This is a genomic window from Pseudoduganella rhizocola (genome assembly GCF_045984285.3).
Classification (GTDB): domain Bacteria; phylum Pseudomonadota; class Gammaproteobacteria; order Burkholderiales; family Burkholderiaceae_D; genus Rugamonas.
This window is the reverse complement of record NZ_JBJQIK030000007.1, coordinates 229071-283913: the sequence shown is the minus strand read 5'-3', so window position 1 is coordinate 283913 and position 54843 is coordinate 229071. Positions and strand designations below refer to the sequence as shown.

Annotated in this window: 59 protein-coding genes (2 of these 59 running past the window's edge); 34 read left to right on the top strand and 25 right to left on the bottom strand. The window is 63.5% G+C overall.

What is annotated here, in order from left to right; all coding sequences use genetic code 11:
- The 4 genes in view from ACJRPG_RS17340 to ACJRPG_RS17325 are tightly spaced (at most 47 nt apart) and all read right to left on the bottom strand, a layout consistent with a single transcriptional unit that may run on beyond the window.
- Positions 1-1863, bottom strand: the 5' portion of a protein-coding gene (locus ACJRPG_RS17340; RefSeq protein ID WP_408001344.1) for a UvrD-helicase domain-containing protein. The gene continues 438 nt to the left of window position 1, outside the view; the window shows 1863 of its 2301 coding nt (coding positions 1-1863); it begins with the start codon at positions 1861-1863; the stop codon falls past the left edge of the window.
- Positions 1864-1884: 21 nt separating this feature from the next.
- Positions 1885-2676: a BPSS1780 family membrane protein gene (locus ACJRPG_RS17335; protein ID WP_408001343.1), complete on the bottom strand. Its 792-nt coding sequence runs from the start codon at positions 2674-2676 to the stop codon at positions 1885-1887.
- Positions 2673-3632 carry a homoserine kinase gene (locus ACJRPG_RS17330; RefSeq protein WP_408001342.1) on the bottom strand — a complete coding sequence of 320 codons (960 nt, stop codon included), beginning with the start codon at positions 3630-3632 and terminating at the stop codon, positions 2673-2675. Before ACJRPG_RS17330 ends, ACJRPG_RS17335 begins: the two co-directional genes overlap by 4 nt.
- A 47-nt stretch (positions 3633-3679) precedes the next feature.
- Complete coding sequence (locus ACJRPG_RS17325; protein WP_408001341.1) at positions 3680-4093, bottom strand: hypothetical protein; 414 nt, start codon at positions 4091-4093, stop codon at positions 3680-3682.
- 181 nt (positions 4094-4274) lie between these two features.
- Between ACJRPG_RS17325 and polA the strand changes: the two genes are divergently transcribed.
- The 4 genes from polA (at position 4275) to ACJRPG_RS17305 (ending at position 10760) form a co-directional block, all read left to right on the top strand.
- Positions 4275-7028, top strand: a complete 2754-nt coding sequence (gene polA, locus ACJRPG_RS17320) for a DNA polymerase I (protein WP_408001340.1) — start codon at positions 4275-4277, stop codon at positions 7026-7028.
- A 22-nt stretch (positions 7029-7050) separates the two neighbouring features.
- A complete protein-coding gene (locus ACJRPG_RS17315) occupies positions 7051-7926 on the top strand; it encodes a dienelactone hydrolase family protein (RefSeq protein ID WP_408001339.1) in 876 nt (291 codons plus the stop codon).
- Positions 7927-8051: 125 nt separating this feature from the next.
- Complete coding sequence (locus ACJRPG_RS17310; RefSeq protein ID WP_408001352.1) at positions 8052-8804, top strand: ZIP family metal transporter; 753 nt, start codon at positions 8052-8054, stop codon at positions 8802-8804.
- Positions 8805-9029: 225 nt separating this feature from the next.
- On the top strand, positions 9030-10760 hold the full coding sequence (locus ACJRPG_RS17305; RefSeq protein WP_408001338.1) for an ABC-F family ATP-binding cassette domain-containing protein: 1731 nt from the start codon (positions 9030-9032) through the stop codon (positions 10758-10760).
- 211 nt (positions 10761-10971) lie between these two features.
- On the opposite strand, the gene ACJRPG_RS17300 is transcribed toward ACJRPG_RS17305, so the two are convergent.
- From ACJRPG_RS17300 to ACJRPG_RS17290, 3 genes are read right to left on the bottom strand one after another with little or no spacing between them, the layout of a single operon-like run.
- Complete coding sequence (locus ACJRPG_RS17300) at positions 10972-11823, bottom strand: sulfurtransferase (protein ID WP_408001337.1); 852 nt, start codon at positions 11821-11823, stop codon at positions 10972-10974.
- A gap of 11 nt (positions 11824-11834) precedes the next feature.
- Positions 11835-12758: a DMT family transporter gene (locus ACJRPG_RS17295; RefSeq protein WP_408001336.1), complete on the bottom strand. Its 924-nt coding sequence runs from the start codon at positions 12756-12758 to the stop codon at positions 11835-11837.
- Positions 12759-12765: 7 nt separating this feature from the next.
- A complete protein-coding gene (locus tag ACJRPG_RS17290; protein ID WP_408001335.1) occupies positions 12766-13866 on the bottom strand; it encodes an aromatic ring-hydroxylating oxygenase subunit alpha in 1101 nt (366 codons plus the stop codon).
- Positions 13867-14118: 252 nt separating this feature from the next.
- On the opposite strand from ACJRPG_RS17290, the gene ACJRPG_RS17285 reads away from it, so the two are divergent.
- The 7 genes from ACJRPG_RS17285 to ACJRPG_RS17255 all read left to right on the top strand — a co-directional run bounded on the left by ACJRPG_RS17285 (position 14119) and on the right by ACJRPG_RS17255 (position 19078).
- Positions 14119-14370 (top strand): exodeoxyribonuclease VII small subunit, encoded by a 252-nt coding sequence (locus tag ACJRPG_RS17285; RefSeq protein ID WP_408001334.1) that lies wholly within the window; start codon positions 14119-14121, stop codon positions 14368-14370.
- A complete protein-coding gene (locus tag ACJRPG_RS17280; protein WP_408001333.1) occupies positions 14367-15257 on the top strand; it encodes a polyprenyl synthetase family protein in 891 nt (296 codons plus the stop codon). Before ACJRPG_RS17285 ends, ACJRPG_RS17280 begins: the two co-directional genes overlap by 4 nt.
- On the top strand, positions 15258-17129 hold the full coding sequence (dxs, locus tag ACJRPG_RS17275; protein ID WP_408001332.1) for a 1-deoxy-D-xylulose-5-phosphate synthase: 1872 nt from the start codon (positions 15258-15260) through the stop codon (positions 17127-17129).
- 24 nt (positions 17130-17153) lie between these two features.
- On the top strand, positions 17154-18050 hold the full coding sequence (locus tag ACJRPG_RS17270; protein ID WP_408001331.1) for a hypothetical protein: 897 nt from the start codon (positions 17154-17156) through the stop codon (positions 18048-18050).
- A gap of 134 nt (positions 18051-18184) precedes the next feature.
- Positions 18185-18376 carry a hypothetical protein gene (locus ACJRPG_RS17265; protein ID WP_408001330.1) on the top strand — a complete coding sequence of 64 codons (192 nt, stop codon included), beginning with the start codon at positions 18185-18187 and terminating at the stop codon, positions 18374-18376.
- Between the two features lie 72 nt (positions 18377-18448).
- Positions 18449-18835: a glutaredoxin family protein gene (locus tag ACJRPG_RS17260; protein ID WP_408001329.1), complete on the top strand. Its 387-nt coding sequence runs from the start codon at positions 18449-18451 to the stop codon at positions 18833-18835.
- A gap of 57 nt (positions 18836-18892) precedes the next feature.
- Entirely contained in the window at positions 18893-19078 is a 186-nt protein-coding gene (locus ACJRPG_RS17255; protein ID WP_408001328.1) for a hypothetical protein, read from the top strand.
- Positions 19079-19107: 29 nt separating this feature from the next.
- Here the strand turns inward: ACJRPG_RS17255 and ACJRPG_RS17250 are convergent, their stop codons facing one another.
- On the bottom strand, positions 19108-20328 hold the full coding sequence (locus ACJRPG_RS17250; protein WP_408001327.1) for an SGNH/GDSL hydrolase family protein: 1221 nt from the start codon (positions 20326-20328) through the stop codon (positions 19108-19110).
- 99 nt (positions 20329-20427) lie between these two features.
- On the opposite strand from ACJRPG_RS17250, the gene ACJRPG_RS17245 reads away from it, so the two are divergent.
- Positions 20428-21333, top strand: a complete 906-nt coding sequence (locus ACJRPG_RS17245) for a LysR family transcriptional regulator (RefSeq protein ID WP_408001326.1) — start codon at positions 20428-20430, stop codon at positions 21331-21333.
- Between the two features lie 362 nt (positions 21334-21695).
- On the opposite strand, the gene ACJRPG_RS17240 is transcribed toward ACJRPG_RS17245, so the two are convergent.
- On the bottom strand, positions 21696-22250 hold the full coding sequence (locus ACJRPG_RS17240) for a cob(I)yrinic acid a,c-diamide adenosyltransferase (protein ID WP_408001325.1): 555 nt from the start codon (positions 22248-22250) through the stop codon (positions 21696-21698).
- 132 nt (positions 22251-22382) lie between these two features.
- Between ACJRPG_RS17240 and ACJRPG_RS17235 the strand changes: the two genes are divergently transcribed.
- Genes ACJRPG_RS17235 through ACJRPG_RS17220 form a run of 4 tightly spaced genes read left to right on the top strand, consistent with a single transcriptional unit; the run spans position 22383 to position 26569 of the window.
- A complete protein-coding gene (locus ACJRPG_RS17235) occupies positions 22383-23873 on the top strand; it encodes an FAD-linked oxidase C-terminal domain-containing protein (RefSeq protein WP_408001324.1) in 1491 nt (496 codons plus the stop codon).
- 2 nt (positions 23874-23875) lie between these two features.
- Positions 23876-24916: a glycolate oxidase subunit GlcE gene (glcE, locus tag ACJRPG_RS17230; protein ID WP_408001323.1), complete on the top strand. Its 1041-nt coding sequence runs from the start codon at positions 23876-23878 to the stop codon at positions 24914-24916.
- Between the two features lie 4 nt (positions 24917-24920).
- Positions 24921-26150, top strand: a complete 1230-nt coding sequence (gene glcF, locus ACJRPG_RS17225; protein ID WP_408001322.1) for a glycolate oxidase subunit GlcF — start codon at positions 24921-24923, stop codon at positions 26148-26150.
- 23 nt (positions 26151-26173) lie between these two features.
- Positions 26174-26569 (top strand): GFA family protein, encoded by a 396-nt coding sequence (locus ACJRPG_RS17220; protein ID WP_408001321.1) that lies wholly within the window; start codon positions 26174-26176, stop codon positions 26567-26569.
- Positions 26570-26587: 18 nt separating this feature from the next.
- Here ACJRPG_RS17220 and ACJRPG_RS17215 read toward each other — a convergent pair whose 3' ends face one another.
- The 4 genes from ACJRPG_RS17215 to ACJRPG_RS17200 form a co-directional block, all read right to left on the bottom strand.
- Entirely contained in the window at positions 26588-29086 is a 2499-nt protein-coding gene (locus ACJRPG_RS17215) for a putative bifunctional diguanylate cyclase/phosphodiesterase (RefSeq protein ID WP_408001320.1), read from the bottom strand.
- A 120-nt stretch (positions 29087-29206) separates the two neighbouring features.
- Positions 29207-29692, bottom strand: a complete 486-nt coding sequence (locus tag ACJRPG_RS17210; protein ID WP_408001319.1) for a glutathione peroxidase — start codon at positions 29690-29692, stop codon at positions 29207-29209.
- Positions 29692-30828, bottom strand: coding sequence for a PilT/PilU family type 4a pilus ATPase (locus ACJRPG_RS17205; RefSeq protein WP_408001318.1), 1137 nt, complete (start codon positions 30826-30828; stop codon positions 29692-29694). Before ACJRPG_RS17205 ends, ACJRPG_RS17210 begins: the two co-directional genes overlap by 1 nt.
- A gap of 10 nt (positions 30829-30838) precedes the next feature.
- Positions 30839-31882 (bottom strand): type IV pilus twitching motility protein PilT, encoded by a 1044-nt coding sequence (locus tag ACJRPG_RS17200; RefSeq protein ID WP_408001317.1) that lies wholly within the window; start codon positions 31880-31882, stop codon positions 30839-30841.
- Positions 31883-31937: 55 nt separating this feature from the next.
- Between ACJRPG_RS17200 and ACJRPG_RS17195 the strand changes: the two genes are divergently transcribed.
- Positions 31938-32645, top strand: coding sequence for a YggS family pyridoxal phosphate-dependent enzyme (locus ACJRPG_RS17195; protein ID WP_408001316.1), 708 nt, complete (start codon positions 31938-31940; stop codon positions 32643-32645).
- A 2-nt stretch (positions 32646-32647) separates the two neighbouring features.
- Positions 32648-33475, top strand: a complete 828-nt coding sequence (proC, locus tag ACJRPG_RS17190; protein ID WP_408001315.1) for a pyrroline-5-carboxylate reductase — start codon at positions 32648-32650, stop codon at positions 33473-33475.
- A 75-nt stretch (positions 33476-33550) separates the two neighbouring features.
- On the opposite strand, the gene ACJRPG_RS17185 is transcribed toward proC, so the two are convergent.
- From ACJRPG_RS17185 to ACJRPG_RS17175, 3 genes are read right to left on the bottom strand one after another with little or no spacing between them, the layout of a single operon-like run.
- On the bottom strand, positions 33551-33916 hold the full coding sequence (locus tag ACJRPG_RS17185) for an ElaB/YgaM/YqjD family protein (protein ID WP_408001314.1): 366 nt from the start codon (positions 33914-33916) through the stop codon (positions 33551-33553).
- A 36-nt stretch (positions 33917-33952) separates the two neighbouring features.
- Positions 33953-34828 (bottom strand): 4-hydroxybenzoate octaprenyltransferase, encoded by an 876-nt coding sequence (ubiA, locus tag ACJRPG_RS17180; protein WP_408001313.1) that lies wholly within the window; start codon positions 34826-34828, stop codon positions 33953-33955.
- Positions 34829-34861: 33 nt separating this feature from the next.
- Entirely contained in the window at positions 34862-35803 is a 942-nt protein-coding gene (locus ACJRPG_RS17175; RefSeq protein WP_408001312.1) for a hydrogen peroxide-inducible genes activator, read from the bottom strand.
- A 101-nt stretch (positions 35804-35904) separates the two neighbouring features.
- Here ACJRPG_RS17175 and ACJRPG_RS17170 point away from each other — a divergent pair, with 101 nt between their 5' ends.
- Positions 35905-37086, top strand: a complete 1182-nt coding sequence (locus tag ACJRPG_RS17170; RefSeq protein ID WP_408001311.1) for a PilT/PilU family type 4a pilus ATPase — start codon at positions 35905-35907, stop codon at positions 37084-37086.
- A complete protein-coding gene (gene rfaE2, locus ACJRPG_RS17165; RefSeq protein WP_408001310.1) occupies positions 37083-37565 on the top strand; it encodes a D-glycero-beta-D-manno-heptose 1-phosphate adenylyltransferase in 483 nt (160 codons plus the stop codon). Before ACJRPG_RS17170 ends, rfaE2 begins: the two co-directional genes overlap by 4 nt.
- Here rfaE2 and ACJRPG_RS17160 read toward each other — a convergent pair.
- From ACJRPG_RS17160 to ACJRPG_RS17150, 3 genes are all read right to left on the bottom strand, one after another.
- Complete coding sequence (locus ACJRPG_RS17160; RefSeq protein WP_408001309.1) at positions 37562-38020, bottom strand: DUF421 domain-containing protein; 459 nt, start codon at positions 38018-38020, stop codon at positions 37562-37564. The two genes, rfaE2 and ACJRPG_RS17160, sit on opposite strands and share 4 nt — an antisense overlap.
- Before the next feature lie 143 nt (positions 38021-38163).
- Complete coding sequence (trmL, locus tag ACJRPG_RS17155) at positions 38164-38634, bottom strand: tRNA (uridine(34)/cytosine(34)/5-carboxymethylaminomethyluridine(34)-2'-O)-methyltransferase TrmL (RefSeq protein WP_408001308.1); 471 nt, start codon at positions 38632-38634, stop codon at positions 38164-38166.
- 10 nt (positions 38635-38644) lie between these two features.
- Entirely contained in the window at positions 38645-39385 is a 741-nt protein-coding gene (locus ACJRPG_RS17150) for a double zinc ribbon domain-containing protein (RefSeq protein ID WP_408001307.1), read from the bottom strand.
- Between the two features lie 60 nt (positions 39386-39445).
- Here ACJRPG_RS17150 and ACJRPG_RS17145 point away from each other — a divergent pair, with 60 nt between their 5' ends.
- The 7 genes from ACJRPG_RS17145 (at position 39446) to ACJRPG_RS17115 (ending at position 45313) form a co-directional block, all read left to right on the top strand.
- Positions 39446-40369, top strand: coding sequence for a methyltransferase domain-containing protein (locus ACJRPG_RS17145; protein ID WP_408001306.1), 924 nt, complete (start codon positions 39446-39448; stop codon positions 40367-40369).
- 340 nt (positions 40370-40709) lie between these two features.
- A complete protein-coding gene (coxB, locus tag ACJRPG_RS17140) occupies positions 40710-41933 on the top strand; it encodes a cytochrome c oxidase subunit II (RefSeq protein ID WP_408001305.1) in 1224 nt (407 codons plus the stop codon).
- A 13-nt stretch (positions 41934-41946) separates the two neighbouring features.
- Positions 41947-43542: a cytochrome c oxidase subunit I gene (ctaD, locus tag ACJRPG_RS17135; protein WP_408001304.1), complete on the top strand. Its 1596-nt coding sequence runs from the start codon at positions 41947-41949 to the stop codon at positions 43540-43542.
- Positions 43542-43649: a cytochrome oxidase small assembly protein gene (locus tag ACJRPG_RS17130; RefSeq protein WP_408001303.1), complete on the top strand. Its 108-nt coding sequence runs from the start codon at positions 43542-43544 to the stop codon at positions 43647-43649. The genes ctaD and ACJRPG_RS17130 overlap by 1 nt, the downstream gene beginning before the upstream one ends.
- A 4-nt stretch (positions 43650-43653) precedes the next feature.
- Positions 43654-44196 carry a cytochrome c oxidase assembly protein gene (locus ACJRPG_RS17125; protein ID WP_408001302.1) on the top strand — a complete coding sequence of 181 codons (543 nt, stop codon included), beginning with the start codon at positions 43654-43656 and terminating at the stop codon, positions 44194-44196.
- Between the two features lie 10 nt (positions 44197-44206).
- Positions 44207-44413: a DUF2970 domain-containing protein gene (locus tag ACJRPG_RS17120; RefSeq protein ID WP_408001301.1), complete on the top strand. Its 207-nt coding sequence runs from the start codon at positions 44207-44209 to the stop codon at positions 44411-44413.
- A gap of 39 nt (positions 44414-44452) precedes the next feature.
- Complete coding sequence (locus tag ACJRPG_RS17115; protein ID WP_408001300.1) at positions 44453-45313, top strand: cytochrome c oxidase subunit 3; 861 nt, start codon at positions 44453-44455, stop codon at positions 45311-45313.
- 64 nt (positions 45314-45377) lie between these two features.
- On the opposite strand, the gene ACJRPG_RS17110 is transcribed toward ACJRPG_RS17115, so the two are convergent.
- Positions 45378-45581: a twin transmembrane helix small protein gene (locus tag ACJRPG_RS17110; RefSeq protein ID WP_408001299.1), complete on the bottom strand. Its 204-nt coding sequence runs from the start codon at positions 45579-45581 to the stop codon at positions 45378-45380.
- Positions 45582-45617: 36 nt separating this feature from the next.
- Here ACJRPG_RS17110 and ACJRPG_RS17105 point away from each other — a divergent pair, with 36 nt between their 5' ends.
- Genes ACJRPG_RS17105 through ACJRPG_RS17080 form a run of 6 tightly spaced genes read left to right on the top strand, consistent with a single transcriptional unit; the run spans position 45618 to position 50680 of the window.
- On the top strand, positions 45618-46352 hold the full coding sequence (locus ACJRPG_RS17105) for an SURF1 family protein (RefSeq protein ID WP_408001298.1): 735 nt from the start codon (positions 45618-45620) through the stop codon (positions 46350-46352).
- Positions 46336-46929 (top strand): SCO family protein, encoded by a 594-nt coding sequence (locus ACJRPG_RS17100; protein WP_510183109.1) that lies wholly within the window; start codon positions 46336-46338, stop codon positions 46927-46929. The genes ACJRPG_RS17105 and ACJRPG_RS17100 overlap by 17 nt, the downstream gene beginning before the upstream one ends.
- A 10-nt stretch (positions 46930-46939) precedes the next feature.
- On the top strand, positions 46940-48121 hold the full coding sequence (locus ACJRPG_RS17095; protein ID WP_408001297.1) for a COX15/CtaA family protein: 1182 nt from the start codon (positions 46940-46942) through the stop codon (positions 48119-48121).
- Positions 48118-49011, top strand: a complete 894-nt coding sequence (gene cyoE / locus ACJRPG_RS17090) for a heme o synthase (protein ID WP_408001296.1) — start codon at positions 48118-48120, stop codon at positions 49009-49011. Before ACJRPG_RS17095 ends, cyoE begins: the two co-directional genes overlap by 4 nt.
- 2 nt (positions 49012-49013) lie before the next feature.
- Complete coding sequence (locus ACJRPG_RS17085) at positions 49014-49589, top strand: SCO family protein (protein WP_408001295.1); 576 nt, start codon at positions 49014-49016, stop codon at positions 49587-49589.
- Between the two features lie 38 nt (positions 49590-49627).
- On the top strand, positions 49628-50680 hold the full coding sequence (locus ACJRPG_RS17080; RefSeq protein WP_408001294.1) for an AI-2E family transporter: 1053 nt from the start codon (positions 49628-49630) through the stop codon (positions 50678-50680).
- Here the strand turns inward: ACJRPG_RS17080 and ACJRPG_RS17075 are convergent.
- Together ACJRPG_RS17075 and ACJRPG_RS17070 are read right to left on the bottom strand one after the other, a co-directional pair.
- Entirely contained in the window at positions 50655-51635 is a 981-nt protein-coding gene (locus tag ACJRPG_RS17075) for an AraC family transcriptional regulator (protein WP_408001293.1), read from the bottom strand. The genes ACJRPG_RS17080 and ACJRPG_RS17075 overlap by 26 nt on opposite strands.
- Positions 51635-51901 carry a hypothetical protein gene (locus tag ACJRPG_RS17070; RefSeq protein WP_408001292.1) on the bottom strand — a complete coding sequence of 89 codons (267 nt, stop codon included), beginning with the start codon at positions 51899-51901 and terminating at the stop codon, positions 51635-51637. Before ACJRPG_RS17070 ends, ACJRPG_RS17075 begins: the two co-directional genes overlap by 1 nt.
- On the opposite strand from ACJRPG_RS17070, the gene ACJRPG_RS17065 reads away from it, so the two are divergent.
- Positions 51891-52031, top strand: a complete 141-nt coding sequence (locus ACJRPG_RS17065) for a hypothetical protein (protein ID WP_408001291.1) — start codon at positions 51891-51893, stop codon at positions 52029-52031. The genes ACJRPG_RS17070 and ACJRPG_RS17065 overlap by 11 nt on opposite strands.
- Positions 52032-52080: 49 nt before the next feature.
- Here the strand turns inward: ACJRPG_RS17065 and ACJRPG_RS17060 are convergent, their stop codons facing one another.
- The 3 genes from ACJRPG_RS17060 to ACJRPG_RS17050 all read right to left on the bottom strand — a co-directional run.
- A complete protein-coding gene (locus ACJRPG_RS17060) occupies positions 52081-52827 on the bottom strand; it encodes a DUF3108 domain-containing protein (protein ID WP_408001290.1) in 747 nt (248 codons plus the stop codon).
- Positions 52828-52873: 46 nt separating this feature from the next.
- On the bottom strand, positions 52874-54208 hold the full coding sequence (locus tag ACJRPG_RS17055) for a hemolysin family protein (RefSeq protein ID WP_408001289.1): 1335 nt from the start codon (positions 54206-54208) through the stop codon (positions 52874-52876).
- An 83-nt stretch (positions 54209-54291) separates the two neighbouring features.
- Positions 54292-54843 carry the 3' end of an efflux transporter outer membrane subunit gene (locus tag ACJRPG_RS17050; protein ID WP_408001288.1) on the bottom strand. Its footprint extends 897 nt past the window's final position, so only the last 552 of its 1449 coding nucleotides appear in the window; its start codon lies off the right edge, out of view; its stop codon occupies positions 54292-54294.

The window sequence follows — 54843 nt, the reverse complement described above, 5'->3', positions numbered from 1 at the left end:
CACGCCGCCGTCTTCCTTCGAGCTGCTTTCGTGCGGGAACAGGCCTTCCTCCAGGCCGGTGATGAAGACGTTGTCGAATTCCAGGCCCTTGGCCGAGTGCACCGTCATCAGCTGCATCGCGTCCTGCCCGGCCTGCGCCTGGTTGTCGCCGGCTTCCAGCGAAGCGTGGGCCAGGAAGGCCGACAGCGGCGACATCACGGTGGCCAGCGGCGCATCCGCGTCCAGGATCTCGATGCCGTCGGCATTGATGATGGCAGCGCCGGATTGCGCCTGCGCCTGCGGCCCCAGGTGTGCGGGCGCGCCCTGGCCGAAGCCTTCTTCGGACACGAACTGCGTGGCCGCATTCACCATCTGTTCAAGGTTTTCGATGCGGTCCGCGCCTTCCTTCTCGTTCGCGTAGTGCTGCAGCAGCGTTGAGCCTTCGAGCACGATGCGCACCAGTTCCGGCAGCGCCATCTGCTGCGTTTCGAAGCGCAGGCCTTCGATCAGCTTGACGAAGGCGCCCAGCGAAGTGCCGGCCTTGCCCACCATATAAGGCACCGCGGCGTACATCGAAATGCCGTACTGCTCCGCCGCGTTCTGCAGCTGCTCCAGCGTGCGCGCACCGATGCCGCGCGCGGGGAAATTCACCACGCGCAGGAAGGCCGAATCGTTATGCGGGTTATCCATCAGCTGCAGGTAGGCGATGGCGTGCTTCACCTCGGCGCGCTGGAAGTAGCGCAGGCCGCCATACACCATATAGGGAATGCCCGCCGAGAACAGCGCATGCTCGATCACGCGCGACTGCGCATTGGAACGGTACAGCACCGCAATCTCGCGGCGCGCGGCGCCCTCGGCGATCAGGTTCTTCGCTTCCTCGATGATCCACTGCGCTTCCTGCAGGTCCGAGCTGGCTTCGTACACGCGCACCGGCTCGCCGTGGCCTGCGTCCGTGCGCAGGTTCTTGCCGAGGCGGCGGCTGTTGTTCGCGATGAGCATATTGGCCGCATCGAGGATGTGGCCGTGCGAGCGGTAGTTCTGTTCCAGCTTGATCAGGTTCTTCACCTGGTACTCGTGCTCGAAGGAGGACATATTGCCAACGTTCGCGCCGCGGAAGGCATAGATGCTCTGGTCGTCGTCGCCCACCGCGAACAGCGCGCCGCCGTATTGCGAACCGTGGCCGGACATCAGCTTCAGCCAGTTGTACTGCAGGTTGTTCGTATCCTGGAACTCGTCCACGAGAATGTGGCGGAAGCGCTGCTGGTAGTGCTCGCGCAGCGGCTGGTTCCTGCTCAGCAGCTCGTAGGTGCGCAGCAGCAGCTCGGCGAAATCGACCACGCCTTCGCGCTGGCACTGGTCGTCATACAGCTGGTACAGCTCGACCTTCTTGCGTTCCTCCGGGCCGTAAGGATCGATCTTGTCCGCCCGCAGGCCCTGTTCCTTGGCGCCGTTGATGAAATACATCACCTCCTTGGCCGGGTATTTCTCGTCGTCGATATTGTTCGCCTTCAGCAGGCGCTTGATCATGGACAGCTGGTCCTGCGTGTCCAGGATCTGGAAGGACTGCGGCAGGGCGGCATCGCGGTAGTGGGTGCGCAGCAGGCGGTTGCACAGGCCGTGGAAGGTGCCGATCCACATGCCGCGTGTATTGATCGGCAACATGGCGGACAGGCGCGTCAGCATCTCCTTCGCCGCCTTGTTGGTAAAAGTAACAGCCAGCACGCCGGCCGGCGATACCTGGCCGGTCTGGATCAGCCACGCAATGCGGGTGGTCAGCACGCGCGTCTTGCCCGAGCCGGCGCCTGCCAGGATCAGGGCATTTTGCGGCGGCAGGGTGACGGCGGCGAGTTGTTCGGGATTGAGGTTCTGGAGGAGATTCTGCATCCCTCCATTATACCGGCAGGCCTATTCCTGCGGCGTTTCCGGCTGCGGTTCCGCGGGCGCCGTGTCCACCTCCGGCTGGCCGAAAATCTGGCGGTAGGCCGCATAGAAGGAGCAGTGCAGCACCACGGTGAGGATGACGGACACCGGCATCAGCAGCATCATCACGAACTGGCTGCGGCCGAAAATCAGCAGCAGGAACTGGGTGGCCAGCACGGTGATGCCGAACCAGCTCATGGCAAAGATGGCGAAGGCCTTCAGGCTGCGCAGCACGGCGAAGAAACTGAAGAACACCGCTTTGCCCAGCGACATGCGCTGCCAGTAGATCAGCGGCGCGGCGAAGGCGAAGCCCATGGCGCCCGGCAGGTAGACCAGGGCCGCCAGCAGGATGGCGCTGCCGATGTTCGCATTGCGCACTTCCGGCGAGTTGGCCTCCACTTGTCCGCTGAGCAGCTGGAACAGCATGCCGCCATCGGCCAGCATCGACACGCCGATCGCCAGCGCGGCCATGGCGAGATACAGCATGCCCAGCGCGAACAGCTGCGGGAAGGCGGGCTTCTGGAAGCCGGCCACCAGCAGTGCAGGGTGGATGCGCTTCTTCTGGTCGATGAAGGCGCAGGCGCGCATGAAGGCGATGGAGAAAATCGGCACCAGGATCACCGGCAGCACCTGGTTCAGCAGCGGAATCAGGCTGCAGAACAGCAGGATGAACATATAGCCGAGGAAGAGGGTGGACAGTCCGCCCGGCTGCTGGCGGAACAGGCCGAAGCCCTGCTTGATCCATTCCCAGCCAGCGATGGCAGGCAGCTTGTTCATGCGAAGAGCACCGGTGGATGCACGGCGATGCGCTCGCGCAGGATACGCTCGAAATGCGTGGGGTCGTGCGGCGTGAGCAGCTCGGCCTCGCGCGGCTTGTGCAGGTCGTAGAGGCGCGACAGCCAGAAGCGCAGCGCGCCGGCGCGCAGCGCGCACTGCCAGGTGTGCTTTTCGTCTTCAGTGAAGGGACGCACGGCATGGTAGGCGTCCAGCATGGCGCGCACGCGCGCTTCATCCAGCTTGCCGGTGGCGAGGTCGATGCACCAGTCGTTGACCGTCACGGCCACGTCGAACAGCCAGGTATCGCAGCCGGCGAAGTAGAAGTCAAAGAAGCCGGTAAGGCGTTCGCCGTCGAACATCACGTTGTTGCGGAACAGGTCTGCGTGCACCGGGCCCTGCTGCAGGCGCTTGTAGGTGTCGGAACCGGCCCAAGCATCCTGGAAATGCATTTCGGCACGCAGCAGGTCCGCTTCGGCGGGGCTCAGGTGCGGCATCACGGCCGGCGCGGCATGGTGCCACCAGCCCAGGCCACGCAGGTTGGGCTGGTGCAGGGGAAAGTCGCGTCCCGCCAGGTGCATTTTCGCCAGCATGGCGCCCACGGCGGCGCAGTGCACCGGCTGCGGTTCCATCTGCGAACTGCCTTCCAGCTTAGAGACGATGGCTGCCGGCTTGCCGTGCAGGGCCACGCAGAGCTGGCCCTGCGCGTTGGGCACCGGCGCCGGCACCAGCACGCCGCGCGCGGCGAGGTGGCGCATCAGCTCCAGGTAGAAGGGCAGCTGCTCGAAATTCAGGTTCTCGAAGATAGTGAGCACATACTCGCCGTGCTCCGTCGTCAGGAAATAATTGGTGTTCTCAATACCGGAGGCAATGCCTTTCAGCGCCAGGGCCCGGCCGAGGGGGAACTGCTTGATCCATTGGTCCACGTCTTCCAGTGTGACCGAGGTAAAAACTGCCATGGGAAATCAGTAAAGGTTCAGTCGACCCGGCATATGCCGGGGCCCGGTCAGCGTTTCTCTGCAGGCTGCGCCGGCGGCGCAGGCGGCGCTTCGAGATCCTCTTCGGCCTTGGCCTGCGCCTCGCTGCGCTGCTTCTGCTTCTTCGCAATGTCGAATTCCATCACCGTCCACTGCGGGCCGCGCACGCCGCTGCCACTGGCGTCGCCGGGCAGGGCGGTGCTGTTGGTCTTGCGCGCCTTGACGCTATAGGCGCCCGGGCCGCTGCCGACAGTGCTTTCGGTGATCATGCCGTTTTCCCGTTTTTCGGTAATGGGGCGTTCCCGGCCGGGTTTGGTGGTCACGGTGATGGGCGTGTCCGTTTCGTCGATGGTATCGAGCTTGGGCGGGGTTTGCGTCTGCGCGTGAGCCGCGCCCGCCACGAGGGACAGGATGAGGAGGGTGGTGCTGGTCAGGGTGCGCATATTGGCCTCGGTGGTAGACGCATTTTGTCGTATGGCCCATTGTAACAAACTGACACGTTCCTGCTCTGATTCGGCCGGAATGCGCGACGCGCAGGGGGCATAAAAACTCTGCGATAATGGGCAATTCACCTCATTCCCGCGCCGGGGCCGCAGACCGCTCCCGGCCGTTTCATGGTCATTTATGCAAAAAACTCTGCTGCTGGTTGACGGTTCCAGCTACCTGTACCGCGCTTTCCATGCGCTGCCCGACCTGCGCAGCCAGGATGGCCACCCCACCGGCGCCATGCACGGCATGGTGAACATGCTGCGCCGCTTGCGTGCCGACTTCCCGGCGGCCTACATCGCCTGTGTGTTCGACGCCAAGGGCAAGACCTTCCGCGACGAAATGTACCCCGAGTACAAGGCCACTCGCGCCTCGATGCCGCCCGACCTGTCGCTGCAGATCGAGCCTATCCACGAGGCGGTGCGCGCCATGGGCTGGCCGATCCTGATGGTGGACGGCGTGGAAGCGGACGACGTGATCGGCACCCTGTCGGTGGAAGCCGAAAAGCATGGCATGGAGGTGATCATCTCCACCGGCGACAAGGACCTGGCGCAGCTGGTCACGTCCAAGGTCACGCTGATCAACACCATGACCAACGAGAAGCTGGACGAGGCAGGCGTGCTGGCCAAGTTCGGCGTGCCGCCGAACCGCATCATCGATTACCTGACCCTGATCGGCGACACCGTGGACAACGTGCCCGGCGTGCCGAAGTGCGGCCCCAAAACCGCGGTGAAATGGCTCACCCAGTATGGCAGCCTGGATGGCATCATCGCCAACGCCGACAAGATCACCGGCGCCGTGGGCGAGAACCTGCGCAACACGCTGGAATGGCTGCCGCAAGGCCGCAAGCTGATTACGGTGAAGACCGATTGCGACCTCACCAGGCACATGATGTCGATTTCGGAATCGCTGGTGGCGAAGGAAGAGGACCGTGAGCGCTTGCTGGCCTTCTTCACGCAATACGGCTTCAAGACCCTGCTGCGCGAACTGGGCGGCCTCACGCCCGCTGCGCCGACCGGCTCCGCCGCCGCCGCGCCTTCCGCCGCGCCGGGCGAAACCGGCGACATGTTCGCCGCCGGCCCCGCCACCGTGAGCTACGACACCGTGCTCACCGAAGCGCAGCTGGACGGCTGGATGGCGCGCGTGGCCGCCGCCGAGCTGACCGCCATCGACACCGAAACCACCTCGCTGGAACCGATGATGGCCGAAATGGTCGGCATCTCGCTGGCGACCGAACCGGGTATCGCCTGCTACATCCCGATGGCGCACCGCTACCCCGGCGCGCCGGAACAGCTGCCGCGCGAACTGGTGCTGGAAAAGCTGAAGCCCTGGCTGGAAGATCCGACGAAGGCAAAACTGGGCCAGAACCTCAAATATGACGCGCACGTTTTCGCCAACCATGGCGTGAACCTGCGCGGCATCGTGCACGACACGCTGCTGCAGTCCTACGTGTTTGAGTCGCACCGTTCGCACGATATGGACAGCCTGGCCATGCGCCACCTGAACCACAAGACCATCGCCTATGAAGAGGTGTGCGGCAAGGGCGCGGGACAGATCTGCTTCGACCAGGTGGACATTGAGCGCGCCACGGGATACGCGGCGGAAGATGCCGACATCACGCTGCGCCTGCACCTTGCAATGCACGGCCATGTGAGCGGCGACGAAGGCCTGACCTCGGTATACAACACCATCGAGCTGCCGACTGCCGTGGTGCTGCAGAAGATCGAACGCAACGGCGTGCTGATTGACGCCGGCCTGCTGGCAACCCAGTCGAATGAACTGGGCGCGCGCATTCAGGAGCTGGAGCAGAAAGCTTATGAACTGGCCGAGCAGCCCTTCAACCTCGGGTCGCCGAAGCAGATCGGCGAAATCTTCTTCAACAAGCTGCAGCTGCCGGTAGTGAAAAAAACGCCGAGCGGCGCACCATCAACCGACGAGGAAGTGCTGCAGAAGCTGGCCGAGGATTATCCCCTGCCCAAAGTGCTGCTGGAATACCGCGGCATGGCCAAGCTCAAGTCCACCTACACGGACAAGCTGCCGAAGATGATCAACCCGCGCACCGGCCGCGTGCACACCAACTACGCGCAGGCGGTAGCGGTGACGGGGCGCCTGGCGTCGAACGACCCGAACCTGCAGAACATCCCTATCCGCACGGCGGAAGGGCGCCGCATCCGCGAAGCCTTCATTGCGCCGCCGGGCAGCCACATTGTCTCCGCCGACTACTCGCAGATCGAGCTGCGCATCATGGCGCATATCTCGGAGGACGAAAACATGCTGCGCGCTTTCGCCGAGGGCGTGGATATCCACCGCGCCACCGCCGCCGAAATCTTCGGCGTGCCGTCGGCCGATGTGGACAGCGAACAGCGGCGCTATGCCAAGGTGATCAACTTCGGCCTGATCTACGGCATGAGCGCCTTCGGCCTGGCTGCGAATCTCGGCATCGACCGCACGGCGGCGCAGAACTACATCGAGCGCTACTTCGCCCGCTTCGCCGGCGTGAAGCGCTATATGGACGAAACGCGGCTGGAAGCGAAAGCCAAGGGCTATGTGCAGACCGTATTCGGCCGCCGCCTGTGGCTCCCCGAGATCAACTCCCCGAACGGCCCGCGCCGCCAGGCCGCCGAGCGCGCCGCAATCAACGCGCCGATGCAGGGCACGGCAGCGGACCTGATCAAGCTGGCCATGATTGCGGTGCAGGGCTGGCTGGAAAACGAAAACCTCAAATCGCGCATGATCATGCAGGTGCACGATGAACTGGTGCTGGAAGTGCCGGACGAGGAACTGGCGCTGGTGCGCGAGAAGCTGCCGCAGCTGATGGCAGGCGTCGCAACGCTGAAAGTGCCGCTGGTGGCCGAAGTTGGCGTCGGCCGTAATTGGGACGAAGCACACTAACCTTTATCGATGGAGGAGATGCATGAACGACCTGCACAAAGACGCTCTTAGCCTGATCGGCGAGTCCGAAGGACTCGGCCGCCGCGGTTTCCTCAAAGCGGCACTGGGCACCGGCTTCGCAGCCGCCGTGCTGCCGGTGCAGGCGCAGACGGTGGTCCAGACCAGCCTTGAAGGCCTGACGGCCGGCGAAGTGATGGTCAATATCGCGGGCCAGAACGTGCCGGTGTACCGCGCCCAGCCCGCAGGCAAGACCGGGCTTCCCGTCATCCTGGTGATCTCCGAAATCTTCGGCGTGCATGAACACATTGCCGATGTGGCGCGCCGCTTCGCGCATCAGGGCTACCTGGCGCTGGCGCCCGAGCTGTTCATCCGGCAGGGCGACGCGCAGAACCAGCCCAGCATCGCCGAACTGCAGAAGAACATCATCTCCAAAACGCCGGATGCGCAGGTGATGTCCGACCTGGACGCCATCGTCGCGTGGGCAAAGGCCAATGGCGGCGATACCAGCAAGCTGGGTATTACCGGTTTCTGCTGGGGCGGGCGCATCACGTGGATGTACGCTGCGCACAATCCTGCGGTGAAGGCCGGCGTGGCCTGGTATGGACGCCTGGTGGGCGAGGTGACGGCCAACCAGCCGAAACATCCGGTCGATATCGCCCCGGCGCTGAAGGCGCCCGTGCTCGGGCTGTACGGCGCCAAGGACGGCGGCATTCCGCTGGATACGGTGGAAAAGATGAAGGAAGCGCTGGCCAGGGGCAGCAGCAAATCCACCTTCCACATCTATCCGAATTCCGGCCACGCCTTCCACGCCGACTACCGCCCAAGCTACAACGAAGCCGATGCGCGCGACGGCTGGTCGCGGGCACTGGCCTGGTTCAAAGCGAACGGCGTCGCCTGATTTTTATAGCTAATTCTGCAAAAGCGCACTCCGGACGGTAAAATGTCCGGTTTGCGCGCCGCTGCGCGCGCACCACGGGCACGCCTGTAAGAGGTCTCAAAATCGATCCGGTACTTATTTCCATCCTGTTGGCCACCACACTGGCCGGCGTTATCAGCATCTCCGCCGCAGCGGTGTTCTCGTTCACGCTGCTGTCGAAGATGGTGGAACGCATGGTCAGCCTGTCGGTGGGCATCATGCTCTCGACATCGCTGCTGCACGCCCTGCCCGAAGCCTTCGAGTCGGGCGCGGACACGCACAGCCTGTTCGCCGCACTGCTGGCTGGCCTGCTGGCCTTCTTCATGCTGGAAAAGCTGGCCATCCTGCGCCACTCGCACCACCACGAAGGCGATGGCCACCATCACGCGCACGGGCATGACAAGCACGAAGCGGGGCGCGCCGGCTGGATGATCCTGGTCGGCGACGGCATGCACAACTTCACGGACGGCATCCTGATCGCGGCCGCTTTCCTGGCCGACCCGCAGCTGGGCATTGTCACCGGCGTGGCCATCATCGCCCACGAAATCCCGCAGGAGATCGGCGACTTCATCGTGCTGCTGAACGCGGGCTTTTCGCGCACGCGGGCCTACGTCTACAACCTGCTATGCAGCCTGCTGGCGGTGGCGGGCGGCCTGCTCGGCTACTACACGCTGGACAGCGCCAAGCATCTGATACCATATGTGCTGGTGTTTGCTTCCTCGGGCTTCATCTACATCGCCGTGAGCGATTTGATGCCCCAGATGCAGCGCCGCGCCACGCTGAAGGAAACGGTGCCGCAAGTGCTGCTGATTGCACTGGGCGTGTGCATCGTGCTGTTCCTGACGGCGGCGCATCATTGAACCAACCTTGAAAAGAAAGGAGGCTAATATGGAAATTATGAAGTGCGGTAACTGGATCGCGCGTCTGTTTGGCATATCGGCCGGCTCTTGTCCTCAACGTATCGCGCTGCGATAACCAGGCCAGAGCACCTTTAAACAAAGCCCCTGTAGCCGCTTCTGGCTCGCCGTTGTCGTTAGCGCTTTTGTTAACGCGGATGCGTTCGTCCGCACGAAATGACAAGAGCCATGACTACCCTTATCTCTGCACAAGCACTGCAACTGGAAGCCCATGAAGGGCTGCTGTTCCAGGATCTCTCCTTTACCCTCAGCGCGGGCGACCGCATCGGCCTGATCGGCCATAACGGCTGCGGCAAATCCACGCTGCTAGGACTCCTGAGCGGCACGCGCGAAGCGGGCGGCGGCATCGTCCACTTCGCGCGCGCCTGCCGCATGCAGCACGTGGAGCAGCATCTGCCGCCCGCGCTGGCGGAAGCCAGCCTGTATGAAGCGCTGCAATCCGCTATTGACCATGAGCCGGAGCACGCGTGGCGCATCGACAGCCTGCTGGCCGAACTCGATATCAGTCCCGAGACGGCGCAGGTGCCGGTGAAATCGCTGTCCGGCGGCCAGCATACGCGCCTGCTGCTGGCGCGCGCGCTGCTGCACGAACCGAACGTGCTGCTGCTGGACGAACCGAGCAACCACCTCGACCTGCCGTCGCTGCTGTGGCTGGAACGCTTCCTGGCGGGATGGCGCGGCGCCTTCATCCTCGTATCGCACGACCAGCGCCTGCTGGACAACGTGTCGAAAAAAAGCTGGATCCTGCGCGACAAGCGCCTGTACAGCTTCGACCTGCCGTGCAGCGAGGCGCAGCGTGCGCTGGCCGAAGCAGATGTAGCGGCAGCGGCGCGCCGCGCGTCCGAGCAGAAGGAAATCGACCGGCTGGAAGCCAGCAGCCACCGGCTCGCGGTATGGGGCAAGGTGTACGACAACGAAGACCTCGCACGCAAGGCCAAGACCATCCAGAAGCGCGCCGAGCGGCTGAAGGACGAACAGTCCTTCGTTACGCAAGGCGCCCCGTGGAGGCTGGCGCTGCGCGGCAAAGCGCTGCCTGCGGGGCAGCTGCTGGCGCTGGAAAACCTGCCGGTGCGGGCGGCGCCAGGGCTGCCGGCGCTGTTCGATGTGGAGCACTTCGTGATCCGTCCGGGCGAGCGGGTAGCGCTGCTGGGCGCGAACGGCGCGGGCAAGACCTCGCTGCTGCGGCAATGCTGGAGCGCGATCAGCGCGCAAGCGGAAGAGGAGGGGCTGCGCTATCACCCGGCGGCCAGCATCGGCTACTACGACCAGAGCCTGAAACAGCTGGCCGACGACGCCACGCTGCCGGATGCGCTGTATCCGTTCGCCGCGCTGTCGGAGCAAGCGCGCAGCGACACGGCGCGCAAGCAGGCGCTGATTTCAGCGGGCTTCCCGTACAGCCGCCATCACCAGAAGGTGAGCACCCTGAGCGGCGGTGAACGCGCGCGCCTGCTGTTCCTCGCGCTGTCGCTGGCCAGCTACCACCTGCTGTTCCTGGACGAGCCGACCAACCACCTCGACATGGACGGCAAGCGCGAGCTGGCCGAAGCGCTGCAAGGCTTCGAAGGCGGCTGCCTGCTGGTGTCGCACGACCGCGACCTGATCGAGCAGGGCTGCAACCGCTTCTGGGTGGTCCATGAAGGGAAGCTGGAGCAGTGGCAGGATGCGGCGGACGCCTACCGCCGGCTGGGCGGCGCCGCGCCGGCAGCGCCCGGCCAGTCGGCTGCCGCGCCGACGCCAAAGCAAGCGCCCGGCAGCGAAGAACAGGCGCTCGACCGCCTGTGCGAGCTGGAGCAATTGCTGGCGGACGACCTCGCGCGCAAACCCCGCCACCAGAAACCGGCAATGCAAGCCGAGTGGCGCGCCCAGATCGCCGCCCTTACCGCCCAGCTCGGCTTGTAATGTCTTAATTGGGGATGTCTTAATTGGGGACAGACCCTATTTATACAAATTAGGGTCCGTCCCCAATTTCGTCTTACAGAGGGGCGCGTACTCGATCGTGCGCTGAATCAATGCGTGGCACGCATGGATATCGGTCCCTCTGGGGCTGGCAGTGAAAATGGGGACGGACCCTAATTATAGAAATCAGGGTCTGTCCCCAATTAAGAGGCAATTAGTTGCCGGTGGCGACGGGGCGGGTGGGGGAGGCGCACCATTCGGACCAGGAGCCGGGGTAGAGCGCCGCGCCGGGGAGGCCGGCGATTTCGAGGGCCAGCAGGTTGTGGCAGGCGGTCACGCCGGAGCCGCATTGCATGATGGCTTTCTCCGGGGAATCGAACAGTGGGGTGAATTCCTGCTTCAGCTGGCCGGCAGGCTTGAAGCGGCCGTCGGCTTGCAGGTTGTCCTTGAAGAAGCGGTTCTTTGCACCGGGGATGTGGCCGCCCACCGGGTCGATCGTCTCGTTTTCGCCGCGGAAGCGGTCGCTCGCTCGCGCGTCCACCACCGTGCGCGCCTGCGTTGCGAGATTGGCCACGACGTCGGCTACATTCACCATCTGCGTCAGCGTCTTGCGTTCAGTGATCGTGCCGGCCGCGCGTTGCGCTACCGGCGCCACCAGCGGCAAGCCGGCGGCTTCCCATGCCGCCAGGCCGCCGTCCAGCACGGCCACCGCTTCGTGGCCGATCCAGCGCAGCAGCCACCACAGGCGCGCGGCGTACATGCCGCCATGCGCGTCGTAAGCTACAACCTGCGTGTCGTCATTGATGCCGAAGCGGCGCAGCGTTTCAAGCAGCGCTGCGCGGTCGGGCAGCGGATGGCGTCCCCGGAATTCGCCATCGCCGCCCTGCCTGGCGCCCGACAGGTCGTCGTCGATACTCGCGAACTGCGCGTTCTGGATATGGCCCGCAGCGAACGCGTCGCGCCCGTATGCGGGGTTCATCAGGTCGTGGCGGCAGTCGAGGATGACCCACTTGTCATCCGCCAGGTGCTGCGACAGCGAAACCGCGTCGATCAAGGTGGTATACATGCTTTGGTTCCTTATACTTCGCTGGCAATCGGGTCGGTTTTGGCAATCGCCACACCGCGTTCCGTGTTGCGGGTATTGTAGAACGTGGCCGCGATGCCCGATGCGAGGATGATGCCGATGCCCGCCCATGCATGCCAGTCGAATACGTCGCCGAATACGAGCACGCCCCATACGCTGGAGAATACGATGCCGGTGTACTGCAGGTTGGCCACCACCAGCGTCTTGCCGACGCGGTAGGCGCGCGTCATGGCCATCTGCGCGGCCGTCGCGCACAGGCCGATGCCCAGCAGGAGCAGGGCGCCGTAGCCGTTGTTCAGCGAATGCCACACTACCGGGCCGCTGCCTGCTTCCAGCACGTTGCCGCCGATGCCGGCCACCACATTCATCAGGGCGAAGTAGAACACCACGCGGTATTCCGGCTCGCCTGCCAGCCCCAGTTTGCGCACCTGCATATAGGCCATGGCGGACAACATGGACGAAACCAGCGCCACCAGTGCGTCAAACAGCTGGTTGGCGTGGAAGGCGGGATTGAGCAGCAGCGTCACGCCGACGAAGCTCATGGCGATGGCCATCATCAGCGGCCATTCGATGCGCTTGGTGGCGTGCCACCAGCCATGCGCGAACAGCCAGAGCGCGATCCAGATCGGCGCCATGTAGTTGAGCGTCATGGCGGTGGCCAGCGGCAGCTTGGCCAGCGCGTAGAACCACATCCACAGCGAGACCACGCCGACGATGCCGCGCCACAGGTGGCCCCAGGCAAACCGGGTGCGCAGCGTGCCGCGCTGCACGGCAATCAGGATGCCGAGAACGATGATGCCCACCAGCCCCCTGTACATCACAATCTCGGAAACGGAGTACAGGCCGGCTGCCAGTTTCACGCAGACGCCCATTGCGGCGAACATGAAACTGGCGAAGAGCATCCACAGTGATTGCATGGTTTCCTTAGACGTCTATTTTGCTGCGGTACCACTCATGGAAGTGCTGCATGCCGTCTTCCATTGGCGACTGGTACGGTCCTGCATCGGTGGTGCCGCGCTTCATCAGGATCTTGCGGCCGGCATCCATGCGCAGCGCGATTTCGTCGTCTTCCACGCAGGTTTCCATATAGGCCGCGCGTTCCGCTTCGATGAATTCGCGTTCGAACAGCACGATTTCTTCGGGATAGTAGAACTCCACCACGTTCTTCGTGCGCTGCGGGCCGTCCGGCCATAGCGTGGACACCACCAGCACGTGCGGATACCACTCCACCATGATGTTCGGGTAGAGCGTGAGCCAGATCGCGCCATATGGCGGCGCTTCGCCGCCGCGGAACTTGAGCAGCTGCTCATGCCATTTCTGGTACACCGGCGAGCCCGATTTGCGCAGGCCGCGGTTCACGCCCACCGTCTGCACGCTGTAATCAAGGCCGAATTCCCAGCGCAGGTCGTCGCAGCTGACGAAGGAGCCCAGGCCCGGATGGAAGGGCTCGACGTGGTAGTCCTCCAGGTAGACCTCGATGAAGGTCTTCCAGTTGTAGTCGCAGTGGTGCACTTCCACATGGTCGAACATGTAGCCGCTGAAATCCAGGTCCTTCGTCACCGATAGTCTGGACAGCTTTTCCATCACGTTGTAGCCGTTCTGTTCGAACAGCAGGCCGTTCCAGTTCTGGAGCTGCGTTTTCGGCAGGTTCAGGCACGGCGTTTCCGGGAAGTGCGGGGCGCCAATCAGCTCGCCCTTCAGGTCGTAGGTCCAGCGGTGCAGCGGGCACACGATATTGTTCGCATTGCCGCGCCCATTGAACATCAGCGCCTGGCGGTGACGGCAGACGTTGGACAGCAGTTCGATTCCGTTCGCGTTCCGGACCAGCATGCGGCCTTCGTCTTCCGCAACCAGGGTGGCAAAATCGCCGGTATTCGGCACCATTAATTCATGCCCCACATAGCGTGGGCCTGCCAGGAACATTTGCTGCATTTCGCGCTGCAGAAGCGCTTCGTCAAAATAGACGTTGACCGGTAGTTGCGCGCTGGAGCGCGCCAGCCTGGCGTGGGTACCCAGATCGGACATCCCAACCCCCCTTAATTAAAGTGCTGCAAACCAAGAAGAGACAGAATCCGCAAAGACCTGAATTCAGAGTATAAAAACGGTATTTCGGACAGAACCGGAGATTATAGCGCTAACGGGGCTTTTCCGCCCATCTTTCTCCCGCATGCAATGTGGACATCTTTGCAACATGACTTGTTTCGCCAGCCCCGCTTTTTGGACCGGATAAGACACTTTGTTCTAAAATAACGGGCTACACTGAGCGATTGAGTATCTATGTCCAAGAAAATGAATGCCGAGAACGCAGCGCCCGCCTCGTTTGAGGATGCGATGGCCGAGCTGGCGCAGCTGGTCACGCAGATGGAAGCCGGCCAGCTCCCGCTGGAAGCGTCGGTGGCCGCCTACGCACGCGGCTCCGAGCTGGTGAAGTATTGCGCGGCGCAACTCGACAAGGTGGAATCGCAGGTGAAAATCCTTGAGGGCGATATGCTGAAGCCTTTCGCCGACGGCGACGAGGCGCAGCAATGAGCGCGTCCTTCAACGACTGGATGAAGACCATCCAGGCCGGCATGGAGGCCGATATGTCGGCCTACCTGCCCGCCGCGGAGGTGGTGCCCGCCAAGCTGCATGAGGCGATGCGCTATGCGCTGCTGGGCGGCGGCAAGCGCGTGCGCCCGCTGCTGGTGTATGCGGCAGGCGCCCTGTTCGGCGCCGATGCGCAGGCCCTGAGCCGTGCTGCCGCAGCCGTGGAAATGATCCACGCCTATTCGCTGGTGCACGACGATATGCCCTGCATGGACGATGACGACCTGCGCCGCGGCAAGCCGACGGTGCACGTGGCCTACGATGAAGCGACCGCGCTGCTGGTGGGCGATGCGCTGCAGTCGCAGGCCTTCAGCGTGCTGGGGGAAGCGGCCACGCTGCCTGCGGAACGCCAGGTGGCCATGCTGGCGCTGCTGGCGCAGGCCGCCGGCTCCTCCGGCATGTGCGGCGGCCAGGCCATCGATCTCGATAGCGTGGGCCTGAGCCTTACGCAGGCGCAGCTTGAACGCATGCACCAGCTGAAGACCGGTGCGCTGCTGCGTGCTTCCGTGGTGCTGGGCGCCATGGCGGGCAAAGCGCTGGATGGCGCCGAACTGAAAGCGCTGGACGATTACAGCCGCGCCATCGGCCTCGCTTTCCAGGTGGTGGACGACGTGCTCGATGCCACCGCCGATTCGGCAACGCTGGGCAAAACGGCCGGCAAGGATGCGGCCGACAACAAGCCAACCTATGTGTCGATCCTGGGCCTGGAGCCTTCGATCGCACTGGCAGAACAATTACGGCGCGATGCCCATGCGGCGCTCGCTCCATTCGGAGAATCTGCACTGCGTCTGCGCGAGATCGCGGACCTGATCGTGCAGCGGAAGGCTTAAATGAAACTGCTTGAAACCATCAATAACCCGGCCGACCTGCGCAAGCTGTCGCGTCCCCAGCTCAAGCCGCTCGCCGATGAGCTGCGCGAGTTCCTGCTCGATTCCGTGTCGAAGACCGGCGGCCACCTGTCGTCCAACCTGGGCACGGTGGAGCTGACCGTCGCGCTGCACTACGTGTTCAACACGCCGCAGGACCGCATCGTGTGGGATGTGGGCCACCAGACCTATTCGCACAAGATTCTCACCGGCCGCCGCGGCCAGTTCCACACGCTGCGCCAGATGAACGGCATCTCGGGCTTCCCGCGCCGCGTGGAGAGCGAATACGACACCTTCGGCACCGCGCACTCGTCCACCTCCATTTCCGCCGCGCTGGGCATGGCGCAGGCCGCCAAGATCAAGGGCGAGCAGCGCCATGCCATCGCCGTGATCGGCGACGGCTCCATGACGGCCGGCATGGCCTTCGAGGCGCTGAACAATGCCGGCGTGCAGGAAGACCTGAACCTGCTGGTGATCCTGAACGACAACGATATGTCGATCTCGCCGCCGGTGGGCGCGCTGAACCGCTACCTGGCGCGCCTGATGTCCGGCCAGTTCTACGCCGCGGCGAAGAACGTCGGCAAGTCCGTGCTGCCCGGTCCCATGCTGGAACTGGCCAAGCGCATCGAGGAGCATGCGAAAGGCATGGTGGTGCCGGCCACGATGTTCGAGGAATTCGGCTTCAACTACATCGGTCCGATCGACGGCCACGACCTCGATTCGCTGATCCCCACGCTGCAGAATATCCGCCAGCTGAAAGGCCCGCAGTTCCTGCATGTCGTCACGAAGAAGGGCCAGGGCTACAAGCTGGCCGAGGCCGAACCTATCCTTTATCACGGCACCGGCAAGTTCAATCCAGCTGAAGGCATCAAGCCCGCGCCGCCGTCGAAGATCACCTACACGGAAGTCTTCGGCAACTGGCTGTGCGATATGGCGAAGCAGGACCAGCGCCTGGTCGGCATCACGCCCGCCATGCGCGAAGGTTCCGGCATGGTGCGTTTCGAGCAGGAGCATCCGGACCGCTACTTCGACGTCGGCATCGCCGAACAGCATTCCGTGACCTTCGGCGCGGGCCTGGCCTGCGAAGGCCTGAAGCCTGTTGTCGCCATCTATTCGACCTTCCTGCAGCGTGCCTACGACCAGCTGATCCATGACGTGGCGCTGCAGAACCTGGACGTCACCTTCGCGCTGGACCGCGCGGGGCTGGTGGGCGCCGACGGCGCAACCCATGCGGGTAATTACGACCTGTCCTACCTGCGCTGCATTCCGAACATGGTGGTCATGGCGCCATCGGACGAGAACGAATGCCGCCGCATGCTGACCACCGGCTTCCACTATCCCGGCCCGGCCGCCGTGCGCTACCCGCGCGGCGCAGGCGTTGGCGCGGCGATCGAGCAGGAACTGACCGCACTGCCTATCGGTAAAGGCGAAGTGCGCCGCAAGGGCCAGAAGATTGCCATCCTCGCTTTCGGCTCGATGGTCACGCCTGCGCTGGCCGCCGGTGAGCAACTGAACGCCACCGTGGCCAATATGCGCTTCGTGAAGCCGCTGGACGCGGAACTGGTGAAGCAGCTGGCCGCCGACCATGACTACCTGGTGACGGTGGAAGAGGGCTCGGTGATGGGCGGCGCCGGCGCTGCCGTGGCCGAGTCGCTGGCCGAACAGGGCATCGTCAAGCCGCTGCTGCTGCTTGGCCTGCCGGACAAGTTTATCGACCATGGCGATCCGGCCAGGCTGCTGGCCGGGGTTGGCCTCGACGCAAGCGGCATCGCGGCATCGATCCGCCAGCGCTTCTTTGCAGGCGACGAACCGCGCCTGGTCGTCAACAACTCCTGATCTTCCCGGGCGGGCCGTGCGGACATGAAGCATGCTCGCTGGCTCGTCCTGGTCGCGGCGGCCGTTTCCATCGGCCTGCTGCTGTCCCATTTCCTCACTCGCGGCGGTTCAGGCGATGCTGCCTCTGTGCAGCTATCTCCGGTGCAGCCGCCGCAGGCGGCTTATGCCAGCCCACGCATACTGGCCGTCATGCCGCTTTCGCCCACATCGCCTGCACCATCGGCGGCCATGCGCGCCCGTTTCGAAACCGCCGCGAATTACGCGGCCTTCATTCACGATGCCATGCAGCGCCCCAGTGAAGGCGGCCGCTTCTACGCCCTCATGGCCTTCGAAAAGTGCCGCGAGGTCGCTGCACTTTCCGCGGCGCCGGTGCTGCAGGGAAGGCCGGATGCCGTGCTCGCCGCGCGCAAGACCATTGCGGACCTGACGCAGCGCTGCCGCGGCGTCATGGAGCAGTTCCCAAGCGAGCATCTGTTCACCGAGGCCTTGCTCTATTCGAATGCCCGCAGTCCGGATGCCTTGTTGATCGAGCGGGGCACTTTGCGTCCCGCCACCAAGGAGGCCAGCGAGAGCGATATTGCGCGCGCACTGGCCACACAGGATCCTTATTTCATTGCCGCCACCATGGACGCGAACCTGGATTTCGTTACGGACCGCCTGGGCCCGGAATTCAGGAATGGCGAGGAGCAGGCCTTGTTGTACCAGGCCATGGCGGTGGCGGGCTGTGAAATCGCCGGGAACTGCAAGGGGCATTATCGGCTTGCACTTTTCTGCGCTGCCGGCGAACCTTGCGTCCATACGGATTTAGCGGCCTATGTGAAGCAGGGCGTTCCGGCGGAATCACAGGAGCTTTATGAACGCACCCTGGGTCGGATTCTCCAGCTCGCGCGCGGCCGCACGGCGGATCAGCCAGGCCAGTGAGTTCCTGGCAAACAGATAGTGCAGCATCCACGCGTCACTATTAATTTGAAAGCAATATTTCTTCATTGACATCTTTTTTCTGCGCTTCTATATTCGGTTTGCGCATATCTTGCGTCCCATACCTAGGAGCGTCCATGAAACGTATCAGTGTCTTTTTGTTTGCCCTTGGCGTAAGCCTTGCCTTTGGCGCAGCCAGCGCCCGCAGCAATGATTGCTATGACAGCTGCGATGCGGCCCTCGAACATTGCGTGGCTACCCAGCCGAACATGGGGATGTGCACCAAGCTTCACAGCATATGTCTGCTGGAATGCGATTCCAACGTTTAGTCGTCGAACTGCGTGAGGCGGCACGCTTGACCATGCAGTGTGCCGGCTCGTCAACCGCTCTGGAAAAATTCAATGATCGCTAGCAAACTGAAGACGGTAGTGCTGTATGCCCTGATCCTCGCTGCAGGGCTGCTGGTAGGGTTGGGTGCGGCCAAACTGCCGAAACTGCTGGAACGCCCTTATCAGACGGGGAATTATTCGAGCCACTTTGCCAGCCTGAATAGCAAAGTGGTGGTGTACGGCACCACGACCTGCCCTTTCTGCGCCAAGGCGCGGGAATACCTCGCGGAGAAAAAGGTGGTTTATTCCGATTTCAACGTCGATAACTCGGAAGAGGCTCGGAAAAAATACAAGACGCTGAACGTAAAAGCCGTTCCAGCCATCCTGATCGGCGACAGGCTGATTACCGGTTTCCGGCCGGATGCGATTGACGACGCGCTGAAAGCGGTAGCGCAGTAAAGGACGTGCGGAGTTTCCGCCGTAGTGGGTGCCATTTCTAATCTAAATGAGGAACTTATGAAAAAGTTTGCTGTGTTCTTGTTCGCCCTCGGTGTGGGCATGACCGCCCTGGCAGGCGAAGAGTGCTACCTGGCCTGCGAAGACAAATATGACGCGTGCATCGAAGCAGGTACGAATCCACGCGGCTGCCTGTTCCAGTACGATAAGTGCATGAACGCCTGCGATATCGGACCGGGCGTCTAAGTTCAGGAGCGCCCCATCGGGCGCTTTTTCTATTCCAGATCCTGCAGGCGCAGGCTGTGCGCGATGGCACGATAGCCTTCATCGCCGGGATGCAGGTGATCGCCTGAATCGTAGCGCGGCAGCATCCGCGCGGGATGTGCGGGATCGCGCATCACCGCGTCCAGATCGGCCACTGCATCGAAGGCGCCGCCGTTCCGTATCCATTCGTTGACCTGGCGCCGCACGGCGTCTTTTTCCGGCGTGTAGTGCCCTGCGAACGGTGTTCCGTGCAAGGAGCCTTCGTAAGGAACGATAGTCGCACCAATCACCTTGATACCGCGTTCGTGCGCCATCGCGATCAGCTGGCGGTAGGCTCCTGTCATGGCCTGCGCCGTCATTGGCGCGTCCTCCGGTGCGAAGGCGCTGCCGGGCCAGCCGATATCGTTAATCCCCATCAGAACGATGACGCTTTGGACGCCAGGCTGCTCCAGCACGTCGTGGCGGAAGCGCTCCACAGCCTTCACTCCCATGCGGTCTGACAGCAGGCGGGCGCCCGAAATGCCGGCGTTGGCGACGGCAATGCCATGCGGCGCAAGCCGTTCGGCAAGGTAGTCCGGCCAGCGGCGGTCGGCATCGGGGGTGGAGCCGTTGCCATCGGTGAGCGAGTCGCCGAATGCTACCACCGTCGCGCGGGCCGCGCTGCCGCGCATGTGGATGGCGCTCAGGAAGGCGCGGCCTTGCATGGGCTGCGCACCGGCCATCGCGGTATCGCGCGTGGCGTCGCGCGGCAGCAGCCAGGCGGTCTGCTGGGCGCCCCAATGGAAGCTGTCCAGCGCCGCGCGCTTCGGCAGCCACGTGGAGACGCTGAGCTTTTGCAGCGGCGGCACGGCAAAGGGAAGCGGGTCGCTGGTGGCGGTGGCGCCGGGCGCGATGGTAATGCCGGGCTGCCCGGAGAAACTGAGGGCGCGGCTGCTGCCCGGAACGATGGCGCTGCCGCCAGCATGCAGCGCGATCTGCGCCGCGCCAATGGTGAGGGTATCCTTGCCGTAGCGGTTAGAGAAGCTGACGCGCACTTCGCTGCCGCCCGCGCTGATGCGGGCAGTTTCGCGGATGGTCTGGTCTTCCAGCGCGGCCGGCACATTGGTGGGCAGCGCGAAGTCGGCGCCCCAGCTGGGCTGCGGCGCCGAATACCAGCTGCTGACCCATGCGCCCGCGTGGGCGCTGCCGGCGATCAGGCTGGCGGCAAGGGTTGTGATGATAAATCTGAACATGATTGTGCTCCGCTGAATGGTGAGCCTCAATGTTCAGTCAGTCATGGTAGTGATGGTAGTGGTCAAGTTGGACTATAGTTCAGTCATAATTGGAATGATATGAACACACTACGATCCCTGCAATGCTTCGTGCGCGCCGTGGAGCTGGGCAGCCTGTCGGCGGCCGCGCGCGAGCAGCACACCAGCCAGTCGAACCTCAGCAAAATCGTGGCTGCGCTGGAGGCCGAACTTGGCGTGCGCCTGCTGGAACGCAGCACGGCCAGCCTTGCGCCCACTGTGCCGGGGCAGCGTTTCTACCTGCGTGCCAAGGGTGTGCTGGAAGAGTATGCGGAAGCGGTGGCGGATGCGCGCGGCGAAACGGCGGCATCCTCCGGCCTGCTGCGCGTGAACGCACCGGTCGCCCTGGGGCAGTTTGCGCTGAACGGCATGGTCCAGGAGTTCCTGGCGGCGTATCCAGAGATGGAGGTGGAGCTGATCCTGAACGACCGCATGGCCGACCTGGTGGAAGAGGGCGTGGACGTGGCCTTGCGCCTGGGAAGCGACCTCCCGCTGAATGCGGTGGCGCGCAAGGTGGCCAGTTCGCCGCGCTGGCTGGTGGCTTCGCCTGCGTATCTGAAGGCGCATCCGGCGCCACTGCGGCCGGAAGACCTGCCAGCCCACAACTACATCCGCTTTGCCTGGCTCCCCAGCGGCGACCGGCTCACGCTGCATGGAGAAAAAGGCAGCGTGACGGTGCCGGCGCATGGCCGTTTCCGCGTCAATAATGCGCTGGCCATCCGCGACAGCCTGGAGGGCGGTGCAGGCATAGGCCTTTGTCCCGCCTGGCTTGTGCAGGACCTGATCGCCCGCCGCAAGCTGCGGCGCGTGTTGCGCGGATGGGAGGGGGACGCACAGGAAGTGCACCTGCTCTATCCGTCACGCCGCTACCAGCCGCAGCGCGCGCGCCTGTTCATGGACTTCGTTCAACCGAGGATTGCACAGCTGCCGGGAATGAAGCCAGTTTGAAAATCAAGCTGCTCGCTATTGCATTGAAAGTAATATTGTTTACTTGACATCAATGCCGGAGAGTTCGTATATTCGATCTTCGCATAACGATATGCGTATCTGGATCATCCTTTCATTTTTCAGGAGTTACTATGTTCAAACGTTGGGCGGTTTTCCTGTTTGCGGTTGGTGCCTCTGCCGGCGCATTTGCGGTGAGCGATGAATATGCAGAATGCGTGACCGCATGTGATCAGGCCTTTATCGAATGCGTTAACCGTGGGGTGGGAACCGCGGCATGTTCACGCGAGCGGACGTGGTGCCGTGAAGATTGCGAAGGACTCTAAGAAATAGAATGGCGCCTCGGGCGCCATTTTTTATGGGCCTTAGCCCCGTTTCCGGTCGTGGCGCCACAGCACGTCGCTGCCGCCGGCGAAACGGTTCAACACGCGGGACAGCACGAACATCAGGTCGGACAGCCGGTTCACATACTGGCGCGGGTGGTCGTGGATGGTTTCCTGGTTGCCCAGCGTGACGATGCTGCGCTCGGCGCGGCGGCACACGGTACGGCACACGTGGGCCAGCGAGGCCGCGCGGGAACCGGCCGGCAGGATGAACTCCGTCAGCGCGGGCAGCGTCGCATTGTATTTCTCCAGCAGCGCATCGAGGCGCGCCACATGTTCTTCCTTGAGCATCTGGTAGCCGGGGATGCAAAGCTCGCCGCCCAGGTCGAACAGGTCGTGCTGGATAGCCACCAGTTCCTCGCGCAGATCGTCCGGCATCGGCTCGCACAGCAGCAGGCCGATATGCGAATTGAGTTCGTCCACCTCGCCGATGGCGTGGATGCGTACGCTGTCCTTGCCGGTACGGCTGCCGTCGCCCAGGCCGGTGGTGCCTTTGTCGCCGGTGCGGGTAGCGATTTTTGAAAGCCGGTTGCCCATGTCGTTCTGCCTGCATAAAGTCGGAATGCTGCGAGGATACGCCAAATTACCAATGGTTGGGCGGGGTTTTCGCTTGGTGCGCGCCGAATGGCCCTACAATGCAGGCTGCCCCACATGTACCAGGCGACGCCAATGACTCTTGCCTCACCCCAGCGTGCTTTCAGCGCGGAACGCCAGCGCAGCGTGGCCGAGGCATTGCTGGCCGTGCTGCCTCCGCACTGCGTGCTGTCGCGCGCCGAAGACACCCGCCCTTATGAATGCGACGGCCTGGCAGCCTACCGCCAGCCGCCGATGATCGTTACGCTGCCGGAAACCGAAGCGCAGGTGGTGGCCGCGCTCAATGTCTGCCGCCAGCTGGAAGTGCCGATTGTGCCGCGCGGCGCGGGCACCGGGCTTTCCGGCGGCGCCATGCCGATCGCGGACGGCGTGGTCATTTCAACAGCACGCCTGAACCGCATCGTGCGCATGGATGCGAATTCGCGCACGGCCGTCGTGCAGCCGGGCGTGCGCAACCTGGCGATCTCGGAAGCTGCCGCGCCATACGGCCTGTATTACGCGCCGGACCCTTCGTCGCAGATTGCCTGCACCATCGGCGGCAACGTGGCCGAGAATTCCGGCGGCGTGCACTGCCTCAAATACGGCCTTACCATCCATAACGTGCTGCGCGTGCGCATGGCGACGATTGAGGGCGATGTGGTGGAGCTGGGCGGCGAATCGCTGGACGCGCCGGGCCTGGACCTGTTGGCCGCCTTCATCGGTTCCGAAGGCATGCTGGGCATCGTTACCGAAGTCACCGTGAAGCTGGTGCCCAAGCCGGCCGTGGCGCGCGTGATCATGGCCTCCTTCGGCGATGTGGTCACGGGCGGCAACGCGGTGGCGCATGTGATCGCGGCCGGCATCATTCCGGCCGGGCTGGAGATGATGGACCAGACTTCCTCGCGCATGGTGGAGCCTTTCGTGAAGGCAGGCTACGACACCGATGCCGCAGCCATCCTGCTGTGCGAGGCGGACGGCACGGCCGAGGAAGTGGACGAGGAAATTGCCCGTATGACGGCCGTGCTGGAAGCGGCAGGCGCGGGCGCCATCCTTGTGTCGAACAGCGAGCAGGAAAGGCTGCGCTTCTGGTCCGGCCGCAAGAACGCTTTCCCCGCCGCGGGCCGGATTTCGCCCGACTACTACTGCATGGACGGCACCATTCCGCGCAAGCACCTGGCCAAGGTGCTGACGGGGATCGCGCAGATGGAAGTGAAGTTCGGCCTGCGCTGCGCGAACGTGTTCCACGCGGGCGACGGCAACCTGCATCCGCTGATCCTGTTCGATGCCAACAAGCCGGATGAATTCCACCGCGCCGAGGCCTTCGGCGCCGAGATCCTGGCGCTGTGCGTGGAGGTGGGCGGCACCATCACGGGCGAACACGGCGTGGGCATCGAGAAAATCGATTCCATGTGCGTGCAGTTCAAGCCTGCGGAGCTGGAGGCCTTCTTCGCGCTGAAGCGCGCTTTCGACCCGCCCATGCTGCTTAATCCCGACAAGGCGATTCCCACCCTTAACCGCTGCGCCGAATTCGGCAAGATGCACGTGAGCGGCGGCGTGCTGCCGCACGCCGGACTGCCGAGATTCTGACCATGCAAGCCATCATCGAACAATTCCGGGAACAGATTGTCGGCGCGAAGGCGCCGCTGCGCCTGCGCGGCGGCGGCAGCAAGGACTGGTACGGCCAGGCGCTGCAGGGTGAAGTGCTGGACACGCGCGCCTACACAGGCGTGGTGGATTACGAACCGACAGAGCTCGTGATCACCGTGCGCTGCGGCACCCCGCTGGCGGAGGTTGAAGCGCTGCTGGCAGGGCGCGGCCAGATGCTGGCTTTCGAGCCGCCGCGCTACGGCGCCGCCTCCACCATTGGCGGCGTGGTCGCGGCGGGCCTGTCCGGCCCGCGCCGCGCCGCCGTTGGCGCGCTGCGCGACTTCGTGCTGGGTGCGAAGCTGATGGATGCGAAGGGCGAGGTGCTGAACTTCGGCGGCCAGGTCATGAAGAATGTGGCGGGTTACGATGTATCCCGCCTGCTGGCCGGGTCGCTCGGCACGCTGGGCCTGATCACCGAGGTATCGCTCAAGGTGCTGCCGCAGCCGGTGCGCGAAGAAACCATCCGCTTCGAACTGGATGAAATCGCGGCGCTGCGCGCAGTGAACGAATGGGGAGGCAAGCCTTTGCCCGTGTCGGCGACCTGCTGGCAGCGCGGTGTGCTGACGGTGCGCCTGTCCGGCGCCGATGCGGCGGTGAAGTTCGCGCTGGCGCAGCTCGGCGGAGAACGCGTCAGTGAGGCTGCGGCCTTCTGGGACAGCCTGCGCGACCAGACGCATGGCTTCTTCGCAGCGCCCGATCTGTGGCGGCTCTCGCTGCCGCCTGCGGCGAGCGCCCTGATCCTGGGCGGCGAACAGCTGATCGAGTGGGGCGGCGCCCAGCGCTGGCTGCACGCGGCGCCATCTGCCGCAGCCGATATCCGCCGCAGCGTGGCGGCAGCGGGCGGCCACGCCACGCTGTTCCGCGCGCAGGACAAGAGCGCGGGCGCATTCCATCCCCTGGCGCCCGCCGTGGCCCGCATCCATGAACGGCTGAAGGCAAACTTCGATCCGGCCGGCATCTTCAACCCCGGCCGCATGTACTGACGCTATGCAAACCAACCTGGCAGACTTCATCAAGAACACGCCCGACGGCGACGAGGCCGAAGCGATCCTGCGCGCCTGCGTGCATTGCGGCTTCTGCACCGCCACCTGCCCGACTTACCAGCTGCTGGGCGACGAACTGGATGGTCCGCGCGGGCGCATCTACCTGATCAAGCAGGTGCTGGAAGGCGCCGAGGTCACGCACAGCACACAGACCCACCTGGACCGCTGCCTGACCTGCCGCAATTGCGAATCCACCTGTCCGTCCGGCGTGCAGTATGGCCGCCTTGCCGATATCGGCCGCAAAGTGGTGGAGCAGCGTGTGCGGCGCCCGCTGGGCCAGCGCATCCAGCGCTATGTGCTGAAGGAAGGGCTGTCGCGCAGATCGCTGTTCACGCCGGCGCTGCGGCTGGGGCAGGTGTTCCGTCCATTCCTGTCGAAGCCCCTGCAGGACAAGCTTCCGCCGCTGCGCCTTGCGCAGCCGTGGCCGTCGCGCCAGCATGCGCGCAAGATGCTGGTGCTGGAAGGCTGCGTGCAGCCGGGCATGGCGCCGAATATCAATGCCGCCACGGCACGCGTGCTGGATGCCGTGGGTGTGCAGCTGGTCGCTGCGCCGAAGGCGGGCTGCTGCGGCGCGCTGCGCTTCCATATGAATGACCAGGACGGCGGCATGGATGATATGCGCCGCAATATCGACGCATGGTGGCCGTATGTGGAAGCAGGCATCGAGGCGATCGTGATGACCGCCTCCGGCTGTGGCGTCACTGTAAAGGACTACGGCCACCTGCTCGAACGCGACCCGCGGTATGCGGAGAAGGCGGCGCGCATCTCGGCGCTGACGCGCGACCTCAGCGAGGTGCTGCCTGCATTCGAAGCGGAGCTGGTGCGGCGCATCGGTATGCGGACTGGCGGCGAACGCGTGGCTTACCACCCACCATGTTCGCTGCAGCACGGCCAGCAGATCCGCGGCAAGGTGGAAGGCCTGCTGCGCGCCGCAGGCGTGGATGTAAGGCTGTGCGCCGATTCCCACCTGTGCTGCGGTTCGGCAGGCACCTATTCGATGCTTTATCCGGAGATATCGAAGGAGCTGCGCGACCGCAAGCTGGCGAACCTGCAGGAGACCGGTGCGCAGCGCATCGTCTCGGCCAATATCGGCTGCGTGAGCCATCTCCAGTCCGGCACGGAAACGCCGGTCGAGCATTGGGTGGAACTGCTGGACCGTTTGCTCGCGCAATAGCGCTGATTACATTGGGAATGTATATGCCAACCAGACTCGCATCCTGCAGTTGCGGCCAGCTCACCGCTCAAGTGAGTGGAGACCCGGTCCGGATCTCGATCTGCCATTGCCTTGCTTGCCAGCGCCGTACCGGAAGCGTTTTCGGAGAACAGGCGCGATATCCCCGCGAGAACGTGGTGGTTTCGGGCGCATCCACCATGTACAGCCGGGCCGGCGATGAAGGGCCGGGGGCCGATTTCCACTTTTGCCCTATGTGCGGCTCCACCGTCTACTACACGCTCAAGGCGCTGGACGGATTCGTCGGTATTCCTGTTGGCGCCTTCGCAGATCCGGGTTTCCCGCCGCCGACGGTGTCCGTCTACGAAGAGCGGATGCACAAATGGGTGGTTCCACCGGCTGACGCCGAGCACTTTTTCTGAGCGCTCAAGCCTGGGCCGCTAGACCGGCGTAAACAGCATCATCTGCGAATCATCGGCCCGCGTGATGTTGTGCAGGCTGGTGATGGGACCGAGCAGGCTGGCGTTCTGCCAGGCCGGGACCGCCGTGAAGCCGGCAGCCCAGTCCAGCACCGAGTCCGCAGGCATCGGCCGCGCAATGCCATAGCCCTGGGCCAGGTCGCAGCCCATGCGGATCAGCAGCGCGCCATGTTCCACCGTCTCCACGCCCTCCGCGATCACGCTGCGGTTGAAGGCGCGCGCCAGGCCGATGACGGCGCTCACCAGATGCAGGTCGTCACTATCATCCAGCATATTGCGCACGAAGCTCTGGTCGATCTTCAGCACGTCGGCAGGCAGGCGCTTGAGGTAGGACATCGAGGAATAGCCGGTACCGAAATCGTCCAGCGCGAAACGGATGCCCAGGGTCTGGCATTCCTGCATGATGTTGCGCACATGGTTGATATCGTGCAGTGCGGACGATTCCAGGATCTCCAGCTCCAGCAGCTGCGGCGGCACTTCGCGGTATTCATCGAGAATGGTTTTCAGGCGCTGCACGAAATCCGCGCGCTGGAAATGGCGCGCGGCGATATTCACACTGACTACCCATTCATGGCCCGCTGCCCGCCACAGGTCCACCTGGCGCAGGGCGCTGCGGATCACCCATTCGCCGATGTCGGCGATCAGGTCGGTATGTTCGACGATGGGCAGGAACTCCAGCGGCGGCACCAGGCCGCGCTGCGGATGGTCCCAGCGCAGCAGCGCTTCCATGCCCACGATGCGGCCCTGGCGCAGGTTCACCTTGGGCTGGAAGTAGAGGCAGAGCTGGCCGGCCGCCAGCGCTTCGCGGATTTCGGTACGGCGGTTGTGGTGCGTGCGCACTTCCTCGTCGAGGTCCGCATCGAAGAAGTGGATGCGGCTGCGGCCCTGCAATTTGGCCTGGTACAGCGCCTGGTCCGCATGCCGCAGCAGGTTGTCGGCGCTGGCCGTATTGCCCGTGTAGACCGCCACGCCTGCGCTAGCCGACAGTGTGACCGTCTGCGTTTCGCATTGGTAGCTGCGCTTCAGCGACACCATCAGCTTTTCCAGCGTATGTTCGATCTCGGCGCGGTTGGCCTGTTCGCGCAGCAGCATCACGAATTCGTCGCCGCCAAGGCGTGCCACGTAGTGGCGGGTTCCTGCGAAATCGTGCAGGCGGCTGGCCACCTGTTTCAGCACCTCGTCGCCCATCAGCTGGCCGCCGTTCTCGTTCACGTCGCGGAAGTTGTCGAGGTCGAAGAGGCATACGGCCAGCAGCAGGTCTTCTTCCCTTGCGCGGCCTATCTCGTGGTCGAACCGCGCCTGCAATGCGGCGCGGTTGGGCAGGCCGGTAAGCACGTCATGATGGCTCTGCCAGCTCATTTGCTGCATCAGGTGGCGCGTTTCGCTCACGTCGCGGAACACCACCACGGCGCCATGCACGATATCGTTCTGGACCCGGATCGGCGCCGCCGTGTATTCCACGTTGAAGCGTTCGCCGGAACGGTGGCGCAGGCTCTGGTTCTTTGCCTTCACCACGCCGCCGCCCGCATAAATGGCGGCCATGGACTTGAGCAGCGTGTGCTGGCCGAAGTTGTTGGCCAGCGTGAGCACGTCGTGCAGTTCCTGCCCGAGCGCTTCGGCTTCCGTATAGCCGGTGAGCTGTTCCGCCGCGGCATTCATCGATTCGATTTTGCCTGCCGGCCCGGTAGTCAGCACGGCGTCGCCAATGGAGGCCAGCGTGACCTGGATGCGGTCCTTTTCCGCCTGCAGCGTGCCTACCAGGTTCTGGATGCGTTCCGCCATGGCGTTGAAGGTGGCCGACAGCGCGCGCATTTCCGGCCCGCCGCGCAGCGGCAGGCGCACGTGGTAGTCGCCGCCGCGGAAGGCGCGCGTAGCCGCGGAGATGCGCTCCAGCGCGCGGCGCGCCGCCACGATCAGCAGGCCGAGGAAGAAGTAAATCAGGAAAACATTGAGCGCCGAGATCAGGGCCTGCTGGCGCAGCGTGGCCCACACGCGGTTGAGGGGCACCGTATTGCTGAACCAGAGCTGCAGCGATGCCGCTTCGCCGTTCGCCAGCACCATCGGGATACTGTAGGTCAGCGCTTCAATGCGGCCCAGGCGTGCAAACCATGCGGGATACTCTGCATCGCTGTCTTTGCGCGTGCTGCGCACCGGCGTATCGCCGCTGTGCCAGCGAATCTCCGCCACGTTCGGGTTCACGTCCACCGCATGCTGGATCAGCGAGGCGATGGCGGCATCGTTCTTCTCCAGCGCCAGCGGTGGCAGCGCCCGTGTGAGCAGCTGCGCAAGGTGCTGGGACTCCATGGTGTAGCGCGAGCGTTCCTGCGACGAGGCCGCGTCGCTCAGAAGCCAGTAGCGCACGCCGACGATGGCCACGATCAAAAAGGCCAGGGGGATGAAGAGCCGGGCGGTGAGACCCATCTTCATCCAGGCGGATTTCATCTTGATTGGCAGCGGCATGATCCCGCCATTATTACCGAAATATAATGCTCGTGGGCAACTTAATGAGAACTATGTCATTATTCGGTGGTAGCGGTAACTGTCGCTTTTAGCAAGGAAAGTGCGTCAGAAAAACGAATATTATTCGGCCAGCAGCTTGTCGATGTCCTTGGCGATGTCTTCCGGTTTGGTAGTCGGTGCATAGCGGCCGTACACCGTGCCGTCTTTCCGGATCAGGAACTTGGTGAAGTTCCACTTGATGCCTTCGGTGCCGAGCAGGCCCGGCGCCGTTTTCTTGAGATGCTGGTAGAGCGGATGCGCGTGCTCGCCGTTGACGTCGATCTTGGCGAACATGGGGAAGCTGACGCCGAACTTCGATTCGCAGAAGCTGGCGATCTGCGCTGCGTCGCCCGGTTCCTGGGCGCCGAACTGGTTGCAGGGGAAGCCCAGCACTTCGAAGCCCTGGGCGTGATAACGCTGCTGCAGCTTTTCCAGGCCTTCGTATTGCGGCGTGAAGCCGCATGCGCTGGCCGTGTTCACGATCAGCAGCACCTTGCCCTGGTACTGCGCCAGCGGCAACGGATGGCCGGACAGGCTGTTGGCGGTAAAGTCGAAAACGGTATCCATTACACCAGTCCCAGATGTTCGGTGCCGGCGGCGAGGTCGCGGTTGCGCGCGTCCTTGCTTTCCAGCTTGATGGCCAGCCGCAGGTCGTTGACGGAGTCCGCATTGCGCAGCGCGTCTTCGTAGCTGATCTTGCCCGCTTCGTAGAGGTCGAACAGCGACTGGTCGAAAGTCTGCATGCCCAGCTCGCGCGACTTCTTCATCAGCTCCTTGATCTCGTGCACTTCGCCCTTGAAGATCAGGTCTGCGATGAGCGGGGAATTCAGCAGGATTTCGATGGCGACGGCGCGGCCCTTGGCTTCCTTGAGCGGAATCAGGCGCTGCGAGATCATGCCTTTCAGGTTCAGCGACAGGTCCATCAGCAGCTGCTGGCGGCGCTCTTCCGGGAAGAAGTTGATGATGCGGTCCAGCGCCTGGTTGGCGCTGTTGGCGTGCAGCGTGGCCAGGCACAGGTGGCCCGTTTCGGCGAAGGCGATGGCGTGGTCCATGGTCTGGCGGTCGCGGATCTCGCCGATCTGGATCACGTCCGGCGCCTGGCGCAGCGTGTTCTTCAGCGCGATTTCCCAGTCGTCCGTATCCACGCCCACTTCGCGCTGCGTGACCACGCAATTGCCGTGCGGGTGAACGAATTCCACCGGGTCCTCGATGGTGATGATATGGCCGTAGCTGTTGGCATTGCGGTAGCCGACCATGGCGGCCAGCGTGGTCGATTTGCCGGAGCCGGTGGCACCCACCATGATGACCAGGCCGCGCTTGGACATGATCACGTCCTTCAGCACTTCCGGCAGGCCCAGGTCTTCCAGTTTCGGGATCGAGCTGTTAATCACGCGCAGCACCATGCCCACGGAGCCCATCTGCACGAACGCCGACACGCGGAAGCGTCCCAGGTCGCCGGGGCTGATGGCGAAGTTGGCTTCCTTCGTGGCCTCGAAGCTGGCGGTCTGCTTGTCGTTCATGATCGAACGCGCCAGATCGGCCGTGTGCGCAGGCGTGAGGGCCTGCTGCGAGACCGGCGTCATTTTGCCGTCGATTTTCATCGCGGGCGGGAAGCCGGCGGTGATGAAAAGGTCCGAACCTCTTTTGCTGGTCATCAGGCGCAGCAGGTCGAACATGAATTTGGATGCCTGGTCGCGTTCCATGCTGCGCTCCTTAGCCCGGGAAGTTTTCAGGGATCTTCGCGGCGCTGCGTGCGGCGGCGGCCGAGATCACGTTGCGGCGCAGGAGATCGGTCAGGTTCTGGTCCAGCGTCTGCATGCCCACGCCGCTGCCGGTCTGGATCGCCGAATACATCTGCGCGATCTTCGCTTCGCGGATCAGGTTGCGGATGGCGGGCGTGCCCACCATGATTTCGTGCGCGGCCACGCGGCCGGAGCCGTCCTTGGTTTTCAGCAGGGTTTGCGAGATCACGGCCTGCAGGGACTCGGACAGCATCGCGCGCACCATCTCTTTTTCCTCGGCCGGGAACACGTCCACGATACGGTCGATGGTTTTGGCAGCGGAGGAGGTGTGCAGGGTGCCGAACACGAGGTGGCCCGTTTCGGCGGCGGACAGCGCAAGGCGGATGGTTTCCAGGTCGCGCAGCTCGCCGACCAGGATCGCGTCCGGGTCTTCACGCAGCGCCGAGCGCAGCGCGTTGTTGAAGGACAGCGTGTGCGGGCCGACTTCGCGCTGGTTGATCAGGCACTTCTTCGATTCGTGCACGAACTCGATCGGATCCTCGATGGTGAGGATGTGGCCGTACTCGTTTTCGTTCAGGTGGTTGATCATGGCGGCCAGCGTGGTCGATTTGCCCGAGCCGGTAGGGCCGGTCACGAGCACCAGGCCGCGCGGCTTCAGCGCGAATTCGGCGAAAATCTTCGGCGCGTTCAGTTCTTCCAGCGTGAGGATCTTGGACGGGATGGTACGCATCACGGCGGATGCGCCGCGTTCCTGGTTGTAGGCATTGACGCGGAAGCGCGCCAGGCCGGGAATGGCGAAGGAGAAGTCGCACTCCAGCATTTCCTCGTAAGCCTTGCGCTGGCCGTCGTTCATGATGTCATAGATCATGCCGTGCACGTCCTTGTGCTCCAGCGGCGGCAGGTTGATGCGGCGGACATCTCCATGCACGCGGATCATCGGCGGCAGGCCTGCGGAGAGGTGCAGGTCGGAAGCCTTGTTCTTGACGGAGAATGCGAGTAGTTCGGAGATGTCCATTTATAATCCCTGTGCCTTGAATTTTCGGCCGTTTTTACGGCCTGCTCATTCGATTATGTCCACAATCGCCCACAACTTGCAAGCAGTCACTCAAGCCATTGTTGCCGCCACCGCCGAGGCGCAGCGCAGTCCCGGCAGCACGCGCTTGCTGGCCGTCTCCAAGACTTTCGGCGCCGACGCCGTGCTGGAAGCCGTGGCAGCGGGGCAGCATGCCTTTGGCGAAAACTACCTGCAGGAAGGCGTGGACAAAATCCGCGCCGTGCGCGAGGCGCTGCCTGCGCAGCAACTGGAGTGGCATTTCATCGGTCCGATCCAGAGCAACAAGACGCGGCCGATTGCCGAGCATTTCGACTGGGTGCATACGGTGGAGCGCGAAAAGATCGCCGTGCGCCTGTCCGAACAGCGCCCGGATGGGCTGGCGCCGCTGAACATCTGCCTGCAGGTGAATATCAGCGGCGAAGCCTCCAAGAGCGGCGTGGCGCCTGGCGAGGTGCTGGCGCTCGCACGGAAGGTGGCAACACTGCCGAAATTGCAATTGCGCGGGCTGATGGCGATCCCCGAGCCCACGGATGAGGAAAGCGGGCAGCGCGCGGCCTTCCGCCGCATGCGCGAACTGTTTGACAGCCTGCGCGCGGAAGGACTGGAACTCGACACGCTGTCGATGGGCATGTCGGCCGATATGCGCGCGGCGATACTGGAAGGCGCGACCATTGTGCGCGTCGGCAGCGCCATCTTCGGCGCACGCAGCTATAACAAAGGATAAGCATGAAGATCGCATTCGTTGGCGGCGGCAATATGGCAGCCGCGCTGATCGCGGGACTGGCGGGCAAAGTGGCGCCGGGCGCGAACATCCACGTGGTTGACCCGAATCCGGCATCGCTGGAAAAGCTGCACGCGCAGCATGGCGTAAGCACGGCCGCTGCGGCCGATGCGGCGGTGGCCGAAGCGGAAGTGATCGTGCTGGCGGTGAAGCCGCAGAGCATGCGGGAAGTGGCGGCGCAGCTGCTGCCGCTGCTGCAGGCATCGGGACGCGAGCCGCTGCTGCTGTCGATTGCGGCCGGTATCCGCGCGGCCGACCTGTCGCGCTGGCTGGGCGGCTACGGCGCCATTGTGCGCACCATGCCGAACACGCCGGCGCTGATCGGGCAGGGCGTGACGGGCATGGTGGCCTCGGCGGGTGTGAGCGCGCCGCAGCGCGAAGCGGCGGACCGCATCATGAAGGCGGTCGGGCAAACAGTATGGCTGGAGGATGAGGCGCAGATCGATCCGGTGACGGCGGTATCGGGCAGCGGCCCGGCCTATGTGTTCTACTTCATCGAAGCGATGCAGCAGGCGGCGCTGGAGATGGGGCTGACGGCGGAGCAGGGCACCCAGCTCGCGATTGCCACCTTCACCGGCGCGGCGCAGCTGGCAGCGCAATCGGACGAGCCGGTATCGGTGCTGCGCGAGCGCGTCACCTCGAAAGGCGGCACCACCTACGCGGCGCTCACAAGCATGGAAGCCAGTGGCGTAAAGGCCGCCATTATCACCGCCCTCAAAGCGGCCGCCGCCCGCGGCAAGGAACTCGGCGACGAGCTCGGCAAAGCCAGCTAACAAAGTATGACACCGTGGGGTCAGGCACCTGCTGTCAGTATGACAGCGGTGCCTGACCCCACGGTGTCATGTTGTTTAGTCGCGGGAGGAGATGAGCATGCCGGCGATGATGCCGACCGCGGCGCCGAGGGCGACCGATTTCCAGGGGTTGTCGTGCACGAAGACGTCGGTGGCCTGGGCTGCGAGCTTGCCTTTTGCCAGCACCGTGTCTTCCATTTTCAGCAGATCGCTTTTGGCGGTGCGCAGCGTGTCCTGGAATTTGGCTTTCACTTCGCTCAGGTCTTCGGCACCCGCGTTGGTGGCGCTGCGCAGCCATTGCTCGGCGTCGGAAATGGCCGACTTCAGGTCGCCCATCAGGCGCTCGCGCGCTTCGCTGTTCTCGGTGCTTTGCGTGTGGGTCATGCCATTCGATTTGTTCGGAGTTGCAGGAGTCTGGTCCATGATCGCCTCTTTCGGATGAATTGCAGGGATGCGCGATCAGCGCAATGCGTAGTCGAGCGCGATACCTGCGAACACAGCCGCGCCCAGATAATTATTGTGCCGGAATGCAGCAAAGCACGGCGCACGCTCGCGTGAACGGATCAGGAAGTAATGGTAGATGGCGCAGCCCGCCGCCACGGCCAGGCCGAGCAGGAACCACAGGCCCAGATGGAAGTGCAGGCCCACCGTCAGCCAGATAGCCAGGTGCAGGAAGTAGCACAGCATGATGATGGCCACGTCGTAGCGGCCAAAGGTAATGGCTGAGGTTTTCAGGCCGAGCTTGAGGTCGTCGTCCCGGTCGACCATGGCGTATTCGGTGTCGTAGGCCAGGGTCCAGAAGATATTGCCGAGCAGGAGCAGCCAGGCCACCGGCGGCACCACGCCGTACACTGCGGCGAAGCCCATCGGGATGCCGAAGCCGAATGCAATGCCGAGGTAGGCCTGCGGCAGCGCGAAGAAACGCTTGAAGTAGGGGTAGCTGGCCGCCAGCACCAGCGCGGCAACGCTCAGCTGTTTGACCAGCGTGTTCAGCGGCTGGATCAGCAGGAAGGCCATGACCGAAAGCACCGCCGCAATCGCCAGCGCTTCCTTGCCGCTCACGCGGCCGCTCGTGATGGGGCGCTCCGCCGTGCGTTTGACGTGGCGGTCGAAGTCCTGGTCGGCGTAGTCATTCACCGCGCAGCCGGCCGAACGCATGAGGAAGGTGCCGAGGCAGAAGATCAGCAGCAGTTTCCAGTCCGGCACGCCGTTCGAGGCCAGCCACAAGGCGCTGAGCGTGGGCCACAGCAGCAGCACGGTGCCGATCGGCTTGTCCAGCCGCACGAGGCGGAAATACAGTTGAAGTTTGCTTGGCGCGGGTGAGGTGGCTTGCACGGGGTATCTCAGTGGCGTGGTGAACGCCGCATTTTACTCCGCCTCGTCCTTGCACAGCATGGTCACGCCCGGCAGTTCGCACTGGGCGACGGCTTCGCAGATGGCGTCGATGGCGGCTTTGCGGGTGAAGCTTTTGCGCCACACGATCACCACGCGGCGCGAAGGCTCGGGTGAGGCGAAGGGGCGGAACTGCAGCATGCCCTCTTTGGTATCCATGTCCTGCACGGAGGCGCGCGGCAGCACGGTCAGGCCGATGCCGCTGGCGACCATATGGCGGATAGTTTCCAGTGAGGAACCTTCGAAGGTGCGCTGCATGCCGTTGCCCGGCGTGGAGAAGCGCGCCATTTCCGGGCACACTTCCAGCACCTGGTCGCGGAAGCAGTGGCCGTTACCCAGCAGGAGCATGGTTTCGCTTTTCAGGTCTTCGGCCGGAATCTTCTTGCGTTCGGTCCAGGGATGCTGGCCCGGCATCGCCACCACGAAAGGTTCGTCGTACAGCGACTTCATCGACATGCCGTGGTCCGGCAGGGGCAGCGCCATGATGGCGGCGTCCAGTTCGCCCTGGCGCAGCAGTTCCAGCAGCTTGACCGTGAAGTTCTCCTGCAGGATCAGCGGCATCTGCGGGGTCTTTTCGATCATGCGCTTGACCAGCGGCGGCAGCAGGTAGGGGCCGATGGTATAGATCACGCCCAGGCGCAGGGGGCCGGACAGGGGATCCTTGTTCTGCTTGGCGAGTTCCTTGATGGCGGCGGTCTGTTCCAGCACGCGCTCGGCCTGGGCCACGATTTGCGCGCCCAGCGGCGTGACGGAGATTTCGGCCCCGCCGCGCTCGAACAGGGTTACGCCCAGCTCGTCCTCGAGTTTCTTGATGGCTACCGATAACGTTGGCTGGGCAACGAAACATGCTTCAGCAGCATGGCCGAAATGTTTCGCTCGCGCAACAGCGACGATATATTTCAGTTCGGTAAGTGTCATAAAGTCATTTGAACACAGGCAATGCTCGTTTGCAACGATGGCAATGTCTTCTGTAACAAAGTGGTGGCTATAATGTACCGCATACCGATAGCGAGGATCGCATGACTCTTGGTCACGACGAGGCGCAGGCCTATATTCACAAATTGCTGAAGGCAATGCACCAGGTTGGCGGTTCGGACCTGTTCATCTCGGCAGATTTTCCGCCCAGCATCAAATCCCAGGGCTCGATGAAGCCGCTGAGCCAGCAGCGCCTTACCGGCGACGTGACCCGGGCGCTGGCCTACGCCATCATGAACGACAAGCAGCGCCATGAGTTCGAGGCGGAGATGGAGTGCAACTTCGCGATCTCGCTGCCGAATGTGTGCCGCTTCCGTGTGAATGTCTTCGTGCAGCAGCAACAGGTGGGCATGGTGGTGCGCACCATCGCTTCCGAGATTCCGAATTTCGAGAAGCTGGACCTGCCGGAAGTGCTGAAGGATGTGGTGATGACCAAGCGCGGGCTGGTGCTGGTGGTTGGCGGCACGGGCTCGGGCAAGTCCACCACGCTGGCGGCGATGATCGACTACCGCAACGCCAATTCGGCGGGCCACATCATCACGGTGGAAGATCCGGTGGAATACGTCCACAAGAACAAGGGCTGCCTGATCACGCACCGCGAAGTGGGTGTGGACACCCACTCATGGCACCACGCGCTGAAGAACACCTTGCGCCAGGCGCCGGATGTGATCCTGATTGGCGAGATCCGCGATACGGAAACCATGGAGCATGCGATTGCCTTCGCCGAAACCGGCCACCTGTGCCTTGGCACCCTGCATGCCAATAATGCGAACCAGACCATGGACCGCATCATCAACTTCTTCCCGGAGGAGCGGCGCAACCAGCTGCTGATGGACCTTTCCTCGAACCTGCGCGCGATTGTGTCGCAGCGTCTGATCCGCACCGAGGATGGCAAGGGGCGCAAGGCCGCGATCGAGATCCTGCTCAATACGCCGACCATTTCCGAGATGATCTTCAAGGGGAATTTCCACGCCATCAAGGAGATCATGCACAAGTCGCGCGAGCTGGGCATGTGCACCTTCGACCAGGCGCTGTACGAGCTTTATAATAAGGGCTACATCTCCTACGAAGAAGCGCTGCGCAATGCCGACTCCACCAACGGCCTGCGCCTGCAGATCAAGCTGCACGGCGACCGCAAGGAGCCTGGCGGCGCGGCTGCCGCATCGGGCGCTGCATCGCTCAGCATGCAGGTGGACGAAGACAAAGAAGAAGAACCCGGAACATGATCCCATTTGAAGAAAAGATTTGCACGCGCGCCGAGCTGGCTGCGCGTGTCGCGGCGCTGCCCAAGCCGGTGGTGGTGACGAACGGCGTGTTCGACATCCTGCACCGCGGCCACGTCACCTATCTGGCGCAGGCGCGCGCGCTGGGCGCCTCGCTGGTGGTGGCGGCCAATACGGATGCATCCGTGAAGCGCCTCGGCAAGGGGGACGACCGTCCGCTCAATGCCTGCGAGGACCGCATGGCGGTGCTGGCGGCGCTGGAGTCGGTGAGCCTGGTGGTGCCTTTCGATGAGGATACTGCGCTGGAAGTGGTGCAGGAAGCGCGCCCGGAGATTTACGCCAAAGGCGGCGATTACGATATGACGGCGATACCGGAAGGGAAGGCGGTGATTGCCTATGGCGGCAAGGCGGTCGCCATCGATTTCCAGCACGACCGGTCGACCACCAAGCTGCTGGCCAAGGTGAGGATGTTCGGCGGCTAATTCTGCAGGATGGTGATCTTGCCATCCGGTTCGAGGAAGGCGCACTTCATCTTGTGCAGCGGGCAGTCGGCTTCGCGCAAAGCCTGTTCCACGTCGCCCTCGGCAACGCGGTTGCGCTTGACGACATCATCGAAGATTTTGCCATCGCGCCCGAGCAGGACGGGCGTGCCATCGACCATATCCGCAATTTTGCGGCTGTGCGAGGTTGCGAAGGCGATCAGTACGTTCAGCACGATGAGCGTAGTGGCCACGATAATGCCGCCCGTCACGCCCTCTTCGCCGCCGGTCAGCGCAGGGGATACCGCCTCCGACAGCAGCATCACCACCAGCAAATCAAACGGCGTGAATTGCCCGACAGTACGCTTTCCGGTAATGCGCACCATCACCAGCAGGAATGCGTAGACAATCGCCCCGCGCACCACCAGTTCCCACCAAGGCAAATCGATATCGAACATACCGGCTCCCACGAAAGTCGACGATTCACTTATACGACTTTCCATGCCTTTATGCCAACACGCTTGCCGCCACCAACTGTGACACCCTGGGGTCAGGCACCAATGTCACTGACACCATGGTGCCTGACCCCATGGTGTCAGCTTTATGCGCCGCCGGCGTAGGCGTGCTGGCGCCAGGCTTCGTAGACGACGATGGCGACCGTGTTGGAGAGGTTGAGGCTGCGGTTGTCGGGGCGCATGGGGACGCGGATGCGCTGGGCTGCCGGGAAGGTTTCGCGGAATTCGGGGGCGAGACCGCGGGTTTCGGAGCCGAAGACGAACACGTCCCCGGCCTCGAACTTCAGCTGCGCGAAGGGCGTGGAGCCGTGCGTGGTCATGGCGAAGATGCGGCCGGCCACGGGCTGAACTTCGGCCAGGAAGGCGTCCCAGTTCTTGTGCACTTTCATGCGCGCGTATTCGTGGTAATCCAGCCCTGCGCGGCGCAGCTTGGCGTCGTCCAGCGGAAAACCGAGCGGCTCGATCAGGTGCAGCTGCGCACCCGTGTTGGCGCACAGGCGGATGACGTTACCGGTGTTCGGCGGAATTTCGGGGTTGACCAGCACTACGTGAAACAAATCTTCTCCTTTAGTTCGATGGCGGCGTACGCGCGAATACTATATTAGTTACGCGCGCCGCGCCGTAGCGCTTCAGCGTCGCCGCCAGTTCCTGCAGCGTTTCGCCGCTGCTCATCACATCATCCACCACGCCGATGTGCCGCCCTTCGACCTGGGCGCGGTCTGTCACGCTGAAGGCGGCGGCGATGTTGCGGCGCCGTTCGCGGGCGTGCAGCAGGCTTTGCGCCAGGGTGTCCTGCACCCGCACCACGCAGTGCGCATCCACGCCGATGCCGAGCCGCTTGCCGAGCGGGCGGGCGATTTCCAGCGCCTGGTTGAAGCCGCGTTCGGCCAGCCTTTCGGGGCCCAGCGGCACAGGACACAGCAGCGCGGGCTTCACGAAACCAGGTGATGCCAGCGCGGCATCAGCCAGCAGGCCGCCGAACAGCCGCGCATGCGCAAGCCGGGCGCCGAACTTCAGCTGCAGCACCAGGCTGTCGACGGGCAGCACATAGTCGGCCGCAACCAGCGTGGCGTCATAGTCGGGCGGATGGCGCAGGCAGCGGCCGCAAGGCATGGTGCCGTCCGCGCCGGGCAGGGGATCGGCACATACCGGGCAACGCGGCTGGCCGCCGGACAGGCATTGTTCGCGGCAGCCAGCGCACAAATGCTGCGCGCTGGCCAGGCCGCACAGTACGCAATGCACCGGCAGCAGCGCGGGCAAGGCGGCGCCGAGCCAGCGGGACAGGGCAGCGTGCAAAGCGGTGGCCATCGCGTTTTGCTCCAACCATGTAAACTGCGCACATTATCTCACCCGTTGCCGCTATATAAAATGCAAGCCCCCGCCAATCCGCCCAAACTCAGCGCTCCTATCGATCTGCATCATGTGCGCGCGCTGTTCCGCCGCCCCGAGCGCGTGGAAGCATCCGATTTCCTGCGCCGCGAGGTGGCGAACCGCATGCATGAGCGCCTGCAACTGGTGAAACTGGCGCCGCTGCGCGTGCTGGATGCGGGTTGCGGCGCCGGCGCCGACCTGCCAATGCTGCACAAGGATTATCCCGCCGCCCAGGTGCTGGCGCTGGATGCCTCGGAGGCGATGCTGCGCGCCGCGCAGCAGCAGGGAGCTCCGCAGTCCGCGATCACGCAGCTAATGAGCAAGCTTCTCCCCTCAAAATCGGGCATCGATGCGCTGTGCGGGGATTTTGCCGACCTGCCGCTGGCCCGCAATACCGTGGACCTCGTATGGTCCAACCTGGCGATGCACTGGCACCCCCAGCCGGACCGCGTGTTCGCGGAGTGGCACCGCGTGCTGCGCGTGAACGGCCTGCTGATGTTTTCCTGCTTCGGTCCCGATACCTTCCAGGAGCTGCGCACCGCGTTCAGCGAGGTCGATCTCGCGCCGCATTCGCTGCCCTTCGTCGATATGCACGATTTCGGCGACCAGCTGGTGGAAGCCGGTTTCTCGACGCCGGTAATGGATATGGAAAAGATAACAGTGACCTACGACACGCCGGAAAAACTGCTCAATGACGTGCGCGCTTTCGGCGGCAATCCGCTGAGCACGCGCCGCAAAGGCCTGCTGGGCCGCGCCGCGCAGCAGCGCCTGCTCGATGGCCTGAACCGCCAGCGCCGCGCCGACGGCCGCATCGGCCTGACCTTCGAGGTGATCTATGGCCACGCCTTCCGGCCTGCTCCGCGCGTGACGAATGAGGGTGAGGCAATTGTCCGCTTCATGCCGCGCCCGCCCAAAAAATAGGCAGGCGTTGTTTTCCGAAGGGGGGCGCTCTTAGTGGAAAGGCAAATAGCCTTGATGAAAGAGTGTGTTAATGCTTATAATCCTTGACTAATTTTGCCAGTACTTTGCCCAGCCGGACACAATCTGGCTGCCGAAGCGGCAGACAGGCAACAATAGTCAGCGTCACAGGTGATGTTGGGCCGCCGGTGACGATGTACAAGGTTCCAGCCGCGTTTTCGCCAAATTTTTTTTGCGAAGGCAGGCATGGGGCCTTTAGCTGTTTAGCGCACAGTGCGTCACCGATTCGGCGGGGCCGCACAGTGAAGAAAAATTTTCTTTATTTTGGGTGGTTGGGGAAAACATGAAACTTGCGAAGCGACTTCAATCGTTGATGCTTGGGCTGGCCGCTGTCGCTGCCAGTGTGCCAGCATGGGCGCAACCTGCAACGACTGGAAACGGCACGTATGGCGCGGCGACCGGCGGCACTGGCGGTCCGGTGGTGCATCAGCTGAACCTGCAGCCGCCTTCGACGCACATCGCTGCCGAAATCTACGACCTGCACAACCTGATGATGATCATCTGCCTGGTGATCTTCATCGCGGTGTTCGGCGTCATGTTCTACTCCATCTTCAAGCACCGCAAGTCGCTGGGCCACAAGCCGGCCACCTTCCATGAGTCCACCGCTGTTGAAATCGCGTGGACCGTGGTGCCATTCCTGATCGTGATCGGCATGGCGCTGCCAGCCACCAAGACCGTGGTGGCAATGAAGGACACCTCGAACGCCGACATCACCATCAAGGCCACCGGCATGCAGTGGAAATGGGGCTACGACTACCTGAAAGGTGAAGGCGAGGGCATCTCCTTCATCTCCAACCTGGCTACCCCGCGCACCCAGGTGGGCGCGCCAGGCGTCCTGCCGACCGAAGCGCGCGGCGAGAACTACCTGATGGAAGTCGATAACGAAGTGGTGGTGCCGGTCAATAAGAAGATCCGCATTGTTACTACCGCCAACGACGTGATCCACGCATGGATGATCCCGGCCTTCGGCGTGAAGCAGGATGCGATTCCTGGCTTCGTGCGCGACACCTGGTTCAAGTCCGAACACACCGGCACCTTCCGCGGCAACTGCGCGGAGCTGTGCGGCAAGGAGCACGCTTTCATGCCGATCGTGGTGAAAGTGGTGACTGCCGAAGAGTACACCGCATGGGTACAGGGCAAGCAGAAGGAAATGGCCGCGCTGGCGGACGATCCTAACAAGACCTGGACCATCGACGAACTGAAAACCAAGGGCGAAAAAGTGTACACCGCAAACTGCGCGGTCTGCCACCAGGCCAACGGCAAGGGCGTGCCCGGCGCATTCGCTCCGCTGGACGGTTCCGCTGTCGTCAACGGCCCGCGCGCCGACCAGATCCACGTGGTGCTGAACGGCCTGAAGTCCGGCAAGTATCCAAGCGAAATGCCGGCCTGGAAGCAGCTGTCCGACACCGACATCGCGGCTGTGATCACCTACACCCGCAACACCTGGTCGAACAAGCCAGCCGAAAATATCGTTCAGCCAGCCGAAGTTGTGGCTGCCCGTAAGTAATCAGGAGCTTCACATGAGCACGACGACTATCGATCACGCACACGATCACGGCCACGATCACGCGCACGACCATCCGCATGGCTGGCGCCGCTGGCTGTTCGCCACCAACCATAAGGACATCGGTACCCTGTACCTGTGGTTCTCCTTCATCATGCTGCTGTCCGGCGGTGTGCTGGCGCTGATGATCCGCACCGAGCTGTTCCAGCCCGGCCTGCAGTTCTTCCAGCCTGAGTTCTTCAACCAGCTGACCACCATGCACGGCCTGGTGATGGTGTTCGGCGCCATCATGCCGGCCTTCGTGGGCTATGCGAACTGGATGATCCCGCTGCAGGTGGGCGCTTCCGACATGGCCTTCGCCCGCATGAACAACTTCTCGTTCTGGCTGCTGCCTCCGGCAGCGCTGCTGCTGGCAGGTTCCTTCTTCGTGCCGGGCGGCGCCACCGCCGCCGGCTGGACCCTGTACGCGCCGCTGTCGACCCAGATGGGCCCGGGCATGGATATGGGCATCTTCGCGATGCACATCATGGGTGCATCGTCGATCATGGGTTCGATCAACATCATCGTCACCATCCTGAACATGCGCGCGCCCGGCATGACCCTGATGAAGATGCCGATGTTCTGCTGGACCTGGCTGATCACCGCCTACCTGCTGATCGCCGTGATGCCGGTCCTGGCAGGCGCCATCACCATGACGCTGACCGACCGCCACTTCGGCACCTCCTTCTTCAACGCCGCCGGCGGCGGCGACCCGGTGATGTACCAGCACATCTTCTGGTTCTTCGGCCACCCCGAGGTGTACATCATGATCCTGCCGGCCTTCGGTATCGTGTCGCAGATCATCCCGGCATTCGCACGCAAGCCGCTGTTCGGCTATGCATCGATGGTGTACGCAACCGCGTCCATCGCGATCCTGTCCTTCATCGTGTGGGCGCACCACATGTTCACCACCGGCATGCCGGTGACCTCGCAGCTGTTCTTCATGTACGCGACCATGCTGATCGCCGTGCCGACCGGCGTTAAGGTGTTCAACTGGATCGCCACGATGTGGAAGGGCTCGATGACCTTCGAAACCCCGATGCTGTTCGCCGTGGGCTTCATCTTCGTGTTCACCATGGGCGGCTTCACCGGCCTGATCCTGGCTGTGACCCCGATCGACATCCAGCTGCAGGATACCTACTACGTGGTGGCGCACTTCCACTACGTGCTGGTGGCAGGCTCGCTGTTCGCACTGTTCGCAGGCTTCTACTACTGGGGTCCGAAGTGGACCGGCCATATGTACAGCGAAACCATGGGCAAGCTGCACTTCTGGCTGTCGCTGATCACCTTCAACATCACCTTCTTCCCGATGCACTTCCTGGGCCTGGCCGGTATGCCGCGGCGCTACGCTGACTATCCGGCGCAGTTCACGGACTTCAACACCATCGCCACCATCGGCGCCTTCGGCTTCGGCCTGTCGCAGGTGTTCTTCCTGTTCTGCGTGGTGCTGCCAACCATCCGTGGCGGCAAGGCAGCAGGCGACAAGCCTTGGGAAGGCGCAGAAGGCCTGGAGTGGACCGTGCCGTCGCCGGCGCCGTTCCACACCTTCGAAACCCCGCCGACCGTCAAGTAATGGCCGACGATAAGAAAAAGAGCAATCTGAAGCTGGCGCTGACGCTGGCTTCGATTGCGATCGTGTTCTTCGTATCGGTGTTCATTAAGCGCACCTTGCTGAGCTGAGAAGATGAGTGAAGACCGTGGTTCCAATCGCCAGCTGCTGACCAAGCTGCTGGTGATTGCGGTGGCGATGTTCGGCTTTGGCTACGCGCTGATCCCGGTCTACAAGCATCTGTGCGAAGTGCTCGGCATTAATCAGCTGACCCAGAAGGATGGGTCGGTTGTGCAGAATACGCAGGTCGACAAGACCCGCAGCGTAACGATTGAGCTGGACAGCAATGTGCAAGGCACCTTGCGCTTCCGCCCGACGCAGAGCAGCGTGACCGTGCATCCGGGTGAACTGGTCACGGTGACGTATGAAGTAGTGAATTCGAAGAAAACCGAGGTGGTGGCCCAGGCAGTGCCGAGCTACGCCCCGCTGAGCGCAACGCCGCACTTCAAGAAACTGGAATGCTTCTGCTTCAAGCAGCAGACCATGAAGGGCGGCGAAGCGCGGCAGATGCCGGTGTCGTTCTATATCGACCCGGCCCTGCCGAAGGAAGTGAAGACGATTACGCTGTCCTATACCTTCATTGAGATTGCCGGTCTGACGAAGACCGCGTCGAACTGAGGAGGGGCAGATGAGCGAGAAAGAGCCGCAGCACGCTTCTTTCCTGTATGCGATGAAGGCGGTGGTATGGTCGTTTTTCGGCCTGCGCCGCAAGAGCGATTTTGAGAAGGACCAGGTCAAACTGAACCCGGTCCACTTCATCATCGCGGGCGTGCTGGGCGCCATGATTTTTGTTGGCTTGCTGATTACGGTCGTCAAGCTGGTGGTTTCACAATAAGTTTTAGCAGTCTACGGATACCGTTTTTAGGAGATGAAAATGAGTTCGAACAACGCCGCGGCACCGTACTACTTCGTGCCAGGTCCATCGCGCTGGCCTATGCTGGCAGGCATGTCGATGCTGGCGACCATGGCAGGCGCCTCCGCCTGGGTCAATGACGCATCCTGGGGCATGGGTCTGTGCCTGGCCGGTATCGTGGCCATGCTGGCCGTGCTGTGGGGCTGGTTCGGCGACGCCATCGGCGAATCCGAAGGTGGCCTGTACAGCAAGCGTATCGACCACTCCTACCGCTGGTCGATGGGCTGGTTCATCTTCTCCGAAGTGATGTTCTTCGGCGCCTTCTTCGGCGCGCTGTTCTACGCACGCACCATCACCATGCCATGGCTGGCCGACCTGGATCACAAGCTGATCTGGCCGGACTTCGCGGCGCATTGGGGCAACACCGGTCCGGCCGGTGTGGTGGAAGCCTTCAACACCATGGGCCCATTCCCGATCCCGACCATCAATACCGCGCTGCTGCTGACCTCCGGCGTCACGCTGACGATCGCCCACCACGCCCTGCGCGCCGGCCATCGCAGCAAGACCGTGGCATGGCTGGCTGCCACCGTGGTGCTGGGCGCCGTCTTCATGGCTTTCCAGGCTTATGAATACATGCACGCCTACAGCGAGCTGAATCTGAAGCTGACCTCCGGCGTCTACGGTTCCACCTTCTTCATGCTGACCGGCTTCCACGGCTTCCACGTGACCATGGGCGCGATCATGCTGGCAGTGGTGATGTTCCGTACCATGAAAGGCCACTTCACGCCTGAGAACCACTTCGCCTTCGAAGGCGCGGCATGGTACTGGCACTTCGTTGACGTGGTCTGGCTCGGCCTGTACGTCGTCGTGTACTGGATGTAAGAGCTATAATCGCGGCATGCGCCGCAATAAAAAAGCCGCACACGTTGCGGCTTTTTTTACGGGCCTAGCGGATGCCTGTCGGCTGGATGTAACCGAGCTTGTAGGCGCCCAGGATCAGCAGGAAGAGGGTGATCGACAGGGCTACGCGCAGCGCCAGCGCGTGCACCGTGCGGTTGCTGCGGCCCTTGTCGCGCATCAGGAAGAACAGGGCTGCGCCCAGGCTGCCGATGATCAGGATGAAGGCAATGGCGACGACAGCAATTTTCATATGGCAGAGTGTTTGTGTGGTTAAGGCTCCATTGTAATGCGACTCCGATTCCGCTTTAAGCTGATTCCATTCATTGCCACCGTGCTGCTGGTGGCGCTCGGCATATCGCTGGGCCAGTGGCAGGACCGCCGGGCGGGGGAAAAGCTGGCGCTCGAGGCAAAGCTGCTGGCAGGCGCCGCCGCCGCGCCGCTGGCCATCGGCGCCGAACCGCTGAAGGCCGCCGATATCGAATACCGCCGCGTCACGCTCACCGGGCAGTTCCTCGGCGCCTGGCCGCTGTACCTGGACAACCGCCCCCACCAGGGCCGCGCGGGCTTCTACCTGCTGATGCCGTTCCGCCTCGCGGGCACGAATATGCATGTGCTGGTGGCGCGCGGCTGGGTGCCGCGCAACACGGGCGACCGCAACCGCCTGCCCGACACGCCCACGCCTTCTGGCACAATCACCATCGAAGGCCGCGCGCGCCTGAACGCCGGGCACGTGATGGAGCTGGGCGAGGCGCCGCCGCTGGGCGCCCAGCTGATTGTGCAGAACGTAACGCCGCAGCAGGTGGCGGAAGCGACGAAGTTCGCCTTCCAGCCCTTCGTGGTGGAACAGACCTCGGCCGACGGCTCGGAGGGCAGCGGCCCGGCGGCGCTGGTGCGCGACTGGCCCGCGCCTGCGCTGGGCGTGGACAAACACCGTGGCTACGCCTTCCAGTGGTATGCACTGGCGGCGATGGCCCTTATCTTCTTCATCGTGACTGGATTCAGAAGTGGAAGCAAACAATAAACAGAAATCGCGCGGCCGCTGGAAGCTGCTGGCCGTGGTCGCCGTGTGCGCGGCGCCGATGATCGCCTCGTATATCACCTACTACGTGATCAAGCCGACCGGCCGCACCAACTACGGCGCGCTGATCGACCCGCGCGCGCATCCGATTCCGGCCATGGCCAGCACCTCGCTGGACGGCAAGCCGACACCGCTGGAAACCTACAAGGGCAAGTGGATCATGCTGAAGGTGGGCGGCTCCGATTGCCGGCAAGAGTGCCAGGACCAGCTGTTCGCCATGCGCCAGCTGCGCACCATGCAGGGCAAGGAAATGGAACGCATCGAGCGCGTATGGCTCATCACCGACAACGAGCCGCTGGAAACCATGCTGCTGCGCGTGAATGACGGCACCCGCATGCTGCGCGCGCCGGCCGATGCGGTGGTCAAATGGCTGCCGGTGGAGCAGGGCGGCAAGGTGGAAGAGCACATCTACCTGATCGACCCGCTGGGCAACCTGATGATGCGCTTCCCGGCCAAGCCCGATCCGGCCAAGGTGAAGAAAGACATCGGCAAGCTGCTGAAAGCATCGGCCATCGGCTAAGGCGCGCACCATGCACATGACACTGCTGCACATGGCCATCACGGCGCTGATCGTCGCATCGCTGCCGCTGTCCATCGTCTGGATCTCGAAGGACGTCAACAAATACCGCAAGCTGGTGTGGGTCTCCGTGTTCCTGACCTTCGACCTGATCGTCTTCGGCGCCTTCACGCGGCTGACGGATTCCGGCCTGGGCTGCCCGGACTGGCCGGGCTGCTACGGCGAAGCCAACCCCTTCATCGCGCACGAAGCCATCAAGGCGGCCGAAGCGCTGATGCCGACCGGGCCGGTTACGGTGTTCAAGGCATGGGTGGAGATGATCCACCGCTACCTGGCGATGGGCATCGGTGTGCTGATCGTGGCCATGATGTGCGTGGCCTGGTACCGCTGGCGCAAAACGCGCGCCGCAGGCTACCAGCCGGGCTACCCGACCTTGCTGTTCTTCTTCGTCTGCCTGCAGGGCGCATTCGGCGCGTGGACCGTCACGCTGAAGCTGCAGCCGGTTATCGTCACCATCCACCTCCTGCTTGGCATGGGCCTGCTGTCCCTGCTCGCCTGGTTCGGCTGCCGCCAGAACCGCATTACCGCCCAGCCCGTGTCCACCTTGGGGTCAGGCACCAGAGTGGACACAAGCTCGGCGGTACGAGCGGATACAGCGGAGTCCGTGTCCATTTCGGTGCCTGACCCCAAGGTGGACACGAGCTCGGCTGTCCGCTGGCTGGCCCTGCTGTCGGCGGCGGTGGTGGCGCTGCAGATCGCACTGGGCGGGTGGGTGAGCACTAACTATGCGACGCTGGCCTGCAGCGAGTTCCCGCTGTGCCAGGGCCAGCTGGTGCCGGAGATGGATTTCGAGCACGGCTTCCACCTGTGGCGGGAGCTGGGCAAGACCGCGGCCGGGCATTACATCCCCTTCCAGGCCCTGACCGCCATCCATTGGGTGCACCGCAACTTCGCGCTGGTGGTGGTGCTGGTGCTGGGCCTGACCGCATGGCGCGCATGGCGCGTGCCGGGGCTGAAGCGGCTGGCGCAAGGCATTGTTGCGATCCTGGCCATCCAGGCCTTCACCGGCCTGGCCACCATCTACTTCAACTTCCCGCTCGCCATCGCCGTGCTGCATAACGCGGGGGCGGCGCTCATGGTCCTGCTACTGACCATGTTAAACTACCGGGCTAAGTACGCAGACCAGACCCAATGAGCACCCAGACCGCAAGCCATAAACCGAGCCACCGCATCGCCCAGTACTGGGCGCTGACCAAACCGCGCGTTACGCAGCTCGCGGTGTTCTGCGCGGTCATCGGCATGTTTCTCGCGACCGATGGCATGCCGGACTGGCGCGTCGTGATCGCGGCAACCTTCGGCATCTGGCTGCTGGCCGGCGCCGCCTTCGCGGTGAACTGCCTGGCCGAGCGCGAAATCGATGCGCGCATGGCACGCACGGCGCGCCGCCCGATGGCGCTGGGCGAAATCTCGGTCAAGGAAACCTTTATCTTCTCCGCCATCATCGGCGGCGCAGGCATGTGGATCCTCTACTCGCTGGTGAACCCGCTCACGATGTGGCTCACTTTCGTCACCTTCGTCGGCTATGCGGTCATCTATACGATGATACTGAAGCCGGCCACGCCGCAGAACATCGTGATCGGCGGCCTGTCGGGCGCCATGCCGCCGGCGCTGGGCTGGGCGGCCATCGCCAACGATGTGCCGATGCAGGCCTGGCTGCTGGTGCTGATTATCTTCGTGTGGACGCCGCCGCACTTCTGGGCGCTGGCCATGTACCGCCGCGACGACTATGCGAAGTCCGGCCTGCCCATGCTGCCTGTTACGCACGGCATGCAGTTCACCCAGTTCCACGTATTCCTGTATTCGATCGCGCTTGCGGCAACGACGCTGCTGCCGTTCGCGGTGCACATGAGCGGCCTGATCTACCTGGTCAGCGCCGTCATCCTGAATATCATTTTCCTGTGGTACGCGTGGCGCATCTACCGGCACTACACCGACATCATCGCCCGCAAGGCCTTCACCTATTCCATCGTCTATCTGTCGCTGCTGTTCGCGGCGCTGCTGGTGGATCACTACATCAAGCTCTGAACATGAAAAAACTGTTTGCCGCGCTGTGCGTGCTGCTGGCCATCGCCGGCTGCTCCGGGAAGAAGGAAGCGTTCACCAATATCGACCTGACCGGCGCGACCTATGCGCAGGGCTTCAAGCTGAACGACCACACCGGCAAACCGGTCACGCTGGAGAACTACAAGGGCAAGGTCGTGGTGATGTTCTTCGGCTTTACGCAATGCCCGGACGTGTGCCCCACCACCATGGCCGAGATGGCGGCGGTGATGAAGGAGCTGGGTCCTCAGGCCGACCAGGTGCAGGTGCTGTTCGCCACCCTCGACCCCGAGCGCGACACCAAGGAACTGCTGGCGCAGTATGTGCCGAATTTCGATCCGCGTTTCGTGGGCCTGTACGGCACGCCTGAGCAGACCAAGCAGACCGCTACCGACTTCAAGGTCTTCTACCAGAAGGTGCCGGGCAAAACGCCGGACACCTACACCATCGACCACACGGCAGGCAGCTATGTGTTCGACAAGAGCGGCAAGGTGCGCCTCTTCCTGCGCCACGGCCAGGGCCCCGCACCCATCGTTCACGACCTGAAACTGCTGCTTTCCTGATAAGCTTCCTTCCATGAAGTCCAACTGAAGGAACTTGCGTGGAAAAACGGTTTCAACCCTACACCCGCCTCGCGGCGATCGTCTTTCTCGTCATTGGCTGCATGGTTGTGCTGCGGCCTTTCCTCGCCGCGATCCTGTTTGCCTGCGCGATCACGATTTCGAGCTGGCCGCTGTACCAGCGGCTGCTGAACCGTATGCAGCAGCGCCACACGCTGGCTGCCGCCATCATGACGGTGTCGCTGATCCTGGTGATCATTTTGCCGCTCGCCCTCGTTACCTGGAATATTGCGGACAATGCCGGCCACGTGTATCGCGGCCTGCGCGATGCACTCGAAGCCGGTACGGTAGAGGCGCCGGCATGGGTGCGGCAGATTCCGCTGGTCGGCGAATCCATCGATACCTATGTCTCGCGCCTGCTGCACAGCCGCGAGGAGCTGATCGCAGCCGCCAAGCGCTTCATGGAGCCGGCGCGCAACTTCCTGCTGGGCGGCGGCATTGTGCTCGGCAGCGGCGTGGCGCAGGTGAGCCTTGCTGCATTCGTCAGTTTCTTCCTCTACCGCGACGGCAGCACGCTGATCAATGCGCTGCGCGTGGGGATGGACAAGATCATGGGCGAACACGCGGTGGAGGTGGCGGACACCGTCAGCCGCACCGTGCGCGGCGTGATGTATGGCCTGCTCGGCACCGCGCTCGCGCAGGCGGCTGTTGCGGCGCTTGGTTTCCTGATCGCGGGCGTGCCTGCCGTGGCGCTGCTGGCCGTCGGCACCTTCCTGTTCTCGCTGATTCCGGTGGGCCCGCCGCTGATCTGGGGTGGCGCCGCCATCTGGCTGTTCAACCAGGGCAGCACCGGCTGGGGCATCTTCATGCTGGTATGGGGCATGTTCCTGATCAGCGGCGTGGACAATGTGGTCAAGCCCATGCTGATCAGCCGCGGTTCCAGCCTGCCTTTCCTGCTGGTGCTGCTGGGCGTGATGGGCGGCGTGATCGCCTTCGGTTTCGTCGGACTGTTCATCGGCCCCACGCTGCTGGCCGTTGCGCTTGGCCTGCTGCGCAACTGGACCAATATCAACCCGGTGGTTGAAAAGAACTGAGGCCCGCCTTGCTGCGCCGCCAGCTCGACGGCGGCACGCCGAACTCGCGGCGGAAGGCGCGGCTGAAGGCGCTATCGGTCTGGTAGCCCACTTCCTCGGCAATGCGCGTCAGCGGTGCGCTGCCTTCGCGCAGCATCTTCGATGCCATCAGCATGCGCCACTGGGTGAGGTACTGGATAGGCGAACTGCCCACCAGCTGCTGGAAGCGCTCAGCGAGCACCGAGCGCGAGGTGCAGCCCACTTGCGCCAGTTCGCTCACGGACCAGGGGTGGGCTGGCCTCTCGTGCAACGCCCGCAACGCCGCGCCTACCACGCGGTCGTTCACGCCCGCCAGCCATCCGGTGCGCTCTCCATGGTCCTCGTTCATATATTCGCGCAGCACTTCGATGAACAGCACCTCGGCCAGCTTTGCCAGCAAGGCGCCGCCGCCCGGGCGCGGGGAGCGGGCTTCGGCCAGCCCGTACTGCAGTGAATCCATCAGCCAGTCGCCGGTGCGGGAGCCCAGCATGTTCACCTTCACCACCGGCGGCAGGCCGGTGAGCAGCATCTTGGCCGGCCGCGCGTCGCAGGCCAGGTAGCCGCACACCAGCTTGGTGGCGGTGCCGCCGCCGCCATAAATCAGCTTGCGCGGACGGCGCGACAGGATGTCCTGCAGCCGGGCGCCCGTGGGTGCTGGCACGCCGGGCTCGGAACACATGCGGTGCGCGTCGCCCTGGGCGAACAGCAGCACATCGCCAGCCGTGACGTGCATGGGCGGCGCGTCCTCCATCTCGACATAGCACTCGCCCTCGGTAATCACGTGGAAGATGATGATGCGTTCGGCGCCCGGTTCCAGGAAGGGGGCGGCGACATCGGCGGCGGGCGACTGGTAGCACCACGGCGCCGAAAAACGGGCATTGATGAAGATGGCGCCGGCCAGCTGCACTACGCGCAGGGTTTCGGAAAGTGCGTCCATTATGCCGCTACCGTTTCTATCGTCAGCGCGACCGGCACGCCTTTCTCGACGGCGCTGGCCATCGGCGAACAGGGATGCATCGCCTCCACCAGCTGGCGCAGGCGCTCCTCGCTGACGCCGGGAGCCGCAATTTTCACGTGCAGGCTGATCTCGAAAGGCCCGGCCGGAATCCGCGTTCCGTCCACGTCCGGCATCGGCAGCATGCCGCGCACGTCGGAGCGGCTGACGGCCGTTACCTGCAGGCGGCTCAATTCGATGCCCTGCACGCCGGCCTCCATCGCAATGCGGGTGCGCGAGCGGGTCTGTGAACGCTATGTGGAAGCCATCAGCGGCTTCCGGCATGGCGAGGGCTACCGCGTTCCAGGCGAGTTCGTCATCGTCAGCGCCCGCCGTTGATGAGCCCGTGTCCACCTTGGTGCCTGACCCCAAGGTGGACACGGGCTCATCAGTCGAGGAGGGTTTTGATGAGGACTTTGCCGTCGGGCATGGGGCTGTCCTGGCGGATCATCAGCTGGGTGGCTTTGGCGAACCAGAATCTGGAGACGTAGCCCGGCCGGTTGTAGTCGGTGGTGACGATCCAGCAGTCCACCGCGCCCGATGGGCCGTTGATGGTTTCGGAGCCCGCCACCTTGAAGGTGTAACGTGCAGGCGCCGAGCCGCCGGGATGGTAGAAGTTGATCTCGGCTTCGTAGCCGGCCGCCAGCGGCAAAGCCTGCAGCAGCTCGATGTCGGTCTCGAAATTGAAGGTGGCTTCGGGGGAAGCCATGTTCAGGTCTTTCTGCGTGTTGTCCGCCAGGTCCGCAAGGCCGGTGATGCGCTCGGGAGCGAAGGCGAAGCCTTCCACCACGCGCTTGCCGTCGCGTTCCGTGATGCGCGTGTGCTGCAGCGGGCGGAAAGTGGACGTGTCGAAGCTGGAGTCGAGGATCTTGACCGGCGCCGGTTTGCCGGCGCCGTCCCAGCGCTGGTGGATGGTGAAGCGCTTGCCGTCGAACTTGACGGTGCGCTGCCAGATGTCCATCGGCGTGTTGGTTTCGCCGTCTTTCACGTAGCGCAGGTAGCGGTGGCTGCCTTCCTTCAGCAGCGTGAAACGCGGCAGCGGGGAACCCACCGCCACGTATTGCGGCGCGGCCTGCGCGGCAAAGGCGCAGGCCAGCAGGGTGACAGCCAGGATGGTACGGGTTGGTGCAGGCATCGCATTCCTCTTCGGGAGTGGGAGAGAATCCGATTATGCCAGTGTTTCAGTCCTGCTCGTCCGTATCCGGCTGGCCGCGCGGGATGACCTTCACCAGCAGGATGCGCGGGCCGTTCATCTTCTTCACCACCAGGTCGAACTCGCCGAACTCAACACGCTGGCCCTGTTTCGGAATGTCGCCCAGCTTCAGCATGATGAGGCCACCCACCGATTCCACTTCGTCCAGGCCCAGTTCCTCGTTTTCGATGTCCAGGCCCAGCGTGCGTTCCAGCGAGAAGATGGGCAGGCTGGCCTTGCCGATCAGGGAGCCGTCCGGCTGTTTGAGCCAGTCGTTTTCGTTGAGGCGGAATTCGTCGTGGATCTCGCCCACCATGGCGCCCAGCAGGTTGTCCAGCGTGAGGAAACCGACCGGGCGCTTGCCCTTCTCGCCGATCAGCGCGAAGTGCGGCGCGCCATCCTTGAAGCGGCGGAACAGTTCCATGGCCGGCGTGCGCGCCGAAATCGTTTCGACCGGCCGCAGGATGCTGCTGAAATTCTTGATCGGCTTGCCCGACTGCTGTGCGAAGAACAGGTCCTTCAGGTGGACCACGCCCAGTACCGTGTTGTTGTCCTTGTCGAAGTAAGGGTAGCGGCTGAAACGGTTGCGCACCACGGTCTGCAGGTTGTCTTCCAGCGAGCGCGATGCGCCCAGCGAGATCACTTCATGGATCGGGCGCATCAGGTCGGACACGCGCAGCTGCGAGAAGTCCAGCGAGTTGGCGAGGATGTTGCGCTCGTCCTTGTTGAACTGTTCGCCCGGCTGGCTGGTGCGCAGGATCAGTTTCAGCTCGTCGGTGGAGTAGTGCGAGTCGTGGCCGCCTTTGCCGGCCAGGCCCGCCAGGCGCAGCACCATATTGGCGCTGTGGTTCAGCAGCCAGATGGCGGGGAACATCAGCCAGTAGAACAGGTAGAGCGGAATCGCGCAGTACAGGCCTACCACTTCCGGCAGGCGGATCGCGAGCGACTTCGGCGCCAGCTCGCCCACCACAATGTGCAGGAAGGAGATGGTGAAGAAGGCGAAGAAGAAGGAAATGCCGTGGATGATTTCCGGCGAGCTGATGCCGATGGCCAGCAGCAGCGGTTCGAGCAATTGGGCGAAGGCGGGTTCGCCGATCCAGCCCAGGCCCAGCGAGGCGAGCGTGATGCCGAGCTGGCAGGCGGAGAGGTAGGCATCGAGCTCGCCGTGTACTTTGGCGAGGATGCGGCCTTTGAGTCCTTGGGTTTTGGCGATGGCCCGCACACGGGTGCGGCGCAGGGTGACGATGCCGAATTCGGCGGCCACGAAGAAGCCATTCAGGGCGACGAGGAAGAATGCAGCAAGGACCAGCAGTAGGTTGCCCATAGAGTGGACGGGTAGTTGAAAACCACCATCTTATCCGACCCGGGGCCACCCCAGCGCAATTTTCAATGTTTCTTGGTGGTAACTCATGCTTCCGGCGTGACAGCGGCAGCCTTGCAGATCGCCAGCAGGCGCAGTGCCAGCGCGGCTTCGCTGCGCACCCGTTCGCGCTGCGCCTGCAGGGCCGCGCGGCGGGCGTCGAGCAGGGGCTGGGCGTCGCTCAGGCCGCGCTGCTGGCGGACCTGTGCGAGCGCCAGCGCGCTGGTGGCGCTGCGTTCGCGCTGCTGCCACTGCTGCTGGCGCTGGCGTTCGGCGGCATAGGCAGAGAGCGCATCGTCCATTTCATGCCAGGCGCCGAGCACCGTTTTCTGGAAGCTCACGGCGGCTTCCTGCTGCTGTAGTTCACGCAGCTGCACCGCGGCCCGGCGGCGGCCGTTGTCGAACAGGGGAAGGCTGAGGCCTGGGCCGATAGACCATTGGCGGCTGCCCCAGTCATCGAGCCCGCCGCCGCTGAGCGATTCCAGGCCGGCGGAGACGCCGAGCGTAATGCGCGGGTAGAGGTCGGCCTTTGCCACGCCGATCGATGCGGTGGCCGCATGCAGGCGGTGTTCGGCGGCCTGCACGTCGGGACGGCGGCG

Coding starts and splice junctions, on each gene's coding strand:
- ACJRPG_RS17335 (WP_408001343.1), bottom strand. CDS start 2,676: ATGAACAAGCTGCCTGCCATCGCTGGCTGGGAATGGATCAAGCAGGGC.
- ACJRPG_RS17330 (WP_408001342.1), bottom strand. CDS start 3,632: ATGGCAGTTTTTACCTCGGTCACACTGGAAGACGTGGACCAATGGATC.
- ACJRPG_RS17325 (WP_408001341.1), bottom strand. CDS start 4,093: ATGCGCACCCTGACCAGCACCACCCTCCTCATCCTGTCCCTCGTGGCG.
- polA (WP_408001340.1), top strand. CDS start 4,275: ATGCAAAAAACTCTGCTGCTGGTTGACGGTTCCAGCTACCTGTACCGC.
- ACJRPG_RS17315 (WP_408001339.1), top strand. CDS start 7,051: ATGAACGACCTGCACAAAGACGCTCTTAGCCTGATCGGCGAGTCCGAA.
- ACJRPG_RS17305 (WP_408001338.1), top strand. CDS start 9,030: ATGACTACCCTTATCTCTGCACAAGCACTGCAACTGGAAGCCCATGAA.
- ACJRPG_RS17300 (WP_408001337.1), bottom strand. CDS start 11,823: ATGTATACCACCTTGATCGACGCGGTTTCGCTGTCGCAGCACCTGGCG.
- ACJRPG_RS17295 (WP_408001336.1), bottom strand. CDS start 12,758: ATGCAATCACTGTGGATGCTCTTCGCCAGTTTCATGTTCGCCGCAATG.
- ACJRPG_RS17290 (WP_408001335.1), bottom strand. CDS start 13,866: ATGTCCGATCTGGGTACCCACGCCAGGCTGGCGCGCTCCAGCGCGCAA.
- ACJRPG_RS17285 (WP_408001334.1), top strand. CDS start 14,119: ATGTCCAAGAAAATGAATGCCGAGAACGCAGCGCCCGCCTCGTTTGAG.
- ACJRPG_RS17280 (WP_408001333.1), top strand. CDS start 14,367: ATGAGCGCGTCCTTCAACGACTGGATGAAGACCATCCAGGCCGGCATG.
- dxs (WP_408001332.1), top strand. CDS start 15,258: ATGAAACTGCTTGAAACCATCAATAACCCGGCCGACCTGCGCAAGCTG.
- ACJRPG_RS17270 (WP_408001331.1), top strand. CDS start 17,154: ATGAAGCATGCTCGCTGGCTCGTCCTGGTCGCGGCGGCCGTTTCCATC.
- ACJRPG_RS17265 (WP_408001330.1), top strand. CDS start 18,185: ATGAAACGTATCAGTGTCTTTTTGTTTGCCCTTGGCGTAAGCCTTGCC.
- ACJRPG_RS17260 (WP_408001329.1), top strand. CDS start 18,449: ATGATCGCTAGCAAACTGAAGACGGTAGTGCTGTATGCCCTGATCCTC.
- ACJRPG_RS17255 (WP_408001328.1), top strand. CDS start 18,893: ATGAAAAAGTTTGCTGTGTTCTTGTTCGCCCTCGGTGTGGGCATGACC.
- ACJRPG_RS17250 (WP_408001327.1), bottom strand. CDS start 20,328: ATGTTCAGATTTATCATCACAACCCTTGCCGCCAGCCTGATCGCCGGC.
- ACJRPG_RS17245 (WP_408001326.1), top strand. CDS start 20,428: ATGAACACACTACGATCCCTGCAATGCTTCGTGCGCGCCGTGGAGCTG.
- ACJRPG_RS17240 (WP_408001325.1), bottom strand. CDS start 22,250: ATGGGCAACCGGCTTTCAAAAATCGCTACCCGCACCGGCGACAAAGGC.
- ACJRPG_RS17235 (WP_408001324.1), top strand. CDS start 22,383: ATGACTCTTGCCTCACCCCAGCGTGCTTTCAGCGCGGAACGCCAGCGC.
- glcE (WP_408001323.1), top strand. CDS start 23,876: ATGCAAGCCATCATCGAACAATTCCGGGAACAGATTGTCGGCGCGAAG.
- glcF (WP_408001322.1), top strand. CDS start 24,921: ATGCAAACCAACCTGGCAGACTTCATCAAGAACACGCCCGACGGCGAC.
- ACJRPG_RS17220 (WP_408001321.1), top strand. CDS start 26,174: ATGCCAACCAGACTCGCATCCTGCAGTTGCGGCCAGCTCACCGCTCAA.
- ACJRPG_RS17215 (WP_408001320.1), bottom strand. CDS start 29,086: ATGCCGCTGCCAATCAAGATGAAATCCGCCTGGATGAAGATGGGTCTC.
- ACJRPG_RS17210 (WP_408001319.1), bottom strand. CDS start 29,692: ATGGATACCGTTTTCGACTTTACCGCCAACAGCCTGTCCGGCCATCCG.
- ACJRPG_RS17205 (WP_408001318.1), bottom strand. CDS start 30,828: ATGGAACGCGACCAGGCATCCAAATTCATGTTCGACCTGCTGCGCCTG.
- ACJRPG_RS17200 (WP_408001317.1), bottom strand. CDS start 31,882: ATGGACATCTCCGAACTACTCGCATTCTCCGTCAAGAACAAGGCTTCC.
- ACJRPG_RS17195 (WP_408001316.1), top strand. CDS start 31,938: ATGTCCACAATCGCCCACAACTTGCAAGCAGTCACTCAAGCCATTGTT.
- proC (WP_408001315.1), top strand. CDS start 32,648: ATGAAGATCGCATTCGTTGGCGGCGGCAATATGGCAGCCGCGCTGATC.
- ACJRPG_RS17185 (WP_408001314.1), bottom strand. CDS start 33,916: ATGGACCAGACTCCTGCAACTCCGAACAAATCGAATGGCATGACCCAC.
- ACJRPG_RS17175 (WP_408001312.1), bottom strand. CDS start 35,803: ATGACACTTACCGAACTGAAATATATCGTCGCTGTTGCGCGAGCGAAA.
- ACJRPG_RS17170 (WP_408001311.1), top strand. CDS start 35,905: ATGACTCTTGGTCACGACGAGGCGCAGGCCTATATTCACAAATTGCTG.
- rfaE2 (WP_408001310.1), top strand. CDS start 37,083: ATGATCCCATTTGAAGAAAAGATTTGCACGCGCGCCGAGCTGGCTGCG.
- ACJRPG_RS17160 (WP_408001309.1), bottom strand. CDS start 38,020: ATGTTCGATATCGATTTGCCTTGGTGGGAACTGGTGGTGCGCGGGGCG.
- ACJRPG_RS17150 (WP_408001307.1), bottom strand. CDS start 39,385: ATGGCCACCGCTTTGCACGCTGCCCTGTCCCGCTGGCTCGGCGCCGCC.
- ACJRPG_RS17145 (WP_408001306.1), top strand. CDS start 39,446: ATGCAAGCCCCCGCCAATCCGCCCAAACTCAGCGCTCCTATCGATCTG.
- coxB (WP_408001305.1), top strand. CDS start 40,710: ATGAAACTTGCGAAGCGACTTCAATCGTTGATGCTTGGGCTGGCCGCT.
- ctaD (WP_408001304.1), top strand. CDS start 41,947: ATGAGCACGACGACTATCGATCACGCACACGATCACGGCCACGATCAC.
- ACJRPG_RS17130 (WP_408001303.1), top strand. CDS start 43,542: ATGGCCGACGATAAGAAAAAGAGCAATCTGAAGCTGGCGCTGACGCTG.
- ACJRPG_RS17125 (WP_408001302.1), top strand. CDS start 43,654: ATGAGTGAAGACCGTGGTTCCAATCGCCAGCTGCTGACCAAGCTGCTG.
- ACJRPG_RS17120 (WP_408001301.1), top strand. CDS start 44,207: ATGAGCGAGAAAGAGCCGCAGCACGCTTCTTTCCTGTATGCGATGAAG.
- ACJRPG_RS17115 (WP_408001300.1), top strand. CDS start 44,453: ATGAGTTCGAACAACGCCGCGGCACCGTACTACTTCGTGCCAGGTCCA.
- ACJRPG_RS17110 (WP_408001299.1), bottom strand. CDS start 45,581: ATGAAAATTGCTGTCGTCGCCATTGCCTTCATCCTGATCATCGGCAGC.
- ACJRPG_RS17105 (WP_408001298.1), top strand. CDS start 45,618: ATGCGACTCCGATTCCGCTTTAAGCTGATTCCATTCATTGCCACCGTG.
- ACJRPG_RS17095 (WP_408001297.1), top strand. CDS start 46,940: ATGCACATGACACTGCTGCACATGGCCATCACGGCGCTGATCGTCGCA.
- cyoE (WP_408001296.1), top strand. CDS start 48,118: ATGAGCACCCAGACCGCAAGCCATAAACCGAGCCACCGCATCGCCCAG.
- ACJRPG_RS17085 (WP_408001295.1), top strand. CDS start 49,014: ATGAAAAAACTGTTTGCCGCGCTGTGCGTGCTGCTGGCCATCGCCGGC.
- ACJRPG_RS17075 (WP_408001293.1), bottom strand. CDS start 51,635: ATGGACGCACTTTCCGAAACCCTGCGCGTAGTGCAGCTGGCCGGCGCC.
- ACJRPG_RS17065 (WP_408001291.1), top strand. CDS start 51,891: ATGCCCTGCACGCCGGCCTCCATCGCAATGCGGGTGCGCGAGCGGGTC.
- ACJRPG_RS17060 (WP_408001290.1), bottom strand. CDS start 52,827: ATGCCTGCACCAACCCGTACCATCCTGGCTGTCACCCTGCTGGCCTGC.
- ACJRPG_RS17055 (WP_408001289.1), bottom strand. CDS start 54,208: ATGGGCAACCTACTGCTGGTCCTTGCTGCATTCTTCCTCGTCGCCCTG.